The 57,671-nt window shown below is 72.4% G+C and carries 48 protein-coding genes and 1 riboswitch; of the genes, 29 read left to right on the forward strand and 19 right to left on the reverse strand.

The window, feature by feature from the left end; genetic code table 11:
- The first annotated feature begins 46 nt into the window (after window positions 1-46).
- The gene (locus tag Pme01_RS08110; RefSeq protein WP_168114970.1) at window positions 47-976 is read left to right on the forward strand and encodes a type IV toxin-antitoxin system AbiEi family antitoxin domain-containing protein; all 930 of its coding nucleotides are present in this window, start codon (window positions 47-49) and stop codon (window positions 974-976) included.
- 59 nt (window positions 977-1,035) lie between these two features.
- On the opposite strand, the gene Pme01_RS08115 is transcribed toward Pme01_RS08110, so the two are convergent.
- Together Pme01_RS08115 and Pme01_RS08120 are read right to left on the reverse strand one after the other, a co-directional pair.
- Entirely contained in the window at window positions 1,036-2,094 is a 1,059-nt protein-coding gene (locus Pme01_RS08115; protein WP_168115089.1) for a polyprenyl synthetase family protein, read from the reverse strand.
- Window positions 2,095-2,118: 24 nt separating this feature from the next.
- Entirely contained in the window at window positions 2,119-3,342 is a 1,224-nt protein-coding gene (locus Pme01_RS08120) for a helix-turn-helix domain-containing protein (RefSeq protein WP_168114971.1), read from the reverse strand.
- A gap of 183 nt (window positions 3,343-3,525) precedes the next feature.
- On the opposite strand from Pme01_RS08120, the gene metF reads away from it, so the two are divergent.
- Window positions 3,526-4,446 carry a methylenetetrahydrofolate reductase [NAD(P)H] gene (gene metF, locus Pme01_RS08125; protein WP_168114972.1) on the forward strand — a complete coding sequence of 307 codons (921 nt, stop codon included), beginning with the start codon at window positions 3,526-3,528 and terminating at the stop codon, window positions 4,444-4,446.
- Window positions 4,443-5,078, forward strand: coding sequence for a CDP-alcohol phosphatidyltransferase family protein (locus Pme01_RS08130; protein WP_168114973.1), 636 nt, complete (start codon window positions 4,443-4,445; stop codon window positions 5,076-5,078). The genes metF and Pme01_RS08130 overlap by 4 nt, the downstream gene beginning before the upstream one ends.
- A 17-nt stretch (window positions 5,079-5,095) precedes the next feature.
- On the opposite strand, the gene Pme01_RS08135 is transcribed toward Pme01_RS08130, so the two are convergent.
- Genes Pme01_RS08135 through Pme01_RS08165 form a run of 7 tightly spaced genes read right to left on the reverse strand, consistent with a single transcriptional unit; the run spans window position 5,096 to window position 11,284 of the window.
- On the reverse strand, window positions 5,096-6,574 hold the full coding sequence (locus tag Pme01_RS08135) for a phytoene desaturase family protein (protein ID WP_168114974.1): 1,479 nt from the start codon (window positions 6,572-6,574) through the stop codon (window positions 5,096-5,098).
- Window positions 6,571-7,563, reverse strand: coding sequence for a glycosyltransferase family 2 protein (locus Pme01_RS08140; protein ID WP_168115090.1), 993 nt, complete (start codon window positions 7,561-7,563; stop codon window positions 6,571-6,573). The genes Pme01_RS08135 and Pme01_RS08140 overlap by 4 nt, the downstream gene beginning before the upstream one ends.
- A gap of 59 nt (window positions 7,564-7,622) precedes the next feature.
- On the reverse strand, window positions 7,623-8,498 hold the full coding sequence (locus tag Pme01_RS08145) for a carotenoid biosynthesis protein (RefSeq protein ID WP_168114975.1): 876 nt from the start codon (window positions 8,496-8,498) through the stop codon (window positions 7,623-7,625).
- Window positions 8,495-9,049, reverse strand: coding sequence for a GNAT family N-acetyltransferase (locus Pme01_RS08150; RefSeq protein ID WP_168114976.1), 555 nt, complete (start codon window positions 9,047-9,049; stop codon window positions 8,495-8,497). The genes Pme01_RS08145 and Pme01_RS08150 overlap by 4 nt, the downstream gene beginning before the upstream one ends.
- The gene (locus Pme01_RS08155) at window positions 9,046-9,753 is read right to left on the reverse strand and encodes a monooxygenase (RefSeq protein WP_168114977.1); all 708 of its coding nucleotides are present in this window, start codon (window positions 9,751-9,753) and stop codon (window positions 9,046-9,048) included. Before Pme01_RS08155 ends, Pme01_RS08150 begins: the two co-directional genes overlap by 4 nt.
- Complete coding sequence (locus tag Pme01_RS08160; protein WP_168114978.1) at window positions 9,750-10,238, reverse strand: YbaK/EbsC family protein; 489 nt, start codon at window positions 10,236-10,238, stop codon at window positions 9,750-9,752. The genes Pme01_RS08155 and Pme01_RS08160 overlap by 4 nt, the downstream gene beginning before the upstream one ends.
- A gap of 50 nt (window positions 10,239-10,288) precedes the next feature.
- On the reverse strand, window positions 10,289-11,284 hold the full coding sequence (locus tag Pme01_RS08165) for an EamA family transporter (RefSeq protein WP_203935494.1): 996 nt from the start codon (window positions 11,282-11,284) through the stop codon (window positions 10,289-10,291).
- A gap of 436 nt (window positions 11,285-11,720) precedes the next feature.
- Between Pme01_RS08165 and Pme01_RS08170 the strand changes: the two genes are divergently transcribed.
- The 4 genes from Pme01_RS08170 to Pme01_RS08185 all read left to right on the forward strand — a co-directional run bounded on the left by Pme01_RS08170 (window position 11,721) and on the right by Pme01_RS08185 (window position 18,100).
- Window positions 11,721-12,221 (forward strand): SAV_6107 family HEPN domain-containing protein, encoded by a 501-nt coding sequence (locus Pme01_RS08170; RefSeq protein ID WP_168114980.1) that lies wholly within the window; start codon window positions 11,721-11,723, stop codon window positions 12,219-12,221.
- Window positions 12,222-12,419: 198 nt separating this feature from the next.
- Window positions 12,420-13,172 (forward strand): DnaE2-dependent mutagenesis accessory factor ImuA', encoded by a 753-nt coding sequence (gene imuA' / locus Pme01_RS08175; protein WP_308441040.1) that lies wholly within the window; start codon window positions 12,420-12,422, stop codon window positions 13,170-13,172.
- 6 nt (window positions 13,173-13,178) lie between these two features.
- Complete coding sequence (locus tag Pme01_RS08180; protein ID WP_239088079.1) at window positions 13,179-14,711, forward strand: DNA polymerase Y family protein; 1,533 nt, start codon at window positions 13,179-13,181, stop codon at window positions 14,709-14,711.
- Between the two features lie 8 nt (window positions 14,712-14,719).
- The gene (locus Pme01_RS08185) at window positions 14,720-18,100 is read left to right on the forward strand and encodes an error-prone DNA polymerase (RefSeq protein ID WP_168114981.1); all 3,381 of its coding nucleotides are present in this window, start codon (window positions 14,720-14,722) and stop codon (window positions 18,098-18,100) included.
- A gap of 8 nt (window positions 18,101-18,108) precedes the next feature.
- On the opposite strand, the gene Pme01_RS08190 is transcribed toward Pme01_RS08185, so the two are convergent.
- Window positions 18,109-19,089 carry an aldo/keto reductase gene (locus tag Pme01_RS08190; RefSeq protein ID WP_168114982.1) on the reverse strand — a complete coding sequence of 327 codons (981 nt, stop codon included), beginning with the start codon at window positions 19,087-19,089 and terminating at the stop codon, window positions 18,109-18,111.
- Between the two features lie 93 nt (window positions 19,090-19,182).
- Window positions 19,183-19,293, forward strand: a riboswitch (TPP riboswitch).
- Here Pme01_RS08190 and thiE point away from each other — a divergent pair.
- From thiE to Pme01_RS08245, 11 genes are all read left to right on the forward strand, one after another.
- Window positions 19,287-19,913: a thiamine phosphate synthase gene (thiE, locus tag Pme01_RS08195; protein WP_168114983.1), complete on the forward strand. Its 627-nt coding sequence runs from the start codon at window positions 19,287-19,289 to the stop codon at window positions 19,911-19,913. It overlaps the preceding riboswitch by 7 nt.
- Window positions 19,910-20,959, forward strand: a complete 1,050-nt coding sequence (thiO, locus tag Pme01_RS08200) for a glycine oxidase ThiO (protein WP_168114984.1) — start codon at window positions 19,910-19,912, stop codon at window positions 20,957-20,959. The genes thiE and thiO overlap by 4 nt, the downstream gene beginning before the upstream one ends.
- A complete protein-coding gene (gene thiS / locus Pme01_RS08205; protein WP_168114985.1) occupies window positions 20,950-21,150 on the forward strand; it encodes a sulfur carrier protein ThiS in 201 nt (66 codons plus the stop codon). The genes thiO and thiS overlap by 10 nt, the downstream gene beginning before the upstream one ends.
- Window positions 21,143-21,916, forward strand: coding sequence for a thiazole synthase (locus Pme01_RS08210; protein ID WP_168114986.1), 774 nt, complete (start codon window positions 21,143-21,145; stop codon window positions 21,914-21,916). The genes thiS and Pme01_RS08210 overlap by 8 nt, the downstream gene beginning before the upstream one ends.
- Window positions 21,910-22,500, forward strand: coding sequence for a thiamine phosphate synthase (locus Pme01_RS08215; protein ID WP_168114987.1), 591 nt, complete (start codon window positions 21,910-21,912; stop codon window positions 22,498-22,500). The genes Pme01_RS08210 and Pme01_RS08215 overlap by 7 nt, the downstream gene beginning before the upstream one ends.
- The gene (thiD, locus tag Pme01_RS08220; protein WP_168114988.1) at window positions 22,497-23,288 is read left to right on the forward strand and encodes a bifunctional hydroxymethylpyrimidine kinase/phosphomethylpyrimidine kinase; all 792 of its coding nucleotides are present in this window, start codon (window positions 22,497-22,499) and stop codon (window positions 23,286-23,288) included. Before Pme01_RS08215 ends, thiD begins: the two co-directional genes overlap by 4 nt.
- Entirely contained in the window at window positions 23,285-24,919 is a 1,635-nt protein-coding gene (gene thiC / locus Pme01_RS08225; protein WP_168114989.1) for a phosphomethylpyrimidine synthase ThiC, read from the forward strand. Before thiD ends, thiC begins: the two co-directional genes overlap by 4 nt.
- A gap of 19 nt (window positions 24,920-24,938) precedes the next feature.
- A complete protein-coding gene (locus Pme01_RS08230) occupies window positions 24,939-25,670 on the forward strand; it encodes a methyltransferase domain-containing protein (protein ID WP_239088080.1) in 732 nt (243 codons plus the stop codon).
- 1 nt (window position 25,671) lies between these two features.
- Window positions 25,672-26,829 (forward strand): alkaline phosphatase family protein, encoded by a 1,158-nt coding sequence (locus tag Pme01_RS08235; RefSeq protein ID WP_168114990.1) that lies wholly within the window; start codon window positions 25,672-25,674, stop codon window positions 26,827-26,829.
- Between the two features lie 51 nt (window positions 26,830-26,880).
- Window positions 26,881-28,146: a DNA polymerase IV gene (locus Pme01_RS08240; RefSeq protein WP_168114991.1), complete on the forward strand. Its 1,266-nt coding sequence runs from the start codon at window positions 26,881-26,883 to the stop codon at window positions 28,144-28,146.
- A gap of 177 nt (window positions 28,147-28,323) precedes the next feature.
- Window positions 28,324-28,707: an SCO2097 family morphological protein gene (locus Pme01_RS08245; protein WP_168114992.1), complete on the forward strand. Its 384-nt coding sequence runs from the start codon at window positions 28,324-28,326 to the stop codon at window positions 28,705-28,707.
- Window positions 28,708-28,827: 120 nt separating this feature from the next.
- Here the strand turns inward: Pme01_RS08245 and Pme01_RS08250 are convergent, their stop codons facing one another.
- The 4 genes from Pme01_RS08250 to Pme01_RS08265 all read right to left on the reverse strand — a co-directional run bounded on the left by Pme01_RS08250 (window position 28,828) and on the right by Pme01_RS08265 (window position 36,544).
- Window positions 28,828-31,302: a transglutaminase TgpA family protein gene (locus tag Pme01_RS08250; RefSeq protein ID WP_168114993.1), complete on the reverse strand. Its 2,475-nt coding sequence runs from the start codon at window positions 31,300-31,302 to the stop codon at window positions 28,828-28,830.
- On the reverse strand, window positions 31,299-32,621 hold the full coding sequence (locus Pme01_RS08255) for a DUF58 domain-containing protein (protein ID WP_168114994.1): 1,323 nt from the start codon (window positions 32,619-32,621) through the stop codon (window positions 31,299-31,301). The genes Pme01_RS08250 and Pme01_RS08255 overlap by 4 nt, the downstream gene beginning before the upstream one ends.
- The gene (locus Pme01_RS08260; protein WP_168114995.1) at window positions 32,622-33,656 is read right to left on the reverse strand and encodes an AAA family ATPase; all 1,035 of its coding nucleotides are present in this window, start codon (window positions 33,654-33,656) and stop codon (window positions 32,622-32,624) included.
- Between the two features lie 200 nt (window positions 33,657-33,856).
- The gene (locus Pme01_RS08265) at window positions 33,857-36,544 is read right to left on the reverse strand and encodes an MGH1-like glycoside hydrolase domain-containing protein (RefSeq protein WP_239088081.1); all 2,688 of its coding nucleotides are present in this window, start codon (window positions 36,542-36,544) and stop codon (window positions 33,857-33,859) included.
- A gap of 70 nt (window positions 36,545-36,614) precedes the next feature.
- Here Pme01_RS08265 and Pme01_RS08270 point away from each other — a divergent pair, with 70 nt between their 5' ends.
- The 4 genes from Pme01_RS08270 (at window position 36,615) to Pme01_RS08285 (ending at window position 44,850) form a co-directional block, all read left to right on the forward strand.
- Window positions 36,615-38,579 (forward strand): amylo-alpha-1,6-glucosidase, encoded by a 1,965-nt coding sequence (locus Pme01_RS08270; RefSeq protein WP_168114996.1) that lies wholly within the window; start codon window positions 36,615-36,617, stop codon window positions 38,577-38,579.
- Window positions 38,580-38,757: 178 nt separating this feature from the next.
- A complete protein-coding gene (locus tag Pme01_RS08275; RefSeq protein ID WP_239088089.1) occupies window positions 38,758-40,068 on the forward strand; it encodes a glycosyltransferase family 4 protein in 1,311 nt (436 codons plus the stop codon).
- 262 nt (window positions 40,069-40,330) lie between these two features.
- Window positions 40,331-43,198 carry a leucine--tRNA ligase gene (gene leuS, locus Pme01_RS08280; protein ID WP_168114998.1) on the forward strand — a complete coding sequence of 956 codons (2,868 nt, stop codon included), beginning with the start codon at window positions 40,331-40,333 and terminating at the stop codon, window positions 43,196-43,198.
- 101 nt (window positions 43,199-43,299) lie between these two features.
- Window positions 43,300-44,850, forward strand: coding sequence for a PucR family transcriptional regulator (locus tag Pme01_RS08285; RefSeq protein WP_168114999.1), 1,551 nt, complete (start codon window positions 43,300-43,302; stop codon window positions 44,848-44,850).
- Here the strand turns inward: Pme01_RS08285 and cuyB are convergent.
- From cuyB to Pme01_RS08300, 3 genes are all read right to left on the reverse strand, one after another.
- Window positions 44,818-45,615, reverse strand: coding sequence for a cysteate racemase (gene cuyB, locus Pme01_RS08290; RefSeq protein ID WP_168115000.1), 798 nt, complete (start codon window positions 45,613-45,615; stop codon window positions 44,818-44,820). The two genes, Pme01_RS08285 and cuyB, sit on opposite strands and share 33 nt — an antisense overlap.
- On the reverse strand, window positions 45,615-46,676 hold the full coding sequence (locus Pme01_RS08295; RefSeq protein WP_203935495.1) for a P1 family peptidase: 1,062 nt from the start codon (window positions 46,674-46,676) through the stop codon (window positions 45,615-45,617). The genes cuyB and Pme01_RS08295 overlap by 1 nt, the downstream gene beginning before the upstream one ends.
- Before the next feature lie 134 nt (window positions 46,677-46,810).
- A complete protein-coding gene (locus Pme01_RS08300; protein ID WP_168115001.1) occupies window positions 46,811-48,517 on the reverse strand; it encodes an ABC transporter substrate-binding protein in 1,707 nt (568 codons plus the stop codon).
- 217 nt (window positions 48,518-48,734) lie between these two features.
- Here Pme01_RS08300 and Pme01_RS08305 point away from each other — a divergent pair, with 217 nt between their 5' ends.
- The 7 genes from Pme01_RS08305 to Pme01_RS08335 are packed head-to-tail and all read left to right on the forward strand — an operon-like array spanning window position 48,735 to window position 55,457.
- On the forward strand, window positions 48,735-49,565 hold the full coding sequence (locus Pme01_RS08305) for a M55 family metallopeptidase (protein WP_168115002.1): 831 nt from the start codon (window positions 48,735-48,737) through the stop codon (window positions 49,563-49,565).
- 1 nt (window position 49,566) lies between these two features.
- Window positions 49,567-50,577 carry an ABC transporter permease gene (locus tag Pme01_RS08310; RefSeq protein ID WP_203935497.1) on the forward strand — a complete coding sequence of 337 codons (1,011 nt, stop codon included), beginning with the start codon at window positions 49,567-49,569 and terminating at the stop codon, window positions 50,575-50,577.
- Window positions 50,578-50,586: 9 nt separating this feature from the next.
- Window positions 50,587-51,600: an ABC transporter permease gene (locus tag Pme01_RS08315; RefSeq protein ID WP_168115003.1), complete on the forward strand. Its 1,014-nt coding sequence runs from the start codon at window positions 50,587-50,589 to the stop codon at window positions 51,598-51,600.
- Window positions 51,597-52,634, forward strand: a complete 1,038-nt coding sequence (locus tag Pme01_RS08320) for an ABC transporter ATP-binding protein (protein ID WP_168115004.1) — start codon at window positions 51,597-51,599, stop codon at window positions 52,632-52,634. Before Pme01_RS08315 ends, Pme01_RS08320 begins: the two co-directional genes overlap by 4 nt.
- Window positions 52,631-53,617, forward strand: a complete 987-nt coding sequence (locus Pme01_RS08325) for an ABC transporter ATP-binding protein (RefSeq protein ID WP_168115005.1) — start codon at window positions 52,631-52,633, stop codon at window positions 53,615-53,617. The genes Pme01_RS08320 and Pme01_RS08325 overlap by 4 nt, the downstream gene beginning before the upstream one ends.
- 26 nt (window positions 53,618-53,643) lie before the next feature.
- Window positions 53,644-54,630, forward strand: a complete 987-nt coding sequence (locus Pme01_RS08330) for an isoaspartyl peptidase/L-asparaginase (protein WP_168115006.1) — start codon at window positions 53,644-53,646, stop codon at window positions 54,628-54,630.
- Window positions 54,627-55,457 (forward strand): M55 family metallopeptidase, encoded by an 831-nt coding sequence (locus Pme01_RS08335; RefSeq protein WP_168115007.1) that lies wholly within the window; start codon window positions 54,627-54,629, stop codon window positions 55,455-55,457. Before Pme01_RS08330 ends, Pme01_RS08335 begins: the two co-directional genes overlap by 4 nt.
- A gap of 28 nt (window positions 55,458-55,485) precedes the next feature.
- Here the strand turns inward: Pme01_RS08335 and Pme01_RS08340 are convergent, their stop codons facing one another.
- Together Pme01_RS08340 and Pme01_RS08345 are read right to left on the reverse strand one after the other, a co-directional pair.
- Window positions 55,486-56,196, reverse strand: coding sequence for a type 1 glutamine amidotransferase (locus tag Pme01_RS08340; RefSeq protein ID WP_168115008.1), 711 nt, complete (start codon window positions 56,194-56,196; stop codon window positions 55,486-55,488).
- On the reverse strand, window positions 56,186-57,418 hold the full coding sequence (locus Pme01_RS08345) for a MurT ligase domain-containing protein (RefSeq protein WP_203935498.1): 1,233 nt from the start codon (window positions 57,416-57,418) through the stop codon (window positions 56,186-56,188). The genes Pme01_RS08340 and Pme01_RS08345 overlap by 11 nt, the downstream gene beginning before the upstream one ends.
- Window positions 57,419-57,671: the final 253 nt, after the last annotated feature.

The raw sequence follows: 57,671 nt of genomic DNA on the forward strand, positions 1-57,671 counted from the left end.
AAGCTCACCCTGGCGCCGGTGACAGGCGCGCCGTCACGCTTGCGTGATGCTCGATGAGCAGTGTGGTGTGGTGACCCGTGCACAGGCGCTCGCGGCAGGAGTGACCCGCAGTGCCATCCGGCAGCACCTGCGGACCGGCCGGTGGCAACGGATCTTCCGTTCGGTGTACGCGACCTTCAGCGGCCCGGTTCCGCGGAAGTGCCTGCTGTGGGCCGCCGTGTTGCGTGCCGGACCGGGCGCCATGCTCAGTCACGGATCGTCGGCGGAGCTGATCGGCCTGGTCGACGAGCCGGACGAACTGATCCACGTGACCGTGCCGACCCGGCGGGAGCTCTCGCCGATTCCCGGTGTGGTCGTCCACCAGTCCGGTCGTGCGGAGGAGGCTCGGCACCCGCTCCGGTTGCCGCCACAGACGCGGGTCGAGGAGACCGTCGTCGACCTGGTCCAGACCTCGCACTCGCTGGAACAGGCGTTGGGCCTGATCGCGAAGGCGTGCGGTCGCCGGCTGACCCGGCCGGAGCGGCTGATCGCCGCGATCGAGGCGCGTAAGAAGCTGCGGTGGCGGGCGGAGGTGCTGGCCGCCCTGGGCGATGTGGGTGGCGGGGCGCAGTCGTCGCTGGAGCTTCGCTACCTGCGGGACGTGGAACGCGCGCACGGACTGCCGCGCGGCAGCCGTCAGTGCGCGGTCACCCGTCCAGGTGGCCGGTTCTACGACGACGTGCGGTATGTCCCGTTCGGAGTGGTCGTCGAGCTCGACGGTCGGGCGGCGCACCCCGACGAGGCACGGTGGCGGGACATGCGCCGCGACAACGTGTCGGTGCTTCAGGGCCGGCGCGTGCTGCGCTACGGCTGGGCCGATGTCGCCGGTCAGCCGTGCGCGGTGGCCGTCCAGGTCGCCACGGCGCTCCGCGCCGCCGGGTGGCGCGGCGCGCCGCGCCCCTGCCAACCCGGCTGCCCAGCGCCCGGCGAACCGTGATCACCGAGACTTGGTGTCGTTATGGCGTGCAAAAGTCTCGGTGATCACGGGCTACCCGATCAGGTCAGTCGGCGGGTGGCGGCCGCGGCGAGCTGCCTCAGCGCCTCGGCGCCCTCGGGGTCGAGCTCCACGGAGTCGAGCGCGGCAAGGGCCGACGCGGTCAGCTCGGCGATGCGCTCCTCGGTGCGCGCCAGGGCGCCGGTCGCGGTGATGATCTTGCGCGCCTGGCGGATCCCGGCCTCGTCGAGGTCCGGGTCGCCCAGCCCCTCGTGCAACTGCCGCGCCGCCGCCTCGTCGGCCGCGTCGAAGGCCGCCGCCACCAGGTAGGTGCGCTTGCCCTCGCGCAGGTCGTCGCCGGCCGGCTTGCCGGTGACGGCCGGGTCGCCGAACACGCCGAGCACGTCGTCGCGCAGCTGGAACGCCTCGCCCAGGGGCAGGCCGAACGCCGAGTACGCCCGGAAGACCTCCTCGGGAGCGTCGGCGAAGGCGGCGCCGAGCAGCAGCGGCCGTTCGACCGTGTACTTCGCCGACTTGTACCGCGCGACCAGGCCGGCCCGCGACAGTGAGGTGTCACCGGTGACCTGGGTGTGGATGTCGAGGTACTGCCCGACCGTGACCTCGGTGCGCATGTCGTCGAAGACCCGCCGGGCCCGGGCCAGCGTCGCCGGGTCGAGGCCGCTGCCGTGCAGCAGGGCGTCCGACCACACCAGGCAGAGGTCGCCGAGCAGGATCGCGGAGGCGGTACCGAAGTCGGCGGGCTCGCCCATCCACTTCGACTCCCGGTGCAGCGACTCGAACTGCCGGTGCATGGCCGGCTCGCCCCGGCGGGTATCCGAGCCGTCCATCACGTCGTCGTGGATCAGGGCGCTGGCCTGTACGAACTCCAGCGCCGCCGCACCGGCCACGATCTCGTCGCGGTCGACCCCGCCGGCGGCCCGGTAGCCCCAGTAGGCGAACGCCGGGCGCAGCCGCTTGCCGCCGCGCAGCACGAACCGCTCGATGGCGTCGGCGACCGGCAGCAGGGCCGGCTGGTCGATGCCGGCGAGCTGGTCGCGCCTGGAGGCCAGGAATGCCGCGAGGGCGTTGTCGACCCGAGTACGCAGACCTGCCCGGTCCAACACAGACGCCGCCACGAGGTGAACCTAGCCGTACCCGGTGGGCGCGTCGGCGGCGCCCCCCACGCCCCGCGGGAGGTACGGGACGGCGGTCCGGTACAGCTCGACGTAGTCCCGGACGGCCGGCACCGACCCCAGTTCGCGAAGGCGCGGATGCAGGGCGGTGATCCGGCACAGGGCGCGGACCGAGCCGACGCGCACCGTGACGATCAGCGCCGCCCGTACGGTCGCGCAGGCCTCTTCCACCTCACCGGTGTCGAGCTGCGAGCCGGCGAGCCAGGCCGCGTACAGCGCCCACGCGCGCAACCGGATCCGCCCGTCGGCCAGCGCGGCGCGCAGCAGCGGCTCGGCCAACCGGGGCCGGCCCACCGCGGCGTAGCAGCGGCCGGTCATCGCGGTCAGCTCGGCCTCGTTGAGCCAGTACAGCCAGGACGGGTCGCGCTCCGGGGCGCGCCGCTCGAAGGCCCGTTCGGCGCCGGCGAGGGCCTGCTCGCACGCCCGGTACTGGCCGCACCGCGCCGCCGCGAACGCCACCCGGTGCAGCAGCAGGGCGCGGGCGGTGGCCGGGGCCGTGGGGTGGGCGATCCGGTACCCCCGCTGCACGAGCGCCAGCCCTCGCGCCGGATCGGTGTCGAGGTGGCCGCGGGTGGCGAGCAGGTGACCCAGCAGGACGTACTGATCGGCCGCGGTCGCCGCCGCGACGCCGATCCGGTGTGCGCGCCGGGCCGGGCCGGGCGCACCCGCGTCGGCGGCCACCCAGCACGCGAGCTGGGCCAGCTCGGCGACGGTCGGCAGCAGACGGCGCCGCTGCCGGTCGGTCGACCCGCCCGGGCGGAGCAGGCGGAGTGCGGCCGCCAGCTCCCGGCCGGTCAACCTGGTCAGGTCGGCGCCGCCGACGAGATCGTCCATCCGCCGCAGTGTCGCCACCCGCGAGGCCAGGTCGAGCGCTCCGGGATCGGGCCCGGTGAGCGGGGGCGGAGAGCCGAGCAGGTCTCCGCGCCGTAGCCGGGCGACGGTGGTGGCCCGCTCCAGGTCGTCGAGCGGTACGCCGAGCACGAGCGAGAGCCAGCGCAGCCACCGCTGACTCGGGATGCGCTCCTCGCGCTCCCAGCGGGAGATCTCATGTCGGGTCAGGGTCGGCACGCCGGACGCCGCGCACAGCAGCTCGGCCAGCCGAGGCTGCGACCAGCCGTACGCCGCCCGCACCCGAGTGAGCAACGACCCGATCGACTCCTGTCGCGACGGTGCCATCGACCAACCTCCGTATCTGTGACACCTGCCTGGTCGCGACCCCCTGCCTGCACAGACCCCCGTGGTGACAGTGGTACCGCAGGGGTCTGACGAATCGGGACGGGAGAACAGCGGTACAGATCACCACGCCAACTGTCGGGACAACCGGGGCGAATCTCCCGTCAGCTGGGTACAGTCCCAGCCGTGGCACTCGGACTTCCATCGGTGATGCCCGACGACAGGCCGTCGATCGGGGACCTGGTGCGTTCGTCCGGTCCCACGTTCTCCTTCGAGTTCTTCCCGCCGAAGACCGCCGACGGCGAGCGGCTGCTCTGGCAGGCGATCCGCGAGCTGGAGTCGCTGCGGCCGTCGTTCGTGTCGATCACGTACGGAGCCGGCGGCTCGACCCGCGACACCACGATCTCGGTGACCGAACGGATCGCAACCGAGACCACCCTGCTGCCGATGGCGCACCTCACCGCGGTGAACCACTCGGTGGCGGAGCTGCGCCGCGTCATCGGCAACTACGCCGAGGTCGGCATCCACAACGTGCTGGTGCTGCGCGGCGACCCGCCCGGCGACCCGCAGGCGGAGTGGGTGGCACACCCCGACGGCCTGCACTACGCCAGCGAGCTGGTCGAACTGGTACGCCGCAGCGGCGACTTCTGCGTCGGGGTGGCCGCGTTCCCCGAGAAGCACCCGCGCTCGCCCGACCTCGACACCGACGTGGACTACTTCGTCCGCAAGTGCCGCGCCGGCGCCGACTTCGCCATCACGCAGTTCTTCTTCCGCTGGGAGGACTGGGCCCGGCTGCGCGACGGGGTGGCCGCGCGTGGCTGCGACGTGCCGATCATCGCCGGCGTCATGCCCGTGACGAACGTCAAGCAGATCGAGAAGATGGCGCAGCTCTCCGGCGCCGCCTTCCCGGCCGATCTCGCGGCGCGGCTGCGGGCCGTCGCCGACGACCCCGCCGCGGTACGGGAGATCGGCGTCGAGGTGGCGACCGAGCTGTCCGATCGGCTGCTCGCCGAGGGCGCGCCGGGCATCCACTTCATCACCCTCAACCGGTCGACGGCCACCCGCGAGGTGTGGCAGAACCTCGGGGTGCACACCGCCGCTCGATGAAGACCTGGGACGAGTACGCGCTCGCCTGGCGCGAGCTGCACGGCGGGTACGACCCCCGGACCGGGTCGGTGTTCGTGCGGGGATGGCTGCGGTTCGCGTACACGGTGGCTCGCATCGCCGTGCGCGGCGGGGCCACCCCGGCCGTGGTCACCGGGGTCGGGGTGGCGTTGTCGCTGGGCGTACCGGTCGCCGCGCGGCTGCCGCTGCTGGCGGCGGCGCTGGTCGCGCTGTCGGCCGTCGCCGACTCGGTCGACGGCGCCGTCGCGGTGCTCACCGGCCGGGCGTCGCGCGCCGGCTACGTCTACGACTCGCTGGCCGACCGGGTCAGCGAGGCGTGCTGGCTGGTGGCGCTGTGGCTGCTCGGCGCGCCCGGCTGGTTGCTGCTCTGCTGCGGTGGCCTGTCCTGGCTGCACGAGTACGTGCGGGCGCGGGCCGCGGTCGCGGGCATGAGCGAGGTCGGGGTGGTGACCGTCGCCGAGCGGCCGACGCGCGTCATCTTCGCCGTGGCGGGCCTGGTCGTGGCGGCGTTCGCGCCGCCGGGGGCGGTGACTGTCGTCGTCGGGGTGTGGACGGTGCTGGCAGCCGTCGGCCTCGGCCAGCTTCTGGTCGCGGTCCGCGCGAGGCTGCGCTGAGCCGGTCGGCGCGACAACTACGCTGAGCCGATCTGGTCGGCCACGATCTTCGCCGACAGCATCACCATCGGCAGCCCGCCACCGGGGTGTACCGACCCGCCGACCAGGAACAGCCCCCGGACCGGCCCCCGGTTGCCGGGCCGGCGCAGCCCGCTGAGGCCGTGCGCGGGCGTACCGTAGATCGCCCCGCCCGGGGACGCGGTCGTCAGTTGCAGGTCGGCCGGGGTGAGCACGTCCCGGAACAGCACCCGGTCGCGCACCTCCACGCCGCGGGCGGCCAGCACGTCGAGGATCCGGTCGGCATACCCGTGCGCGGTCGACGAGCTGGCCCAGTCGACGCCGGCCGCGTTGTCGCCGTGCGGCGGCGCGTTGACCAGGACGAACCACGCCTCGTGGCCGTCCGGGCGGACCAGCGGGTCGTCGGCGACCGTGACGTAGACGGCCGGGTCGCGGGCCGGCCGGGCCACCATGCCGTCGCGCGGCCGGCCGAAGACGTCGTCGAACTCGGCGTCGTAGTCGGTGGGGAACAGCACCGTGTGGTGGGCCAGCCCGGGGGTACGGCCACGCACGCCGAGCAGCAGAACGAAGCCGGCGAGGCTGCGCTCCCGCAGGCGGGCCGCCCGGCGCCGGTCGGGCAGCAGGTCGCGGTACACCTCGAGGGCGTCGGCGTTGGCCACCACGACGTCGGCGCGGACCAGCGCGCCGTCGGCCAGCCGTACCCCGTGCACCCGCCCGCCGGCGGCCTCGATCTCCACCACGCGGGTGCCGGTACGGACCCGTACCCCGAGGGCGTCGCACCGGGCCAGCAACGCGTCGGCGAGGGTTCCCAGCCCGCCCCGCAGGTACCAGCCGCCGTAGCGCAGCTCGGCGTACGGGACGGCCAGCAGCGCGGCCGGCGCCCGCCGGGGGTCGGCGCCGGCGTAGGTGGCGTACCGGTCGAGGAGGGTACGCATCCGGGGGTCGGACAGGTACCGGCGGCCCACGCTCCGGATGTTCTGCCCCGGCCCGATCGCGGCCAGGTCACCGGCCCGCCAGGCCAGTGTGGACAGACCGAGGGTCGAGCGGGCCGGCGCGCTGAGCACGTGCCGCCAGGACGTCTGCCACACCCGCTCGGCGCGCCGCCACAGCCGCCGCCACTCGTCGGCCGACCGTTCCCCGAAGGCCTCGGCGATCCGGGACGTGAACGTCGCCTGGTCGGCGCACGAGTCGAGCACGGTGCCGTCGGGGAACCGGTGCCGCACGATCGGGTCGAGCTCCACCAGGTGCCCGGACAGGTCGTCGCCCAGCAGGTCGGAGACGACGTGGGGGAGGGTGAGCAGGCTCGGGCCGGTGTCGAAGCGGAAGCTGCCGGCGGGCGTGGAGCGGACGTGCCGGCCGAGCTTGCCGCCGACGGTACCGGCGCGTTCGTACACGGTGACCCGGTGCCCGGCCGTGGCGAGCCGGACCGCGGCCGACAGGCCGCCGACCCCGGCGCCGATCACCACCACCTCGCTCACTCGACCGGCCGGCCCTTCCAGCTCAGCTCGCCTCGGTGACGGCGCCGGAACGAGACCGCGACCAGCAGCGCGAACACCGCGATCGAGACGGGGTGGGCCAGCGCGTCCGGGAACCACCGGCTCCCGGTGGCGCGGGCGGTCACCGCCCGGCCGGCCACCCCGGCGAGGTAGCAGGCCAGCCCGGCCGGCCCCGCCGCGAGCGGCAGCAGGTACAGGGCGACCAGCAGCGTCACGACCGCGACCGCGCCGGCCGGCGAGCCGAACGAGGCCCACAGCGACTTGCCGTACCCGTCGACCAGCTCCCGCCACGAGGCGTACATCCGGCAGGTCGCGAGCGCCGACCCGTCGGCCAGCGCGATCCGCCCGCCGGCCCGCTTGACCGCGCGGGCCAGTTCGATGTCCTCGAGGACCCGGTCCCGCACGGCCGCGTGGCCACCGGCTTTCGCGTACGCGTCGGCCTTGACGGCGAGGAACTGCCCGCCGGCGGCCGCCAGCGACGGCCGCCGTGACCGCTCCATCGCGCGCAGCGGCAGGAAGGTCAGCCAGGACCACTGGAGCAACGGCTGCACCAGTCGCTGGCCAATGATCTTCGGGTACGGGGAGATCAGGTCCACCTCGTCCAGCAGCGCGACGGCGGCGGCCACGGCGTGCGGGGCGAGCACCACGTCGGCGTCGACGAATACGAGGATGTCGGCGTCGGCTTCGGCGGCGAGCTGGCTGCACGCGTACGGTTTGCCCAGCCAACCGGCCGGGAGCGGCGCGCCGGTGAGCAGTCTCGCGCCGTCCCCGGCGATGGACCGCACGAGGTCGGCGGTGCCGTCGGTCGAGCCGTCGTCGAGGACGAGGATCTGCAGGTTCGGCACGCCCCGCTGGGCCAGCAGCGCGCGCAGGCACGGCTCCACGCGGTGCGCCTCGTCGCGCAGCGGCAGCAGGACCGCGACGCGCCGGTCGGTGGCGGGCGGCCGGGCCGGCGGGCGGCGCAGCAGCATGGCATTGACGCCCGCGTGGACGGTCAGCGCGGCGACGGCGCCGGCGGCGATCCAGCCGATCACGGCGCCACCCGCTGCTCGTTGCTCTGGTCGGCACGACGTCCGGGAAGTCGTGGCCTCAAGGGGCTCCCATCACCACGACCTCCGATGCGGACGTTGTGGCGATCTTTGCGGTCGCGAGCGCCACAGCGCCACAGCACCACCGCGAGCGGTACCGCGACGGGCGCCATGCCCAGGCCGCCCCACACCGCCGACGCCGGCAGGTGCAGGAACACCGCGTGCGCCAGTACTCCGGAGGCGTAGGTCCACAGGTACAGCGCGTACATCGGGCCGTCGGGTCCCGGCCGGCGGGCGTCGGGTACAGCCGCGAGCAACGCCATCAGGGCGATCGCGACGAGCAGCCAGCCCAGGTAGTTGGAGATCGGGATGTCGGGTACCCCCGGCAGCGCCGGCCGGGGAGCGCGCCAGGTCCAGTACCCCTCGGCCACCATCTGCGGGTCGAGGAACAGGTCCCACGCGGCCAGGGCGAGACCGGCCACCGGTACCTGGGCGGCCCCGGGTGCCAGCCGCCCCGCCACCAGCCAGGCCGGCCACGCCATCCAGGTCCAGGCGAGCGGGATCACCAGCGGCACGCCGAGCGCGCTCGGGCCGAGCGCCGCCGAATACCCGTACGAGCCGAACGGCACCCCCGTCGCCACCCCGAGCGCCTCGACGGCCAGCCCGCCGCCCCCGGCGACTCCGACCAGCACGGCCGCGGCCCGCCAGCCCCGGCTGGTCGCGGCGTGGGCGACCGAGACGGCGCAGCCGAGCAGCACGGTGAGGACGGTCAGGCGGGTCCGGGTCGCGCCGTCGGCCAGCGGGTACCCGATCTCGGCCAGCACCACGGCCGCGAGCCCGGCCCAGCTCGCCGCGCCCGGCCGGGGCCGCGCGCTCACGCCGGAACGCGCGCGGGCAGCGGCAGGGTGCGGCCCAGGATGCCGAAGGCGCGGTCGTCGCCGGGAAAGTAGAAGTTGCGCAGCACGTCGACGAAGCCGAAGCGGCGGTACAGCCGCCAGGCGCGGGACGTGTCCTCGTCGGCCTCGGGGGTCGAGAGCAGGACGGTGCGGTGGGGTACGGACGACAGCAGTGCGCGCAGTTGCCGCTGGCCGATGCCGTGGCCCTGGGCGCCGGGGCGTACGTGCAGCTCCACCAGTTCGAAGCAGTCCGACATCCAGGACTTGCCGTCGTCGCGGCGCAGCGACGCCCTGATCTGGTCGTGCCACCACTGGCCGGGCGTGGACGTGTACCCGTACCCGAAGCCGAGTAGCGAGCCGTCGTCGCCGGTGGTGGCGACCGCCCGGAAACCGGGCCGGCCGGCGTGCGCCGCCACGTACCCGCGGCGGGTCTGTAGCAGGGCGGCGTGGTATCCCATGGCGGCGCCGTACACCTCGATCACGTCGTCGAGGCGGCGCACCAGGTCATCGGGCTGCCAGGCCACGAGCCTCATCGCCGGTCGTCCCTTCCGTTCCAGCCGAGCACGCCTCGGTCCCCGTCGACGTCGAGCACCGAGAAGCGGGCGAACAGCTCCTCGGCGTACCAGCGCCGCAGGGGTGTCGCGGCGACCACGGCCCGGTGCGCCGACGGACCGTACGCGAAGCCTACGAGGTCCGCACTGCCCCGCCACACGCTGACCGTGCCCTGCCAGCCCAGCGGGGCCTCGCCGATGCCGAACGCGGCGAGCAGGCCCGGCGCGGCGGGCAGGGTCGCCGCGACGTCCGGGATCGCGCGCCAGAAGGCCGCCGCCCGTACCGGCTGCAGCCGGGCGCGGGTGAGCGCGAGGACCGGTCCGTCGGTGCGTGGCGAATCGGTGACCTCGAACGGGGAGCGGCCGGCCCACGCGCCGCGGCTGGTGACCGGACGCAGCGCCAGCCGGCAGCGCGCCGTCGCGAACTCGGCCCACGCCCGGCCGACCGGCGAGTCGTCGAAGCGCTCGGCCGCGCTCGCGTCGTCCCACGCGATGACGGCCGCCCACCGGCCGGGGTCCGCGCCGGTCGGCCCGAAGTGGAGGTCACGGCCCGTACCCAGCAGCTTCGCGAACGACACTCCGGGAGTACGCCGCAGCCGTCCCCGGTCGAGGGCCATCCGCCACAGCGCGCGGGGCAGCGCGCCGCGTGGCACCCGCCAGGCGTGGAGGGTCACCAGGCTGTTCACGCCACGTCGGCCGGGGACCCCGCCGTGATGCGGACCAGGTCGGGGTACGTGATGGGGAAGACGGCGTGCGGGATGCCGCCAGCCGCCCACACCTGGTCGTAGCCGTTCAGCGCGGTGTCGACGAGGGTGCGTACCTGTTTGGGGTGGCCCAGCGGCGCCACGCCGCCGATCGGCTGGCCGGTGTGGCGCCGGACGAACTCCGGGGTGGCCCGGCGTAGCCGCTGCACGCCTATCAGGGCGGCGACCTTCGCGGTGTCCACCCGGTGGGCGCCGGAGGTCAGGACGAGCAGCGCCTCGCCGTCGGCGTCGAAGATGAGGGAGTTGGCGATCTGGCCGACCGCTACGCCCAGCGCCGCGGCGGCCGCCACCGCCGTGTGCACCGCGTCGGGCAGGATCCGGACCGCGCTCGGCTGGTTCTCGGCGTCGCGCGCGCCCGCCGAGTCGAGCGCGTCCTGCACGGCCTGCGCGTTGGGGTGAAGCTGCATGGGGTCCATCTTGGCCGATCGGGCCGGTAAACGTCTGTCCGCGTACGACTTCAGGTGGGCGGTAGCTCGGGGACGGTGTTGGGTACGGCCGGCCGGGGGGCTCCGGTCGCGGTCGTCCGCGCGGTCCCGGCGGTGGTCGGGGCGGTCGCCGGCGCCGTCGTCCGGGCGGTCTCGGCGAGCACGACGCCGGCGAGGATCAGCGCGGCGCCCGCCAGCTGGGTCGGGGTCAGAGCCTCGCCCAGGGCGAGCCAGGCGACCCCGCCGGCGAACACCGGCTCGACCATCCCGACGATGCCGGCGCTGGTCGGCGGCAGGTGCCGCAGCGCCGCCGTGACGAGCAGGTACGGCGCGATCGAGCCGAGGATCACCACGTAGCAGCAGAGCAGCCAGACCGGCAGCCCGGCGCTGGTGGCGGAGAGCAGGTGGCCGGGGAAGCGCCACCACGGCCGGATGACGGAGCCGGCGACCGCCGCCGCGCCGAACGCCAGACAGGTCAGCGACACCGGGTCGCGGCGGGCCGCGCCGTTCGCGCCGATCAGGTAGTAGACGGCGAGGAGGGTCGCGGCCCCGAGGCCTGCGGCGATGCCGACCGGGTCCAGTCGCAGATCGCCCCAGAGCTCCGCGACCCCGGCCAGGCCCGCGAGGCTCAGGCTCAGACCGATCCACAACCGCCGGCGTACCGGCTGCCGCCGGCCGAATCTGGCCCACAGCGCGACCAGCAGCGGCGCGGTGTACTCGAACAGCAGCGCGATGCCGACCGGCAGCCGGCTGATCGCGATGAAGTACAGCAGGGGTACGAACGCGAACCCGGCCAGGCCGTACCCGATCAGCAGCGGCAGTTCGCGGCGGGTGAAGCGTAGCCGGCGGGGGTGGAGCGCGAGGGTCAGCACGAGGAGCCCGGCGAACGCGCCGGTGGCCCGCAGCGTGGTCAGTTGCATCGGGTCCAGTCCGGCGCGCAGGACCAGCTTGGAGACGGTGCCGTTGACCGCGAACAGGGCGCCGGAGGCGACGACCATGGCGGCCCCCAGCGCGGGGCGGGCCGTCACGAGCGCCCTGTTCTCTCGATGGGGTGGGGCACCCGGCATCCTCCGTACTCGCGCCTACCGACCGGCGTACAGGAGATCACATGGCCGGCTCGCCAGGCCATCAGGCTGTCTCGAACGAATGTTCGAAAATCTTGCGGGAGCATTGAGTTTTTGTCGGCGCCCCGGTGTACTGTACTTGTAGTTCGAACATTCGTTCGACTGTTCGGGAGGGGCGATTCGCGGCGCACCTTCCGGAAGCGGTTCGCGAACCGCTTCGAGGCCCGGTCCTCGCGGGCAGGCCTCACGGCGGGACCACCAACCGCCGCCCCCGACCCCCGGGCGGCGGTTGGTGGTCCGCTGGCCGGGCGTGGTGTGGGGAAGCTCCACGCCCGGCCCACACGCTGCTGCGTCTTCCTCCGCAGCGGCCTCGACGACCATGCGCACCGAGGGAGACCTGATGCCGACGAACCGATCCAAGAACCTTCCCGGCCCCAGGTCCGTCACGTCCCAGGACGGGCGCCAGGAGTTGCCCGTCGCCGCGCATGCGCTTCCCCATCGAACCCCACGGGAGCTGATCTCGTTGGCCCGGCAGGGCCTGGAGGAGGCGGCCGAGACCCGCAAGGAGGGGCTGCGGTACGCCACCGCGCACCTGGCCGCGCTGCGCGCCGCCGCCGCCGTGCTCGCCGCACGGGCCCGCCCCGCACCCGGCCGGCGCAGTCGCCTCACCAGCGTCTGGGAGCTGGTGGTCATGGTCGCGCCGGAGCTCAGCGAGTGGGCCGCCTTCTTCGCCGCCGGAGCCTCGAAGCGGGCCGCCGCCGAGGCCGGCATCCCCCGGGTGGTGACCGCGCGGGAGGCGGACGACCTGATCCGTTCGGCCGAGCAGTTCATCGCGGTCGTGGAAGTGTCGCTCGGCCTGTCCTACCAACCCCTGTTGAACGGCGACCGCCTGGCCAGTTGAGGCCGCGCGGAAACTTCTGTCACCCGGACCGGGGGCCCGGGTAGGAACAGCAACGGGGGGAGAAGCCGCGTGGTCGGCTTGTCGACAGGAACTTCGCCGGCGGTTTTACCGCCGAAGGGTCCGAGGCCGGAGACGCCGGCGCCGGTCCCGGGGGCGTCGGACGACCGGCGGGCGGCGGGCGACCGTTCCGCCAAGGGGCTGGCGATCGTACGGGCGGCCGCGCTGACCGGCACGATCCGGCGGGCCAGCGACCACGCGCTCGGCGCGCTCGGCAGTGAACGCCTGCTGCCGGTGCTGCCCGAGTTGCGGGCGCTGCTGCCGGGCCGGGGGCTGCGCCGGGGCGCCACGGTCGCGGTCGCCACCACCAGCGGCACCGCCGCGGACAGCCCGAGCGCCGGTCCGGTCCGATCCGTCGGCGCCACCTCCCTGGTCCTGGCGCTGCTGGCGGCTGCCTCGGGCGCCGGCTCGTGGTGCGCCGTCGTCGGGGTTCCCACCCTCGGCGCGGTCGCCGCCGCCGAGGCGGGCATCGCTCTCGACCGGCTGGCTCTCGTACCCCATCCCGGCCCCGACTGGACCACCGTCGTCGCCGCGCTGCTCGACGGCGTCGACATCGTGGTCGCCGCCCCGCCCGGTCCGATCGCCCCGTCCGTGGCCAGCCGGCTGGCGGCGCGGGCACGGCAGCGGGGCAGCGTGCTCGTCTCGTACGGGCGGTGGGACGGCGCCGACATCACCTTCGACGCGGTACGCGGGGTGTGGCACGGGCTCGAGCGGGGCCGCGGCCGCCTGCGCTGCCGGCAGCTCACCATCATGGCGCGCGGGCGCGGGGCCGCCTCCGCGCCCAGACGCACCGAGGTCTGGTGGCCAGCCCTCCAGCGATCCCGGACAAGCGGGGTGCCCACCGCGCCGGCGGCCGTGCATGAGGGCGAAGCAGCCCTTGAAGCGACGGGGTGACCGGCCGTGCGGACGCTGGTGCTGTGGTGTCCGGACTGGCCGGTGATCGCCGTCGAGATCGTCGAGGGCGTGCCCGCGCACCGGCCGGTGGCCGTGATGCACGCCAACCGGGTGCTCGCCTGCTCGCCGGCCGCCCGGACCGAGGGGGTACGCCGCGGGCTGCGCCGGCGTGAGGCGCAGGGTCGCTGCCCCGAACTGGTCGTCGTCGACCACGACGCCGCCCGCGACACCCGGGCGTTCGAGCCGGTGGTGGCCGCCGTCGAGGAGTTGGCCGCCGGGGTCGAGGTCGTCCGGCCCGGCGTCTGCGCGCTCGCCGTACGCGGTCCGGCCCGGTACTTCGGGGGCGAGGAGGAGGTCGCGGAGCTACTTGTCGAACACGTCGCGCAGGTGTGCGACGTTGAGGCGCAGGCCGGGATCGCCGACGGCGTGTTCGCCGCCACGCTGGCCGCGCGGGCCGGCCGGCTGGTCCCGCCCGCCGGTACCACAGCCTTCCTCGCCGGTCTCGACATCACCGCCCTCGGCCGGCCCACCCTGGTCGACCTGCTGCGCCGGCTGGGCCTCCACACCCTCGGCGACTTCGCCGCGCTGCCCGCGGGCGACGTGCTCGCGCGGTTCGGGTTCGACGCGGCGCTGGCCCACCAGTTCGCCGCCGGCCGGGACGAGCAGCCGCTCGCTCCCCGGCAGCCGCCCCCCGACCTCGACGTGACGGAGGCGTTCGACGAGCCGGTCGACCGGGTCGACGCCGCCGCGTTCGCCGCCCGGGCCCTCGCCGAGCGGCTGTACCAGCGCCTCGCCGGGCACGGGCTGGCCTGTACCCGGCTGGGGATCGAGGCCCACACCGTGGCCGGGGAGGAGCTGTACCGCACCTGGCGGCACGACGGGCTGCTGAGCGCGGCGGGCATCGCCGACCGGGTGCGCTGGCAGCTCGACGGCTGGCTGACCACGGCGGGAAGGCGCTCGGTACCGACCGCGGGCCTGACCCGGCTGCGGCTGCTGCCCGAAGGGGTGGTGGAGCACGCCGGCCTGCAGCTCGGGCTGTGGGGCGAGGCGGGGGAGGAGCGCGATCGGGCGCACCGCGCCCTGACCCGGGTCCAGGGCCTGCTCGGGCCGGAGGCGGTCGTGCTCGCCGAGCTGAGGGGCGGTCGTTCGGCCGCCGACCGGGTCCGGCTGCTGCCCTGGGGCGACGAGCGTACGGCTATCGGGCCCGAGGTGCCGCCGTGGCCGGGCAGGTTGCCGGCGCCGGCCCCGGCGACGGTCCTGCCCGAGCCGCTGTCCGTGAGCGTCACCACCGCTGAGGGCGTACCCGTCGGGGTCACCGGCCGGCTGGCCGTGACCGGCGACCCGGCACTGGTCGGCATCGGGAACGCCCGGCCCGTACAGGTGTGGGGCTGGGCCGGCCCGTGGCCGGTCGACGAGCGCTGGTGGGCGCCGGAGGAGTCCGACCGCCGGGTGCGGTTCCAGATGCTGCTCGCCGACGGCCAGGCCCTGCTGCTGTCGCTGTCGGCTGGTCGATGGGTCCTGGAGGCCGTCTATGACTAGGGGCGACCATGGGGTTCAGTAATCCGGACGTGCCGTGGTCGCGGATGGAGCGGGTCCTGTCCGGGCGCAGCGTGAGCGCGAGGAGCGAGCGAAGCGAGCCCCGCAGTCGCGAACAGGAAGACTCTGTCCCACCGGTCGTGGACCCGCTGGCCGTCGAGGCCGACGGTGGGGACTCGCCGGCCTGGACGCGTAAGCGAAAGGAGTACCGTGCGCCGACGCTGGAGCGCCGCGAGGGCGGCGTCCCCTACGCCGAGCTGCACTGCCACTCCAACTTCAGCTTCCTCGACGGCGCCAGCCACCCCGAGGAGCTGGCCGAGCAGGCGGCCCACCTCGGGCTCGAAGCGGTGGCGATCACCGACCACGACGGGTTCTACGGCGTGGTGCGGTTCGCCGAGGCGGCCCGCGCCCTGGGCGTCAAGACCGTCTTCGGCGCGGAGCTGTCACTCGGCCTGCCCGGACCGCAGAATGGGGAGCCCGACCCGGCCGGCCGGCACCTACTCGCCCTCGCCCGAGGGCCGGAAGGGTACGCCCGGCTGTCCCGGGTGATCTCCGAGGCGCAGTTGCGGGGCGGGGAGAAGGGGCGCCCCGTCTACGACCTCGAGGAGGCGGCCGAAAAACTGCGGGACCACGTCCTCGTGCTCACCGGCTGCCGCAAGGGGCACGTACCCGCGGCGCTGCTCACCGAGGGGGTCGAGGCGGCGGCCCGGGAGCTGGACCGGCTGACCGCCCTGTTCGGCGCCGAGCATGTCGCCGTCGAGCTGACCGATCACGCCCACCCCGACGACGACGAACGCAACGACGCGCTCGCCGCGCTCGCCGCCGACGCCGGGCTGGCGTGCGTCGCCACCAACAACGTCCACTACGCGGCGTCGGGGCGCCGACGGCTGGCCGCGGCCCTCGCCGCGGTCCGCGCCCGGCGCAGCCTCGACGAGATGGACGGCTGGCTGCCCGCCGCCGGTACCGCCTATCTGCGTAGCGGCGCGGAGATGGCCGAGCGCTTCGCCGCCTTTCCCGGTGTGGTCTCCCGGGCCGCGGCGTACGGTCGCGAACTGGCCTTCGACCTCAAGCTCGTCGCCCCCAGGCTGCCCGACTACCCCGTCGGCGAGGGCCACACCGAGATGAGCTGGCTGCGGCACCTGACCATGCGGGGCGCGGCCCGCCGCTACGGCAGCCGGGACGAGCATCCGAAGGAGTACCAGCAGCTCGAGTACGAACTGAACATGATCTCCAAGCTGGACTTCCCCGGGTACTTCCTGATCGTCTACGACATCGTCGAGATCTGCCGCCGGCTCGACATCTTCTGCCAGGGGCGGGGATCGGCGGCCAACTCGGCGGTCTGCTACGCGCTCGGCATCACCAACGTGGACGCCGTCGCGCACGGGCTGCTGTTCGAGCGGTTCCTGTCCGAGGAGCGCGACGGGCCGCCCGACATCGACGTCGACATCGAGTCCGACCGGCGCGAGGAGGTCATCCAGGCGGTGTACGAGAAGTACGGCCGCCGCCACACCGCCCAGGTCGCCAACGTCATCTCGTACCGGCCTCGCTCCGCCGTGCGCGACATGGCCAAGGCGTTCGGGTACTCGCCCGGCCAGCAGGACGCCTGGAGCAAGCAGATCGACCGGTGGGGCTCGGTCGCCGTGGCGGAGTTGGAGGAGATTCCGGCGCAGGTCGTCGAGTACGCGAACGAACTCCTGACGTTCCCCCGGCACCTGGGCGTCCACTCCGGCGGCATGGTCATCTGCGACCGGCCGGTGATCGAGGTGTGCCCGGTCGAGCACGCCCGCATGCCGGGCCGCACCGTCCTGCAGTGGGACAAGGACGACTGCGCGTCGGTCGGGCTGGTCAAGTTCGACCTGCTGGGGCTGGGCATGCTGTCGGCGCTGCACTTCGCGTACGACATGATCGGCCTGCGCTGGGATCTGGCCACGATGGACCTGACCGATCCCGGGGTGTACGAGATGCTCTGCCGCGCCGACTCGGTGGGCGTGTTCCAGGTGGAGAGCCGGGCCCAGATGGCCACCCTGCCGCGGCTGAAGCCGAGAAAGTTCTACGACCTGGTCGTCGAGGTGGCGCTGATCCGCCCCGGCCCGATCCAGGGCGGCTCGGTACATCCGTACATCCGGCGCGCCAACGGGCTGGAGGAGCCCACGGTGCCGCACCCGCTCCTGGAGAACGCGCTGCGCAAGACGCTGGGCGTGCCGTTGTTCCAGGAGCAGCTCATGCAGATGGCCATCGACGTGGCCGGGTTCACCCCGCAGGAGTCCGACGAGCTGCGGCGGGCGATGGGCGCCAAGCGGTCCACGGAGCGGATGCAGGCCATCCGGGAGCGGCTGTACAAGGGCATGGCGGCCAACGGCATCACCGGCGAGCTCGCCGACGACCTGTTCAACAAGCTCGCCGCGTTCGCCAACTACGGCTTCCCGGAGAGCCACGCGATGAGCTTCGCGTACCTGGTGTACGCCAGCGCCTGGCTCAAGCGGTACCACCCGGCGGCGTTCTGCGCCGCGCTGCTCAACGCGCAGCCGATGGGGTTCTACTCGCCCCAGTCCCTTGTGGACGACGCGCGCCGGCACGGGGTGACGGTACGGCGGCCGGACGTCAACGCCAGCGGCGCTCTCGCCGTGCTCGAACCGCCGGTCGACGGGGAGGCTCCGGGAACCGAACCGCACGAGTGGGGCCGTGGTGGACCTGTGGTCCGGCTGGGGTTGAAGTCGGTGCGCACCCTCGGGGCGGACGTGGCCGAGCGCATCGAGGCGCGACGGGCGGCCGGCGGCCCGTACCGCGACATGGCCGACCTCGCCCGGCGGGCCGAGTTGAGCACCGCGCACCTGGAGGCGCTCGCCACCGCGGACGCGTTCGCCTGCTTCGGGCTGTCGCGGCGGGAGGCGCTGTGGGCGGCCGGCGCCGCCGCGCAGGAGCGCCCGGACCGGCTGCCCGGCACGACGACCGGCATCGAGGCGCCGACGCTACCCGGCATGGACGCGATCGAGCGGATGGTCGCGGACGTGTGGGCGACGGGGCTGGCCCCGGACGCGCACCCCGCCCAGTTCGCGCGCCCGGTCCTGGACCGCCTGGGTGCGCTGCCGATCGAGCGGCTGCAGACCGCCGAGCCCGGGCGGCGGGTGTTCGTCGGCGGCATCGTCACCCACCGGCAGCGCCCGGCGACCGCCGCCGGGGTCACCTTCATCAACCTCGAGGACGAGACCGGCATGCTCAACGTCACCTGTTCGTCGGGGCTCTGGCATCGGTACCGGCGGGTGGCGCGCACGTCGTCCGCGCTGGTCGTGCGCGGGATCCTGGAACGCGCCGAGGGGGTGGTCAACCTGCGCGCCGACCACCTGGCGCCGCTGACCCTGCCGGTACGCCCGGGCTCCCGCGACTTCCGCTGACTTCGGGATCAGGAGTGGCCGCGGATCGGGTGCGGCCGGTACGGCGCCTCCAACCGCTTGATCTCGGACTCGGTGAGGTGCACCTCGAGGGCGCCGAGGGCGTCCTCGAGGTGCTGGAGCTTGGTCGCCCCGATGATCGGCGCCGTCACGCCGGGTCGGGACAGCAGCCAGGCCAGCGCCACCTGAGCCGGCTTCACCCCGCGCTCGTGGGCGACCTCGATCACCGCGTCCACCACCGCGAAGTCGTCGTCGGTGTAGAGCGTGTCGCCGAACTCGTCGCTGTTGGCGCGGACCGTACGCTTCTCGCCGCCCCGGCCGCGGGTACCGGCGAGCAGCCCCCGCGCCAGTGGGCTCCACGGGATCAGGCCGACGCCCTGGTCCAGGCAGAACGGGATCATCTCCCGCTCCTCCTCGCGGTACACCAGGTTGTAGTGGTTCTGCATCGACACGAACCGGGTCCAGCCCTTGAGGTCCGCGGTGTACTGCATCTTCGCGAACTGCCAGGCGTACATGCTGGACGCGCCGATGTAGCGGGCCTTGCCGGCGCGCACGACGTCGTGCAGCGCCTCCATCGTCTCCTCGACCGGCGTCTCCGGGTCGAAGCGATGGATCTGGTACAGGTCGACGTGGTCGGTACCGAGCCGCCGCAGCGAGTCGTCGATGCTCGCCATGATGTGTTTGCGGGACAGGCCCCGCTGGTTGGGGCCGGGCCCCATCGGGTTGAAGACCTTGGTGGCCAGGACGTAGTCGTCGCGGTCGGGGAAGAGCGCCGACAGCAGCCGCCCGGTCACCTCCTCGCTGGCGCCCAGCGAGTACATGTCGGCGGTGTCGAAGAAGTTGATGCCCGCCTCGACGGCGCGGCGCACGATCGGTTCAGCGGCCTCCACGCCGAGAACCCACTCGCGCCACGTACTGCTGCCGTAGCTCATCATGCCGAGACAGATCCGGGAGACCTTGAGGCCGGTCGAGCCAAGTCGCGAGTACTCCATGGTTCGATCCTTACTCGCCCGCGGCTCCCACGCCCCAGTGATCATGACCGCAGTTGTGCCGCCCCCGGCGGGTCGCTAGGGTCGAGCATTGAGCAACAAACCCACGGGAGTCCGGTGTCACCGGGCTGAGAGGGGGGCTGTGAGCCCCCGACCGTCGAACCTGATCCGGGTCATGCCGGCGCAGGGAGGGAGGATTGATGCCCCCCATCGGGCGTCTGCACCTGATCACCGATGCCCGTCCGGGCCGTGACGCGCTCGCCGTCGTCGCCGCCGCGCTGGCGGCCGGTGCCGACACCGTCCAGGTACGGGTACCCGACGACGCCACCGACCGGGAAGCGTACGAGCTGACCGTCCGCATCCTCGCGATGTGCCGCGACAGCGGTGTCACCTGCCTGGTCAACGACCGGCTGCACGTCGCGCTCGCGGCCGGGGCCGACGGCGCTCACGTGGGCGCGGACGACCTGCCGGTGGCGGCGGCCCGCCGGATCCTCGGCGCGGAGGCCGTCCTCGGAGCGACCGCCCGCGATCCGCAGACCGCGCTGCGTGCGGTGCGCGACGGGGCCAGCTACCTCGGCGTCGGTCCCGCCTTCGCCACGAGAACCAAGGACGGACTGCCCGACCCGATCGGCCCGGCGGGCATCGCCGCCGTCGCGCGGGCGGTGGCCGTACCCGTGATCGCGATCGGCGGCATCACCGCGACCAGGGTGCCCGACCTGACCGCCGTCGGCGCCCACGGTGTCGCGGTCGTCGGCGCGGTCTGCGACGCCGACGACCCCGCCGAGGCGACCGTCGAGCTGCTGCAGGCGCTGGGAGAACCACGATGACCACGCGGGTCGCGGTCGTCGGTGCCGGGATCATCGGGCTCGGTATCGCGTGGCGCTGCGTGCAGCGGGGCCTCGACGTCACCGTCTACGACGCCGGCGAGGACGGGGCGTCCACCGTGGCCGCCGGCATGCTCGCGCCGACCAGCGAGATCCAGGCCGGCGAGGAGGCGTTGCAGGGCCTGCTCGTCGACTCCAACCGGCGCTGGCCCGGCTTCGCCGCCGAGCTGGAGAAGGCCACCGGCGTCGAGCTCGGCTACCGCGACGAGGGCACGCTGATCGTCGCGCTCACCGACGACGACCTGCGCGAGGTACGCCGCCTCGCCGGGTGGTACGAGCGGGCCGGCCAGCCGGTATCCCCGCTGACCGCCCGGCAGCTGCGCGAACGCGAGCCCCTGCTGTCGCCGCGGGTACGCGGCGGCGCCCACGCGCCGCAGGACCGCCAGGTCGACCCGCGCCGGCTGCTCACCGCGCTGCGGCACGCCGTCGGCGACCGGATCGTGCCCCGGAAGGTCACCGACCTGGCCGACGTGGACGCGGACCGGACCGTGGTGGCCGCGGGCATCGGTACGACCACGCTGACCGGCCTGCCGGTCCGCCCGGTCAAGGGGCAGACGGTTCGGCTGAAGGCGCCCGCGCCGCCGGTCCGGCACGTCATCCGCGGGTACGCCCGCAGCCGCCCGGTCTACCTGGTGCCGCGCCACGACGGGGAGCTGGTGGTCGGGGCGACCGAGGAGGAGCGCGGCGCCGATACGACCGTCACCGCCGGGGGCGTGCTCGACCTGCTGCGCCCCGCCGCCGAGCTGCTGCCGGGGATCGTCGAGTACCCGGTCACCGAGATCCTGGCCGGCCTGCGGCCCGGTACCCCCGACAACGCCCCGATCCTCGGTGCGCTGAAAGACAACCTGATCATCGCGGCCGGCCACTACCGCAACGGTGTCCTGCTCACGCCCGTCACCGCCGACCTGGTCGCCGAGCTGGTGGCCACCGGGGTGCCGCCGCAGGAGATCGAACCCTTCACCCCGGACAGGGAGGCGCTGTGGACCTGACCGTCAACGGCGAGCACCGGACCCTGAGCGGTCCGACCAGCGTCGCGGAGCTCGTCAGCGAGCTGACCCACCGCCAGACCGGCGTCGCCGTGGCCGTCAACGGCGAGGTGGTGCCGCGCTCCACGTGGGCCGCGAGAGCACTGGACCCAGGCGACTCGGTCGAGATCCTCACGGCGGTGCAAGGTGGGTAGCGACACCTTCGTCATCGCCGGTGAGGAGCTGGAGTCCCGGCTGATCCTGGGCACCGGCGGCGTGACCAACCACGCGGTGCTGGAGGAGGCGATCCGGGAGAGCGGCACGGCGCTCGTGACCGTGGCGCTGCGCCGCATCGACCCGGCCGCCCCCGGCACCCTGCTGGACGTCCTGGAGAAGGCGGGGGTACGGATCCTGCCGAACACCGCCGGCTGCTACACCGCCGCCGAGGCGGTCAAGCTGGCCCACCTGGCGCGGGAGGCGTTCGCGACGAGCTGGATCAAGCTCGAGGTGATCGGTGACGAGGACACCCTGCTGCCGGACGCGGTCGAGCTGGTGAGCGCGGCGCAGACCCTGGTCGACGACGGGTTCACCGTGCTGCCGTACACCACCGACGACCCGGTACTGGCCCGGCGGCTGGCCGACGTCGGCTGCGCGGCCGTGATGCCGCTCGGCGCGCCGATCGGCTCCGGCATGGGCATCCGCAACCCGTACAACATCGCGTTGATCCGGGAGGCGGTGAGCGTACCCGTGATCCTGGACGCCGGGATCGGTACGGCCTCGGACGCGGCGCTCGCGATGGAGCTGGGCTGCGACGGCGTGCTGCTCGCGTCGGCGGTGACCCGGGCGGAGCGCCCGGGCGAGATGGCCGCGGCGATGCGGCACGCGGTGATCGCGGGGCGGTTGGCGTACCGCGCCGGGCGGATCGCGCGCCGGCTGCACGCCACCGCGTCCAGCCCGGTCGAGGGGATGCCCACATGGTGATCGTCTTCACCGACCGCCGCCAGGCCCGCCGCCCGCTGCCCGAGGTGATCGCGGCGGCCGTCGACGGCGGCGCGCGGCTGGTGGTGCTGCGCGAGAAGGACCTGCCCGGCGACGAGCGGGCGGCCCTCGCGGCGCAACTGCACCCGCTGCTGGCGCGGGTCGGCGGCCGGCTGCTGCTCGCCGGCCGCGAAGCCGGCTGGGCCGGCCCGGCGGGCTACGCCCGCGCAGACGGGCAGCATCTCGCCGCCGCCGACGCGTGGCCGGCGACGCCACCCGGGTTGATCGGTCGCAGCTGCCACGACGCCGGAGAGCTGGCCGGCGCCGCGGCCGAGGGCTGCTCCTACGCCACTGTCTCGCCCGTTTTCCCGTCGACGTCGAAGCCCGGCTATGGACCGCCCCTGGGGCTGGGAAAGCTGCGCGAGCTGTGCGCCGGGGCCGGCCTGCCGGTGTACGCCCTGGGTGGGGTCGAGTCCGGCGAGCGGGCGGAGGCGTGCCGGCACGCCGGCGCCGCCGGGGTGGCCGTGATGGGCGCGGTGATGCGGGCGGACGACCCGGCCGCGGTGGTCAAGGAGCTGATGCCATGAACCCGCCGGTCGCGCTCACCATCGCCGGCTCGGACTCCGGCGGCGGCGCCGGCATCCAGGCCGATCTGAAGACGTTCACGATGCACGGCGTCTTCGGCACCAGCGTGATCACCGCGCTCACCGCCCAGAACACGGCGAAGGTACGCGGGGTGCGGGCGGTCGAGCCGGACTTCGTGGCCGAGCAGCTCGCCGCGGTCCTCGACGACCTGCCCGTCGCGGCGGTCAAGACCGGCATGCTGGCCACGGTCGAGATCGTCCACCTGGTGGCCCGCTGGGCCAGGAGGCTGCCGCGGCTCGTCGTCGACCCGGTGCTCGTCTCGTCCTCCGGCGACCAGCTGTTCGACGGGTCGGCGCGGCGCGCGTACCTCGACGAGCTGTTCCCGGTGGCGACCGTGGTGACGCCGAACTCGCGGGAGGCGGGCGTCCTGGTCGGCCGGTCGGTGGAGTCCGTCGACGATGCCGTCGCCGCCGCCCGAGAGCTGGGCGGGGCCGGCCCGGAGTGGGTGGTCGTCAAGGGCGGCCACCTGGACGGCGGCGGGGAGGCCGTGGATGTCGTCTGGCACGCCGGCGAGGTCGAGATCCTGCGCGCGCCATGGGTCGACACCGCCAACAACCACGGCACCGGCTGTACCTTCGCCGCCGCCACCGCCGCCCGGCTGAGCCGCGGCGACGATGTGCGGACGGCGCTGCACGGTGCCAAGTCCTACGTCCATCGTGCCCTGCGCGGCTCCGCCGGCTGGCGGCTCGGCGAGGGGCACGGCCCACTGTCCTGGGAGGCACTCTCATGAGGCACAAGGTCTACGTCTCCGGTTCGCGACCCGATCTGCGGGTGCCGTTCGCCGAGGTGAAGCTGACCGGTGACAACCCGCCGGTACGGCTCTACGACACGTCCGGTCCCGGCAGCGACCCGTCGGTCGGCCTGCCCGAGCTACGGGCGCACTGGATCGCCGAGCGCGGCGACGTGATCAGTGAGCCGGCCCGCGGGACCGCCACCGCCGGGCAGACCGTGCGCCGCGCCGCCCCCGGCCGGACCGTCACCCAGCTGCACTACGCCCGCCAGGGCATCGTGACCCCGGAGATGGAGTTCGTGGCGCTGCGCGAAGGGCTACCGGCTGAGGTGGTCCGCGAAGAGATCGCCGCCGGTCGGGCGATCCTGCCCAACAACGTCAACCACGCCGAGACCGAGCCGATGATCATCGGTAACCGGTTCCTGGTGAAGGTCAACGCCAACATCGGTACCTCGGCCGTGACGTCCGGTGTGGACGAAGAGGTCGCGAAGCTGACCTGGGCCACCAGGTGGGGCGCCGACACGGTCATGGACCTGTCGACCGGCAAGCACATCCACGCCACCCGCGAGGGGATCGTGCGCAACTCCCCGGTACCGATCGGCACCGTGCCGATCTACCAGGCCCTGGAGAAGGTCGGCGGTGACCCGCTGAAGCTGACCTGGGAGGTCTACCGGGACACCGTCATCGAGCAGGCCGAGCAGGGCGTGGACTACATGACCGTGCACGCCGGTGTGCTGCTGTCGTACGTGCCGCTGACCGTGAAGCGGGTGACCGGCATCGTGTCGCGGGGCGGGTCGATCCTGGCCGCCTGGTGCCTGGCCCGGCACGAGGAGAACTTCCTGTACACCCACTTCCGGGAGTTGTGCGAGATCTTCGCGCAGTACGACATCGCGTTCTCGCTGGGCGACGGGCTGCGGCCGGGCTGCATCGCGGACGCCAACGACTCCGCGCAGCTGGCGGAGCTTCGCACGCTCGGCGAGCTGACGAAGATCGCGTGGGAGTACGACGTCCAGGTCATGATCGAGGGGCCGGGCCACGTGCCCATGCACAAGATCAAGGAGAATGTGGACCTCCAGCAGGAGTGGTGCCACGAGGCACCGTTCTACACGCTCGGGCCGCTGACCACGGACATCGCGCCGGCATACGACCACATCACGTCGGCCATCGGTGCGGCGATGATCGCCATGTACGGCACCGCGATGCTCTGCTACGTCACCCCCAAGGAGCACCTGGGCCTGCCCGATCGCGACGACGTCAAGGCCGGCGTGATCGCGTACAAGATCGCCGCGCACGCCGCTGACCTGGCCAAGGGGCACCCGGCCGCGCAGGCCTGGGACGACGCGCTGAGCAAGGCGCGGTTCGAGTTCCGCTGGTCCGACCAGTTCAACCTGGCCCTCGATCCGGACACCGCGCGGGCGTACCACGACGAGACGCTGCCGGCGGAGCCCGCCAAGACGGCGCACTTCTGCTCCATGTGCGGGCCGAAGTTCTGCTCGATGAAGATCAGCCAGGATCTGCGAGCGTACGCCGACGAGCACGGCGTGGACGAGCTGGCAGCCCGTGACCTGGGTCTGAAGGAGAAGGCGGCCGAGTTCGTGGCGACCGGCGCGGAGATCTATCACGCTCCCTGATGCGGGTAGGCTCCGGTGCGTGGAGCCCAAGGGACCCGCCTCCCCGCGTACCGCGGTGGTCTGGGCGGTGCTGCGTGCGGAGTTGGACCGGACCAACCGGCCGCTGACCGTGCTCGACGTCGGCGGCGGCACGGGCGGTTTCGCCGTGCCGTTGGCGAGCGCCGGGCACCGGGTCACGGTCATCGACGCGAGCCCGGACGCGCTCGCCGCGCTGACGCGACGCGCGGCCGAGGCCGGCGTCGCGGATCGGGTACGCGCGGTGCAGGGCGACGGCGACGCCTTGGCCGACCTGGTCCCCTCGGACAGTGCCGACCTCGTGCTGTGCCACAGCCTGCTCGAGGTGGTCGACGACCCGGTCACGGTGGTCAAGGCGCTCGCCGCGACCCTGCGCCCCGGCGGCGTCGCCAGCGTGCTGGTCGCGAACCGGGTGGCGGCCGTACTGGCGCGCGCGGTGAACGGCCACCTCGACGTCGCGACCGCGTTGCTGGCCGACCCGGAGGGCCGGGCCGGCGGACGGGACACCCTGCGGCGCCGGTTCGACCTCGAGTCGGCGGGCGACCTGCTCGCCGCCGGCGGCCTGGTGGTGGAGCAGACCCACGGCGTACGGGTGGTCGCCGACCTGCTGCCCGGCGCCGTCCTGGAGGGCCAGACCGAGGCGCTGCTCGCCTTCGAACTGGCCGCCTCGGAGCTGTCCCCGTACCGCGAGGTCGCCACCCAGCTGCACCTGTTCGCCCGCCGTCCGGCCGCCTGAGATGGAGCTCGTCCATCCCAGGTACGGCACGGACACTCTCGCCGACGTCCTCCCGGGCGTGCTCAGCGCGCTCGGCCTGCCCGGGGTGGCCGACCCGCTGGGCCTGTCCGGCGGGCCGCTCGCCGGGGTGCGCCGGGTGGCCGTGCTGCTCGTCGACGGCCTGGGCCAGTACCAGCTCCCGATGGCCGAGCCGTACGCGCCGAACCTGACCGACGTCGCGACCGGCCGGCTCGGCGAGGCCCGCACGATCACCAGCGGGTTCCCCTCCACCACGCCGACGAGTCTGGTCACCGTCGGCACCGGTGCCCCGCCCGGCGCGCACGGCGTGGTCGGTTTCAACGTACGGGTGCCCGAGACCGGGCGGATCCTCAACCACATCCAGTGGTGGGACGACCCGGACCCGGATTCCTGGCAGCCGGTACCGACCCTGTTCGACCGGGCGGCCGCCGGGGGCATCCCCGCCACCGTCGTCAGCCGGGCCGAGTTCAAGGGCAGCGGGCTGACCGTGGCCGCGTACGGCCGGGCGGCCGAGTACCGGGGCGCCGCCGGGCCGGACGCGCTCGCCACCGAGATGCTGGCGGCGCTGCGGGCCGAGGGAGGTCTGGTCTACGGGTACCACCCCGACCTGGACCGTGCCGGCCACATACACGGGCTGACCTCGAAGGAGTGGGCGGTGGCGGCCGGCGACGTCGATCGCCTCGTCACCCGGCTGGTCGACGGCCTGCCGGTGGACGCCGCGCTGCTGGTGACGGCCGACCACGGCCAGCTCGACATCCCGGAGGGCGACCGGTTCGACCTCGACACCGACGCCCGGCTGCGCTCAGGGGTACGGGCCGCCGCCGGCGAGGCGCGGGTCCGGTACCTGTACACCGAGCCGGGGGCGCGCGACGACGTGATCGCCGCGTGGCGCGCGGTCCTCGGTGACGGGGCCTGGGTGGTACCGCGTGAGGAGGCGGTCGCGGCCGGCTGGTTCGGTCCGGTACCCGAGGCGCACCTCGCCCGGGTGGGTGACGTCGTGGTCGCCTGCCACGACCGCAACGCGGTGGTGGCGAGCCGGTCGGAGCCGGAGTTCCTGACCCGGATGGTCGCCTTTCACGGCTCGTACACCGCCGCCGAGATGCGGATCCCCCTGATCACGGTGACCGGAAATACGCCCTGATCAGCGCGGCGCCGAGGCGATCTGTCGGAGGCCACCGGTAACCTGCCGATCGTGGGGCGCAGCCAGGCATTGCCGAGAGACGGCGGGGCGGGGGAGTTCGGTCCCGATGCCGACGACACCGGCTGCCCCATCCTGCACGTCGACATGGACGCGTTCTTCGCCTCGGTCGAGGTGCGCCGCCGGCCGGAGTTGCGCGGCAAGCCGGTGATCGTGGGCGGCGCCGGCCCGCGCGGGGTCGTGTCGTCGGCCAGCTACGAGGCCCGTGAGTACGGGGTCCGCAGTGCGATGCCGGGTGCCCGGGCCAAGCGGCTGTGCCCGCACGCGGTGTTCCTGCCGGTCGACGGCCCCGCCATCGCCGCCGCCTCGCGCGCCGTCATGGCGATCTTCCGCGACGTGACGCCGCTGGTCGAGCCGCTGTCGGTGGACGAGGCGTTCCTCGACGTGGCCGGGGCGGCGCGGCTGCTCGGCCGGCCGGCCGCCATCGCCGCGACCATCCGCCGGCGGGTCCTCGCCGAGCAGGGGCTGACCTGTTCGGTCGGGGTGGCGTCCACGAAGTTCGTGGCCAAGCTCGCGTCGACCACCGCCAAACCGGACGGCCTGGCGGTGGTGCCCGCCGACCGGGTCCTCGACTTCCTGCACCCGTTGCCGGTGGAGGCGCTGTGGGGCGTGGGTGAGCGCAGCGCCGAGGTGCTGCGGCGGCTCGGGCTGGTCCGGGTCGGTGACCTGGCGCGGGCCCCGGTGGGGATGCTGCGGTCCGCGCTGGGTGAGGCGGCAGCGCACCATCTGCACGAGCTGTCGTGGGGGCGCGACCCGCGGTCGGTGGTCCCGGAGCGGGCCGAGAAGTCGATCGGGGCGGAGACGACGTTCGACGTGGATGTGGTCGATCCGGGGGAGATCCGGCGGTCGCTGCTGGCCCTGTCCGGCAAGACCGCCGGCCGGCTGCGCCGTGCCGGGCAGACCGGCCGGACGGTGGCGATCAAGGTGCGGCTGGCCGACTTCCGTACCCTCAGCCGGTCCCGAACCCTGCCGACGGCGACCGATGTCACCCGGGAGATCTTCGAGACGGCCTGGGGGTTGTTCACGGCGTTGAGCCCCGGCGAGGCCATCCGGCTGGTGGGCGTTCGGGTGGAGGGGCTGGCGGCCGGCGCCGGGGCGCCGCGTCAACTGGCCCTCGGCGAGCGGGACAGTGGCTGGCGGGAGGCCGAGCGGGCCGCTGACGCGGCGGCCGCCCGGTTCGGCCATGGAGCGGTCCGACCGGCGAGTCTGCTCCGCGCTCCGGACCCCCCACCGGCCGGTGGACGTCCATCGCCGGGGTGATCTGGCCCTCCGAGTCGGGGCAGCCGACACTACTGAGCGGGAAAAACAGTACGCTTGGACAGTCGTCCGGCTTTCCGACCCGCTTAGCCGATCGTAAACTTGCGACTAAGCAGCCGGATGGCTGTCACGGTCTGTCGATCCGTCCGGGTCGGCCCTCGAGGACCGGGGAGGAGTACCGTGCCGCTCTCGGAGCACGAGCAGCGGCTGTTCGAGCAGATCGAACGGTCGCTAGCCGAGGACCCGAAGTTCGCCTCGGCGGTGCGCGCCACCGACCCGCGCTTTCACGCGCGTCGTCGGGTAGTCATCGCTGCCGTGCTGTTCCTGGCCGGCATCGCGCTGCTGATCTACGGCGCGTTCAGCAAGGTCGCCCTGGTCGGCGTGGCCGGTTTCGTGGTCATGCTCGGCTCGGCGGCCCTGGCCATGCAGTCCTACCGCCACGGGCAGAACAGAGACCTGCGAGCGGTCGGCGGGACGGCGAGTCGCCGTACCCGCCAGCGCCGTTCCTCGCTGGTCGACCGGCTGGAAGAGCGTTGGCGTCGCCGTCCCGAGGACAACCGCTGACCCGAGACCACCCTCCAGACCCGATGCCGAAGGGATCCGAGCCGTACCGCTCGGGTCCCTTCGAGATCTTGGACAGCTAGCGGGGCTTCCGGCCCGCCAGCTGTCCAAGCTCTATATCGGTCAGCGGCGGGCGCCCGGCAGCAGCCGGCGGATGCTGAACACCCGCACCGTCGACTCCCGCCACTGGTCGACCGTCTCGGCGACCCGCGTCGATGCCTCGGTCACGGCGAGCCGCCAGCGGCCGAGAACCGAGGCCGGCAGGAAGATCGCCCGCAGCCGGGTGCGCACCGAGACCCGATGCGCGATCGCCTCCCGTACCGTCCGCAGCGACCCGGTCAGGTCGTCGCTGCGCAGCGGCTGCCGCGCGTACCTGGCCCGCTCCTCGGCCTGCCCGAGCAGTCTGGCCCCGGTGGCGGCCCACTCGTCCAACGCCGACCCGGTGATCAGACGTTCGGCGGTGGTCCGCGGTGAGGCGGCGGGGTCGACCGGGAGCCGGTGGTCGATCATCGTGTCGATCAGCTCGTCCCACGCCGCGTGGGCGCGCACCCGTGCGACGTCGATCGCGCTCTCGTCGGTCACCACCACGTCCGGCGAGCCCGCGACCGTGGTCACCGCCAACGGGCGGGGACCGGCGATCCGGTGCGGTGATCGTCGGCGCCGCAGCAGGGTACGCCAGAGTGCCGGCACCACCAGCAGCAGCGCGGCGGCGGCCGCGCCGAGCGCGGCCCAGACCGGCCATGGTGTCGGCTCGGGAGCCGGGGCGCCCGAGCTACCGGAGGAGCCGTCGAGGCGGTCGGCGCGGGCGGGGTCCGGTCCCGCCGAGGGGTCGCGGCCCGGACCGCCGGGGATCGGCAGGCCGTCGGCCGGCGTGCTGCCGCTCGACGCGTTCTGCTGGCGGGTGGGGTCGGGCGCCCAGGCGGACTCGACGCCGCCGACCGAGCTGGCCGGGGTCGCGTCGAAGGGCACCCAGCCGAAGCGCTCGAAGTACACCTCGGTCCAGGCGTGCAGGTTGCGGTTGGTGAGCGTCCACGTCTCGCCGTTGCGGTTGCTGCCCCGGCTGAAGCCGAAGGCCACCCGCGCCGGGACGCCCGCCGCCCGTACCAGCCACGCCATCGCAGCCGAGTACTGCTCGCAGAAGCCCTGCTTGTTGGTGAGGAAGTCGAGGATCGCGCTGCCGCTGGTGCCGCTCTTGGTCTGCAGGCTGTAGTGGAAGCCGTTGCTGGACGAGAAGTAGTTGTAGATCGCGCGCACCTTGTCGTACGGCGTCTGCTTGTTGGCGGTGATCTCGCTGACGATCCGCTCGACCTCGGAGTTCCTCGGCACCGTCGTGAACTGCCGCTGGATCAGGTTGCTGGAGTCGAGCGGCCGAGCGGTGCGCAGCGCCTCCGGGGTGAACTCCGGGTCTATGTACTCGAAGCTGTACCGCTTGCCCTGCGAGTCGCTGCGGCGCGAGTAGACGACCTGGTTGGCGGTGTCGTAGAGCCACGAGTTGTCGAGCCGGTCGGCCTTGGTCGGCTGGAGGTAGATCGGCAGCGTGTTCATCTTCAGCGCCGTGACCTGCACCTGGGCGCGGTACCGCCGCCACGCCACCCCGACGGCCGGCTCGATCGGCGGCACCGGCAGCCCGGAGCTCACCGGCTGGCCGCCGCCCGGGCTGCGGGCCCGGAAACCGGCCGGCGTCACCTCGTCGGCCACCCCGAACCGCAGGTAGTACGGGTCCGGGTCGTTGGTGGTCACCTTGACCATGTCGAAGGTGCGGCTGTTGTTCAGCTCGCCGCTCAGCACGGCGTACATGTCGACCGTCCGACCCGGCGCGCCGCCCGGGCCCACGCCCTCGCCCAGGCCACCGCCGGCGCCGGGCCCGAACCGCTCCAGCAGGCCGGTGTTGCTGCCGGGTACCACCAGCGGCACCGCGACCGCGATGAGCACGCCGACCGTCGCCAACCGCCGACCGGCCGCGGCGAGCGGTGAGGGCTCCCACGCGTCGACGCCGCGACCCTCACCGGTGAACCGGCGTCCGAACCGCCGGACCCGGTCGACGTTGTCGGTAGCCAGTAGCCAGAGGAACCCGGCGGCGCCGGCCGCGAACGGGAGGACGTTCACGCTGTCCTGCCGCACCGCGACCGGAACCGAGTAGATCGCCAGCATCGGGAGACCGGCCAGCGCCGGCCGGCGCACCACGATGGTCAACAGGTCGATCACGATGGCGACGATCCCGACGCCGAGCGTCGACAGGAACAGCAGCCCCTCGCGGTCCGCGACCGGTACGGCCATGTCCTGCATGTCCCGGCCGGCGTTCAGCAGCAGCGTGTTGAAGTGCGCGAAGGTCCGCGGGGTGGGGATCAGCCCGAGGAGCTCCTGCCCACTCTGGAACATCCAGGTGAGGACGAACAGGAACGCGAGCGCCATGGCGGCGGTCGGGATCCAGGCGGCCACCCGCAGGCTCCGTACCAGCAGGGCGACGCCGGCGACGGTGATGACCACGATCACCGCGTCGACCAGCCAGGTCCAGGCCGAGAAGACGCCCGACAGCGGCAGGGCCGCCAGTATGGACGCCGCGGCGGCCACGAGGGTCAGGTGGCGGTGCTGGTTCACGGCCCCGTCCTTTCCTCGGCGGACGCCGGCCTGGCGGAGACCGTCTCCGCCATGGCGGCGCGGTAGGTGAAGCCCTGGGTACCCCGCGCGGCCTGCGGCCACAGCGCGGGCAGCCGGGCGCCGTGCCCGACCGGTACCACCCGCCAGCCACCGCGCAGCAGCGCGCGCGCCGCCGCCTCGTGCCGGCGGGCGGCCTCGTCGCGGCCGGTGGCGGGCAGGTTGAGCCAGGTGGTGCTGTCGACGAACAGCGCCACGCAGGTCGTGCCGTTGCCGCGCAGCCCCGCCAGCAGTTGCGCCTCGGCCATCGACAGCAGTCCGAACAGGCCGATGACCAGACCCCCTTCGTTGCGGCGGCGGACCTGGTCGACCAGGGTCGTGATCGCGCCGTGCGGGGCCGGCTTCACCTCGGCCAGGTGGTCCAGCAGTGCGCCCTCGCCGTCGCCCTCGCTCGCCTTGACGTCCACACCGGACCCGGTGACCAGCCGCACCTTGTACCCGTTGTGCCGCAGGTGCAGGGCGATGCTCGCGGCCGCCGACACCGCCCACTCGAAACTGGCCGTCGGGCCCTCGCCGCGGTGGCCGGTCGCCCGGGTGTCGAGCACCACGGTCGCCCGGCTCTCCCAGGGCTGTTCCTCCCGGCGCACCATCAGCTCACCGACCCGGGCGGTCGAGCGCCAGTGCACCCGCCGCAGGTCGTCGCCGTCGTGGTACTCGCGGGTCGCGGCGTCGTCCTCGCCGTGTACCGCGACCGAGCGGGTGCGGCTGTCACCCGCGCCCGCGTACTCGCCGGCGAGCCGGACCGTCGGTAGCGCGACGACCTGGGGGATGACGGTGAGGTGGTCGATCGCGGAGAACGAGCGGGACAGTTCGCACAGTCCGAACGGGTCGGTCAGGCGGACCATCAGCGGGCCCACCTCGTACCGGCCCCGCACGTCGGCGCGCACGCTGTAGGCCACCGAGCTGACCCGCCGGGCGCCGAGGCGCTCCAGGACCAGGCGCGGCCGGCTGCCCAGCGCGTACGGCAGGCGGTCCTCCAGCAGCAGCGTGCCGGTCGGCAGCCGGGACAGGTTCTGCAGGCGAAGCACGATGCGCGCGCCCGAGCCGACCGGGACCCGCAACGGATCCAGCGTGCGGGTGCAGGAGAGCTTGTACCGGGACCGTCCGACGTAGCTGGCGGCGAGCACCGGCAGGACCGCCAGCAGGACCGCCACCCGCAGCAGGTCCTTCTCGCCGAGGATCAGCGCCGCGATCGCCGCGGCGAGCGCCGCGGCAAGGAAACAGCGGCCGCGCGTGGTGAGCCCGCGCAGCGCCTCGCGCACCTATCGCCTCCCGGGGTCGTACTGGCCGCGGGTGTCGTACGGCGAACGCTGCCGCTCGCTGGGGATCGGCAGGTGGCGCACGATGTCCGCGACGATCGCGTCGGTGGTGCGCCGAGACAGTTGCGCCTCGGCGGTAGGGATGATGCGGTGCGCGAGCACCGGCACCGCGAGGGACTGCAGGTCGTCGGGGAGCACGTAGTCGCGCCCTTCGAGGGCGGCCACCGCGCGGGCGGTCCGCAGCAGCTGGAGGGTGGCCCGCGGCGAGGCGCCGAGCCGCAGGTCGGGTGACTCGCGGGTGGTGGTGACGAGGCTGACCGCGTACTGCCGGACGGCGTCGGAGGCGTGCACCCCACGGACGGTGGCGATGAGCCGGCGTACGGTCGCCGCGTCGGAGACCGGCAGCAGGTCGAGCACGCGGTCGTCGCCGCCGTGTCCGTCCAGCATGGCCAGCTCGGACTTGACGTCCGGGTACCCCATCGCGATGCGGACGGTGAACCGGTCGCGCTGCGCCTCGGGCAGCGGGTAGGTCCCCTCCATCTCGATCGGGTTCTGGGTGGCGATCACCATGAACGGCGTCTGCAGCGGGTACGTCACGCCGTCGACGGTGACCTGCCGCTCCTCCATGCACTCCAGCAGCGCGGACTGCGTCTTGGGGGAGGCCCGGTTGATCTCGTCCCCGACGACGATGTTGGCGAACACCGCGCCCGGCTTGAACTCGAAGTCGCGCGACTCCTGGTTGTAGACGCTCACCCCGGTGACGTCGCTGGGCAGCAGGTCCGGAGTGAACTGGATGCGCCGCACCGTGCAGTCGATGGAACGGGCGAGGGCCTTGGCCAGTTTCGTCTTTCCCACGCCGGGTACGTCCTCGATGAGGAGGTGTCCCTCCGCGAGCATCGCGGCGAGCGCGAGCCGGACCGCCGCCGACTTGCCCTCGATGACCCGTTCGACATTCGCGACGATGGCCTCGGTCACCGCGCGGAACTCCAGCGGCGGTAAGGGGCGACCGAGCTCATCCTGCGTGCGCTGGGTCGTCACGGGCCCTCCTCCTATATGTACGCCGTGCGGCCACCGTTGGTGGCGACCGGACTGCCGGTTACGGAGGCCGGTCCGTTGTCCCCCGTAGGAGTGCCCGCTCTTCTCAGGCTATCCGTGATCGCCGGAGGGTGCTGAGACACCCGCACAGCGCGGGATGCTAACAGTATCGCGCCGGTGCCGGGCGCCGATCGCCGTCGGGCTTAGAAATCGTGCCGAACCGACTCGGCCCCACCGCGCGGCCGGCGTAGCTGGAAGACGAGGTCGACAACGAGCGCCGTCCATCCCGTCTGGTGCGAAGCGCCCAGGCCGGCGCCGCTGTCGCCGTGGAAGTACTCGTAGAACGGCAGCAGGTCGTGCCAGGCCGGGTCGCGCTGGAACAGGTCCTGGTCGCCGAAGACCGGCCGGCGCCCGTCGGCGTCGTCGCGGAACAGCCCGATGAGCCGGCTGGCCAGGTCGTCGGCGACCTCGTCGAGGCTTCGGCGCTCGCCGCTGCCGACCGGGTACTCCACCAGCAGGTCGTCGCCGAAGAAGCTGCCGTACCGGCGAAGCGCCTCGATCAGCAGGAAGTTCACCGGGAACCAGATCGGACCGCGCCAGTTGGAGTTGCCGCCGAACAGGCCGCTGCTCGACTCGCCCGGCTCGTACCCGACGGTGAAATCGGTACCGGCGAGGTTCACGGTGAACGGCTCGGCGGCGTGGCTGCGCGACAGGGTACGGAGTCCGAAATCCGACAGAAACTCCTCCGGGGCGAGCATTCGTCGCAGGATCCGGACGAGCTGGTCCGGACCGACCATCGACAGCAGTCGTAGCTCCTCGCCGCGGCGGGCCCGCTTCGAGCCCACCACGTCGCCGTACTCCGGGCGCTTGGTCAGGAACCAGTGGATGCGTGTGGCCAGCTCCGGCAGCCGCTCGAGCTCCGAGGAGCTCACGATCGTGGTGGCCGCGAGGGGCAGCAGCCCGACGACGGAGCGCACCTTCAGCGGTACCGTCTCGCCGCCGTCGAGGCGGAGCACGTCGTAGAAGAACGCGTCCTCGTCGTGCCACAGGTCGTGGTAGTACGCGGCACCGGCGATGTAGGCGAAGTGTTCGAAGAACTTCACCGCGATGTCCTGGTACACGTGGTCGTGGCTGGCCAGCAGCAGCGCCATGTCGAGCAGGTTGAGCGCGTACATGGCCATCCACGCCGTGCCGTCGGACTGCTCCAGGATCCCGGGTACCGGCAGCGTCGCCGAGCGGTCGAACGGCCCGACGTTGTCCAGCCCCAGGAAGCCGCCCTCGAACAGGTTGTTGCCGCGCAGGTCCTTGCGGTTGACCCACCAGGTGAAGTTGAGCAGCAGCTTGTGCATGACGCGCTCGAGGAAGTCGTAGTCGGTGCCGCCGTCCAACTCGAACACCCGCAGCGCGGCCCAGGCGTGTACCGGCGGGTTGACGTCGCCGAACGCCCACTCGTACGCCGGGAGCTGGCCGTTGGGGTGCATGTACCACTCCCGCAGCAGCAGCAGGAGCTGCTCCTTGGCGAACTCCGGGTCGAAGCGGGCGATCGTCACGCAGTGGAACGCCAGGTCCCAGGCCGCGTACCAGGGGTACTCCCACGGGTCGGGCATGGAGATGATGTCCTGGCTGTTCATGTGCCACCAGGCACTGTTGCGCCCGTGCCGGCGGCCGGGCGGCGGGGGCTCGGAGGCCGGGTCGCCGTCCAGCCAGCGCCTGACGTTGAAGTGGAAGAACTGCTTGCCCCACATCAGCCCGGCCGCGGCCTGCCGGACGATCTCGGCCTCCTCCTTCGGCGTACCGGCCGGGACGACGTCGGCGAAGTACGCGTCGGCCTCGGCGCGGCGGGCCGCCATCACCCGGTCGAAGCCGTCCGTGAGGTCCGGGGTCCCGCTCCCGGCGGGCGCCTCCTCGAACTCGGTCGCGGTCAGGGTCAGGGTCAGGCGCAGCCGGATCTCGACCCGCTCGCCGGGCGCGGCGGCCAGCAGGTAGTGGAGCGCGCCCTTCGTGCCCTCCTGGGCCGGGTTGACCGTGTCGGCGCCGTCGACGACATGATCGTTGATGCCGTCCTTCGGGTACCGCGACCGGCCGGGCTTGCCCCACAGCCGCTCGGCGTTGGTCTCGTTGTCGCAGCACAGCGGCTGGGGGGAGCCGTCACCGGCGAGCACGAGCCGGCCGAGGGCGCGGTGCTCGGCCACCAGCGAGGTGTCCTTGCCCCGGATCGTCGGCACGTAGTCGTACCCGGGCAGCCCCCACGACCAGGTGTTGCGGAACCACAGGGTGGGCAGCACGTGCAGGGTCGCCGGCTGCGGCCCGCGGTTCTCAGCGATGATCTTGATGCACATCTCGGTCGGGGACGCCTTCGCGTAGTCGACCTCGACCATCCAGTACCGGTCGTCGTCGAACACGCCGGTGTCGACCAACTCGTACTCCGGGTCCTTGCGGCCCCGGCGGCTGTTCTCGACGTCCAGTTCGGTGTACGGGAACTCCGCCTGCGGGTAGTGGTAGCGCCAGCGCATCCAGGAGTGGGTCGGCGTGGAGTCCAGGTACCACCAGTACTCCTTGACGTCCTCGCCGTGGTTGCCGCGGTCGCCGCCCATCCCGAACATGCGTTCCTTGATGATCGAGTCCCGGCCGTTCCACAGCCCCAGGGCGAAGCAGAACGTCTGCGACTCGTCGGAGATCCCGGCCATGCCGTCCTCGTTCCACCGGTACGTGCGGGAACGGGCGTGGTCATGCGGGAAGTAGTCCCACGCGGTGCCCCACTCGCTGTAGTCCTCGCGGACGGTGCCCCAGGCGCGCTCCGACAGGTAGGGCCCCCAGGCACGCCAAGGCCGCTCGCCGGAGTTCGCCTCCGCGAGTCGGGCGCGCTCGGCGCCGGGGTCAACCTCGATCACTGTCGGCTCCTCGATCACACTGGCATTGTCCCCAAGGCCGGTTTTATCCGCCCACCTCGGAGGTTTGTCAATGGTTGCCGCCGCCCCGATCTTCTACGGCCCACAGGTCTGTGGTGACCTGTCCGCGGGCGGTACCCGCGAGTGGCTGGTCGCCGACGGGCGCGGCGGCTACGCCATGGGTACCGTCTCGGGGCTGCGCACCCGCCGCTACCACGGACTGCTCGTGGTCTCCGGGGAGAGCGCCGCGGCGCGCCACGTCGGCCTGGTGGCGCTCGACCCGGTGATCACGCTCAGGTCGGGAGCGGTGATCCGCCTCGGCACCCACGAGTGGGCCTCCGGGTCCCTGGCGCCGCAAGGATACCGGTTGTTGGAGGCGTTCACGGTCGCCGACGGGTTGCCGAGGTGGCGCTGGCGGGTCGGTGACGTGCTGCTCGAGCGGGAGCTGGCCATGGTCCACGGCAGCTCCTCGGTCGCGGTCGTGCACAGGCTGCTCTCCGGCGAGGCGACGGTGACCCTGGAGGCGCTGTGCACCTGGCGCGACGCGCACGGCGAGCGGCGCGCGGACTCCGGCGACCTTCCGACGGTACCCGCGGCGGACGGTGTGGTGATCGCTGACGCGTACCGGCTGGCCGGGCCGGGCTGGCGGCCCGCGGGGGAGTGGTACACCGGGGCCTACGCCCGCGAGGAGGCCGAGCGCGGCCTGAACGCCGTGGAGGATCTCTGGTACGCGGGGAGCTTCGCCGCGGACCTGAACGCCGGGCAGGCGCTGGAGGTGTCGGCGTGGGCCGGTGACCTCTCCACCCGACCGCCCCGACCGGTGGAGGTGATCGCGGGCGCCCGGCGCCGGGCCCGCGAGGTGGTCGCGGCCGCGAAGCCCGCGGGTGGTACGCAGGCCGCGCTGGCCCTGGCCGCCGACGCGTTCGTGATCCGCGCCGGGGTGCCCGACGTCGTCGCCGGGTACCCGTGGTTCGGCGCCTGGTCGCGGGACACGATGATCTCGTACGAGGGGCTGTTCCTGGAGACCGGCCGCGCCGATGAGGGGCGGGACCTGCTGCGCGGGTACGCGGCGACGCTGTCAGGCGGGATGCTCGCCAACACCGCCGACACGGGTGCGACCGAGTACAACACCGTCGACGGCACGCTGTGGTTCCTGCACGCCGTGGATCGGCACGTCGCCCGTACCGGCGACACCGACCTCGCCGCTGAGCTGGTCGAGCCGCTGACCGGCGTGATCGACGCGCACGTCGCCGGGGTCCGGTACGGCATCCGGGTCGACCCGGCCGACGGGCTGCTCACCCAGGGTGCACCGGGGGAGGCGCTGACCTGGATGGACGCGCGGGTGGACGGGGTGCCGGTGACGCCGCGGTACGGCAAGCCGGTCGAGGTCAACGCGCTGTGGATCAACGGGCTGGGCGCGGTGGCGGCGCTGCGTACGCGGCTCGGCCGCGACACCGGGGCGTTGACCGCGCTGCGCGACCGGGCGACGGCCAGCTTCGCGCGCCGCTTCCCGGCGCCGAACGGGTGGCTGTACGACGTGGTCGACGGAGTCGACGGCCCCGGGGGGGACGACGACGCGCTGCGCCCGAACCAGGTGCTGGCGTGGTCGCTGCCGTACGCGCCCCGGCCGGGCGGCGGCGTCGAGGCCCTGCGCGCGGTCAGCGAGCAGCTGCTCACCCCGCTCGGGCTGCGCACGCTCGCGCCCGGCCACCCGGCCTACCGGGGCGTCCACCGGGGCGGGCCGGCCGACCGCGACCGGGCCTACCACCAGGGCACGGTCTGGCCCTGGCTGCTCGGCCCGTACGCGGACGCGGTGGCGGCGTTGGGCGAACCGGCGCCGGCGTCCGGCCACGCCGCCGTGGCATTGCGCACAGTGCTCCCCACGTTACTGGGCGGTATCGACGCTCATCTGTCAGAGTGGGGTATCGGATCGGTCAGCGAGACCGCCGACGCGGATCCACCGCACCGGACCACCGGTTGTCCATTCCAGGCCTGGTCTGTCGCGGAGACACTGCGGATTTCCACAATGATCGGGTGAGCGTTACCTCGGAGAAACGAATTTTGCTTCCGCGGTAACCCCGAGCAGGCAAGATGAGAGTCGATCACAGGTGCGTCCTCGATCCGACACGACGGGAATGGGGCTTCCCGTCGTGTCGGTGGTGCGTACCTGGCCGGCGATCACAGGTCACAAAAGGGGCGGCGGCGTGCGAAACAATATGGCGAGCATCGGTGATCTCACGAAATCCCGTCCGCTACGCGTACTGATGCTGTCCTGGGAGTTCCCGCCGGTCGTGGTCGGCGGGCTGGGGCGGCACGTGCACCAGTTGTCCACCGCGCTCGTCGCGGCCGGCCACCAGGTCACCGTCGTCACCCGGCACAGGCCCGGCGTGCCGCTGGAGGAGTACGTCGACGGGGTACGGGTGGTGCGGGCGCCCGAGGACCCGCCGCTGTTCCCGCTGTCGACGCCGTCGATGCTGGCCTGGACCATGGCGTTCAACCACGCGTTGACCCGGGCCGCGCTGCGGGCCGCCGAGAACGGCGGGTACGACGTCATCCACGCCCACGACTGGCTGGTCACGCACGCCGCGGTGACCCTTAAGGAGCACCTCGACCTGCCGCTGGTCGCCACCGTCCACGCCACCGAGGCGGGCCGCCACCAGGGTTGGCTGCCCGGCGAGACGAACAGGTGCATCCACTCGGTGGAGTACTGGCTGGGGCAGGAGGCGAGCCGGGTGCTGGTCTGCTCCGGGTACATGCGCTGGGAGGTCAGCCGCCTGCTCGAACTGCCGTCCGCCACGGTCGAGGTGGTACCCAACGGCGTCAACTCCGCGCTCTGGCGGGCGGAGCCGCGGGCGGTCGCGGCGGCCCGGGCGCGGTACGTGGGCGAGGGGCCGGTGATCGGGTACGCCGGGCGCCTGGTGTACGAGAAGGGCGTGCAGGACCTGATCGCCGCCATCCCCAAGCTCCGCGCGGCGCACCCCGGCCTGCGGGTGGTGATCGCCGGCGACGGCCCGTACCGGCGGGAGCTGGCCGAGGAGGTCCGCGACCGCCGGCTGCAGCGGGCCGTCAGCTTCACCGGCTTCCTGGACGAGCCCGACCTGGCGGCGGTGCTGGCGGCGATGGACGCCGTCGTGGTGCCGAGCATCTACGAGCCGTTCGGCATGGTGGCCCTCGAGGCCGCCGCCGCGGGGGCGCCGCTCGCGGTGGCCTCGACCGGTGGCCTCGCCGAGATCGTCTCGCCCGGCGTGACGGGCGTGGTCTTCCCGCCCAAGGACCCCGACGGCCTCGCCGACGCGGTCGGCGGGCTGCTGGCCGACCCCTCGTTCGCCGCCAGGGTCGCCCAGGACGCACGGGTGATGGTGGCGGAGCGGTACGGCTGGGCCGCGATCGCCCGGCGCACCGTCGAGGCGTACGGCAGCGCGCTGCGCCACGCCCCCGCGCTGGACGTCAAGCAGGTCGCGTCGATGCTGGCCGGCAGCCAGCGGCCCCCGATCGAGGTCCCCGGGGGCAACCTGCTGTCGCTCTAGCGGGCGCTTCCCGCAACGCCGGTGGCCTTCTGAGGCGGCCACCGGCGTGCCGACCTCACGGAAGTGATGTGCCTGCTCCCCGGCCGGCGCGCTACACTCGCGACCATGACCCGGCAGTTCCGGCTTCTTAGCGGGCCGTGCTGACGCACCGCAATGGTGTACGGCACGGCGACCCCTCCTGCGTGAGGGGTTTTTTCATGCCTTTCAGCCGAAATGACATGCTGACCGCGAAGAACCGGCAGACGAAGGTGGCGAAGACGAGATGAGCCAGGCAGCCGACACGACGGTGGTACAGGCGGACAACGCAGGGGACGTTCCGCCGTACCGGTACACCGCCGCGATGGCGAACGAGATCGAGGCCCGCTGGCAGGACTTCTGGGCGGAGAACGGCACGTTCCACGCGCCGAACCCGACCGGCCCGCTCGCCGACCCCGGCCACCCTCGCTTCGGCGCCGAGAAGCTGTACGTGATGGACATGTTCCCGTACCCGTCCGGGTCCGGGCTGCACGTCGGCCACCCGCTGGGCTACATCGGCACCGACTCCTACACCCGCTACAAGCGGATGACCGGGTACAACGTGCTGCACCCGATGGGCTTCGACGCCTTCGGCCTGCCCGCCGAGCAGTACGCGGTGCAGACCGGCACGCACCCGCGTACCACCACCGAGGCCAACGTCGAGCGGTACCGGGCGCAGCTGCGCCGGCTGGGCCTGGCCTACGACGACCGGCGCAGCTTCTCCACCACCGACCCCGCGTTCTACCGCTGGACGCAGTGGATCTTCCTGCAGATCTTCAACTCCTGGTACGACCCTCAGGCGCGCACGGCACGCCCGATCGCGGACCTGATCGCGCAGTTCGAGGCGGGAACCCGGCAGGCACCGGGCGGCCGGCCGTGGGCCGAGCTGACCGAGGTCGAGCGGCGCACGCTGATCGACGACCACCGGCTGGCGTACGTCGCCGAGGCGCCGGTCAACTGGTGCCCCGGGCTGGGTACCGCGCTGGCCGACGCCGAGGTCACCGCCGAGGGGCGCAGCGAGCGGGGCAACTTCCCGGTCTTCCGGCGCAACCTGCGGCAGTGGATGATGCGGATCACCGCGTACGGCGACCGGCTGCTGGAAGACCTGGACAAGCTGGACTGGCCGGACAAGGTCAAGACGATGCAGCGCAACTGGATCGGCCGGTCGGTCGGCGCGCACGTCGACTTCCCGTTCTCCGGTGGAGACATCCGGGTGTTCACCACCCGCCCGGACACCCTGTTCGGCGCGACGTACATGGTGCTGGCGCCCGAGCACACGGCCGTGGACGGCATCGTTCCCGACGCCTGGCCCGAGGGCACCCGGCCGGCCTGGACCGGCGGGCACGCCACGCCGGCCGAGGCGGTCGCCGACTACCGCCGCTTCGCCGCGGCGAAGTCGGACGTGGAGCGCCAGGCCGACGCCAAGGAGAAGACCGGCGTCTTCACCGGCGCGTACGCGACCAACCCGGTCAACGGCGCGCAGATCCCGATCTTCATCGCCGACTACGTGCTGGCCGGCTACGGCACCGGTGCGATCATGGCGGTGCCCGCGCAGGACGAGCGGGACTTCGAGTTCGCCGAGGTCTTCGACCTGCCGATCGTGCGGACCGTGCAGCCACCGGCCGACTTCGACGGCAAGGCGTACACCGGTGAGGGCCCGGCGATCAACTCGGCTGACCCTGAAAGCGGACTCAGCCTGGACGGGCTGGGCGTAGCCGACGCCAAGGCGAAGATCATCGAGTGGCTGGAGGAGAACGGCCACGGTACCGGCGCGGTCACGTACCGGCTGCGCGACTGGCTGTTTTCCCGCCAGCGGTACTGGGGCGAGCCGTTCCCGATCGTGTACGACGAGACCGGCCTGCCGGTCGCGCTGCCCGAGTCGATGCTGCCGGTCGAGCTGCCCGAGGTCGACGACTTCTCGCCGCGTACCTTCGACCCCGACGACGCCGACACCGACCCGGAGACGCCGCTGTCGCGGGTGCAGGAGTGGGTCGAGGTGACCCTGGACCTGGGCGACGGGCCGAAGAAGTACTGGCGCGAGACGAACACCATGCCGCAGTGGGCCGGCTCGTCCTGGTACGAGCTGCGCTACCTGGACCCGAAGAACGACAAGGCCCTGGTCGACCCCGACAACGAGCGGTACTGGATGGGTCCGCGCGACGCGAACGACGTGGGCGGCGTGGACCTGTACGTCGGCGGCGTCGAGCACGCGGTGCTGCACCTGCTGTACGCCCGGTTCTGGCACAAGGTGCTGTTCGACCTGGGGTACATCAGCAGCGCCGAGCCGTTCCGGCAGCTGTTCAACCAGGGCTACATCCAGGCGTACGCCTACACCGACGCACGCGGTGTGTACGTGCCGGCCGAGGAGGTCGTCGAGACCGACGGCCGCTACTTCTGGAACGACCAGGAGGTGAGGCGGGAGTACGGCAAGATGGGCAAGTCCCTGAAGAACGTGGTCACGCCGGATGAGATGTGCGAGGTCTACGGCGCCGACACGTTCCGGGTGTACGAGATGTCGATGGGTCCGCTGGACGTCTCCCGGCCGTGGGAGACCCGGGCCGTGGTCGGCGCGCAGCGGTTCCTGCAGCGGGCGTGGCGTCTGGTCGTGGACGAGCAGACCGGGGCGACCCGGGTGGTCGACGACCCGACCGACGCCGAGACCCGCCGGCTGCTGCACCGGGTGATCGCCGGGGTCCGCGAGGACATGGACGCGATGCGGTTCAACACGGCCATCGCCAAGCTGATCGAGCTGACCAACCGGGCCACCACCGTCTCGGCGGTCGGCGCGTCGCGGGAGGTCGTCGAGCCGCTGGTGTTGATGATGTCGCCGTTCGCCCCGCACGTGGCCGAGGAGCTGTGGCACCGGCTGGGTCACGACGAGACCGTGGCGTACGTTCCGTTCCCGCAGGCCGATCCGGCGCTGCTGGTGGCGGCCTCGGTGACGTACCCGGTGCAGGTCAACGGCAAGGTTCGGGGCCGGATCGAGGTGCCGGCGGACGCGCCCGAGGAGATCGTGCGGGAGGCGGCGCTGGCCGAGGTGGCCGGTCAGCTGGCAGACAAGGAGCCCCGGAAGGTCATCGTCGTACCCGGCCGGATGGTCAGCATCGTCGTCTGAAGTGTCACCTGATCCGCGCGGTGTGGATGACACATTGTGCGGATCATGACGGGGTTCTTGCGGCTAGTCTGTCCCCACGCCAAGGGGGGAGGAGCCGCGCCGTGTTACTGGAAGACCTGGTCGCACAGCTGGGTCACAACGTGCGCCGCCACCACGCCGGAGGCGGACACGCCGACGTGACCAGCGTCCGGTTCTTCGACTGGGCGGACGTGTCGGCCATCGGCCAGGGCTGTCTCGTGCTGGCGATCGGGGTGGGGGACCGGGATTCGGCCAGGGCGGTTCTCGCGGAGGTCGAGCAGCGGCGCGCCGCGGCGGTGGTGTTCCGCGCCGGAGTGTGCGACGGCGGCCTTCCCGCGGGCGACGTGTCGATCCTGGAGAGCGTGCCCGACGCCGACTGGAGCCACGTGCACGCCCTGGCGCGGGCCGCGATCCAGGCGTCGGGGGTACGCGTCCCCGGCGTCGACGTCGAGTCGGACCTGTTCGATCTGGCCAACGTGGTCGCGACGGCGGTGCGCGGCGCGGTGCTGGTGGAGGATGCGGACAAGAACATCCTCGCCTACTCGACCGTCGAGGGGCAGGAGATCGACTGGGTGCGCCAGCGGGGGATCCTCCAGCGCCGGGTCCCCCATACCGAGCAGACCGACGAGGGCTATCGGGAAGTGGCCGTGAGCCCCGTACCGGTTCGTTTCCCGCCCCTCAACGATCGGCACGGCAGGATCGCGGTCGCGCTTCGTGCCGGTGGCGAGCTACTGGGCTCCATCTGGGTCGACGACGTCGACGGCCGGTCCACACCCGACGCGCTGCAACTGCTCTCGGACTCGGCGGAACTGGCCTCGCTCTACATCCTGAAGGAGCGGACGCGGCGGGCCCTGGCGGCCTCGGCGTCGGGCACCACGGCGGGTCAACTCCTGCGCGGCTCGGGCGATGTCGCCTCGAACGCCGAGTGGGCTCGGCGGACGGCCACCAGCGTCGTGGTGGTGTTGGTACCCGCTGACGCGGATGGCCCGAACTCCGTGCACTGGGCCACCCGGGCGCGGTCGTCGTTGAACGTCTACCTCAGCGCCTTCCGCCAGCAGCACGCCGTCACGGTGGAGGACGACCGCCTGTACCTCGTTCTCGGCACCGGCCGCGAACGCCCCGTCGACTCCGACCGCGTCGTGCAGGGGGTGGCGGAGCACCTGCGGCAGAGCCTGCGGGTGGACCTGATCGCCGCGGTCGGCACGGCCGTGCACGGTGTCGAGGAGATCCCCCGGTCCCGGCAGTCCGCCGACGAGCTACTCGGCCTGCTCCGGCACCGGCAGGATCTCCCGCGGATCGCGTCGTACACCGTCCTGGCCAGCCAGGTGCTGCTGCATCGACTGGGCGAGAGCAGGGAGGCGCTCCGACTGCTCGACGACCCACGCCTCCAGCGCCTGCTCGACACCGAACGGCCGTCCGGGCAGGCGTACGTGAGTACGCTCCGGGCGTACCTGGACGCGCTCGGCGACGCCGCGAAGGCGGCCAGCGCCTGCGGTGTGCACGCGAACACCGTCCGGTACCGCGTACAGAAGGTCCAGGAACTGCTCGGGGTCGATCTGGCCGACCCCGACGACCGCCTGGTGTTGTGGCTCCAGCTACGGCTACTCGCCGGTGAGAAGGCCTGGCGCGGTTGAGAACGGTGGCCGCCCGTCGGAGGCGGCCCACGCGTCGGCGACCAGCAGGAGGCGCTCCACGACCAGGTCCATGGCGTCCAGCCATCCCGGGCCGGAGCCCTGAGCGATGTCGGACAGCTCGGTGCAGGCGAGGAGGACCTCCTGCGCGCCGGCCGAACGCAGGTCGACGGCGGCGTCGTGGAGATCGGTGAGCAGTTGGCGGCCGGGGACACCGCCCTTGCGCGCCCGGATCAGCGCCATCACCCGCTCCTGCGCGGCGGCGTCCGGAACCACCAGTTCGACGCCGACGCGTGCCAGGACCTGCTGGTAGACGCCGGAGGCGAGCGTTCCGGAGGTGGCCAGCAGACCCAGCCGGGCGATACCGGGCCTGCGCCGGGTGAGGCCCGCCGCGACCGCGGCGTCCCAGCGCAGCAACGGCACCGAGATCTCGTCGGCCAACCGGGTCGCGAAGGCGGACGCGGTGTTGCAGGGCATCACCAGCAGCTGTGCTCCGGCCGCGGCCAACCGCCTGGCCATGGTCAGCAGGTACGGCGTGGGGTCCGGCCCCTCGCCCAGGAGCGCGGCGGTGCGGTCGGGAACCGACGGGTCGTTGTCGACGAGTACGTGGAGATGGTCCTGGTCCCGACCGGCCGGGGTGGCCTCGATCAGGCGGCGGAGGAACTCCGCCGTCGCGGCGGGTCCCATCCCTCCCATGACTCCCAGTACGGGTGAGCGCCGGGCGGCTGACGGCTCCGGCCGCGAGGCCGCGACCTGTGCGGTGGACATCAACGCGCACCCAGCAGCTCGGGCAGCCGCTCGACGGGGAACGGCTCCCGGAAGCGATCGGCGCGCCCGTGTACCCGCACGCTGTGGCACAGCGAGTTGAGCACCGCCTCCTCGACGCACTCGGCGACCGCCGCGAACGCCAGGTCGAGGGGCTCCCGCGCGAGGTCGGGCCCGCGGGCGGTCGAGAAGGCGAGCACGACCTCCCCGCTCGAACCGGACGTGGTGCAGCCGGTACGCGCGAGCCCGTTCTGCGCCCGGCGCGCCAGCCGCTTCAACTGTGCCGAGGTGGTCGGAAGGTCCGTGGCCAGTACGACGATCACCGAACCGCCGAGGCTGGCGGCGGTCGCGGTGGCGGGCAGCAGCTGCTGACCCACCGGCCGGCCCGCGATGACGAGGTCTTCGCGCCGTCCGAAGTTCGTGAGGACGAGGGCGCCGATGTGGTGGGCCGACCCGTCGAGCGGCAGGACCCGGGAGGAGGTTCCGATACCGCCGGCGAAGCCGAAGGTGCTCATGCCGACGCCGGCGCCCACCGGTCCCTGCGGCACCGGGCCCGTGCTGGCCCCGCGGATCGCCTCGGCGACCTCCGCGGCGCCCGGACGCGTGATCCGGGGGTCGTGCATCCGGCTGTCGTTGCACTCCATCACCACGGCGTTGACCGACCGGCCGGACTTCTCGCTGCCGAGGTCGGGGTCCTCCACCAGCAGGTGGTCCACGAGGGCCCGCAGTACGTCGGGGATGCCGAAGACGCCGGTGAGGGCGATCGGCGACTCGAGCTCGCCCAGCTCCTCGATCTGCATGAGTCCGACCGACTTGCCGTACCCGTTGATGACGTGCACCGCCGCGGCGACCGGGCGGTGGACCACGCCCGGGCACGGCTGCACGACGGTGACGCCGGTGCAGGTGCCCTGCTCGGGGTCCAGGAGCGTGGAGTGTCCCACGGTCACTCCCGCCACGTCCGTGATCCCGTTTGCGGCTCCGGGCGCGAACCTCCAGGCCGGCCCCATCAGCCGACGCAGCTCGGCTGTCGGGTGCTGGCGGCCGCCGGACTCGACGAGACTCATGCGAAGTGGACCCTCCTCGCCGGCGCGGCGCCGGCATCGGTACGAACGGACCTTCGTCGGATCTGATCCGCCGGACGGTCCCGTGCCGGCCGCCGTGGCGACCGCCGGCCGGGACCGTCTGGCCTGACCCGTGACTACCGGACCGAGACCTCGGCGATGTCGGGGAAGCCACCGAAGAAGTGCTTCATCCCCTTCACGCCGGACCCCTGCATGTAGAAGTACTTCTGGTACACCAGCGGGATCACGGCGCCGGTCTTGACCACCTGCTCGTCCAGGTCACCCCACGCCTTGTCCTGCTCGGCCTTGTCGGCGATGGCCCACGCCTTGTCGATGTTGGCGTTCAGCTCGGGGTCAGCCAACTCGCTGAAGTCGTTACCCAGGTTGTTCTTCGAGATGTTGACCCGGGAGTCGAACAGCGCCGGGATGTCGGTGGAGCCCGACGGCCAGTCCGCGACCCAGCTGACCCACGCGACGTCCGGGTTCTGGGTCGGGTTGGCGAGGACGTCGTAGTAGTTGTCACCCATCGGCTTGAGCGTGACCTTGAATCCGGCCTTCTCCCACGACGCCTGGAGCGCCGCGGCGACCTTGTCCTGCACCGGCGACTGCTGGTACCCGTACGTGATCGGGTAGGGCTGGGGCGCCCCGGCCTCCTGGAGCAGGGCCTTTGCCCGGGCGAGATCGCCCTCCGGCGGAGCTTTCAGAACGTTGAAGTTCTTCCAGCCCGCGATGGTCTTGCTCATGATCGTGGTGGCGTACTCGCCGTAGGTGTCGCCGCCCATCGCCACCCGGTACGTGGTCTTGTCGGTGGCCAGTGCCAGCGCCTGCCGAACCTTGAGATCGGGAATGTGCTTGACGTTGACCGAGAGGTAGTCGACGAAGCCACCGACGTCGTTGACCGAGCGCTTCTTGAGCGCCGGGTTGCTCAGCACCTGGGGAATGACCGAGGGGTCGAGCCGGGTGTTGGTGTACGCGTACTTGTCGTTGCCGCCGTCGGAGACCATCCGCTGCGACACGGTCTGGGCGTTCACCCCCTGCTCGACGACGATCTTGTCGGGCAGCGCCTTGCGGACCGAGTCCGTGGACGGGTCCCAGTTGGGGTTGCGGACCAGCGTGCCCCCGGTCTGGGGGTTCCACGTGCCCTCGAGCATGTAGGGCCCGTCCGAGAACAGGGTGAAGTCGAACTTCGCCCCGGTGTCCTTGTCCTGGCGGACGGCTCCGTAGCCGGGAAGGGCCAGGACGTTGTTGAGGTCAGCGACCGGGTGCTTGGTGTGGAAGACGATGGTCTTGGCGTCGGTGCACTGCACGGCCTTGTCGTACAGCTCCTGGCCGGTCTTCTTGTACGGGCCCTCGTACTGCGACGACCCGTCCGGCTTGCTCGGGATGTCGAGGTACGCGATCGCGAACAGCGGGCCGGCCGTGATCGTGTCCGTGGCGAAGGTCCGCGAGATCCCGTACTTGAAGTCCTCACAGGTGACGGCCTTGCCGTCCTGCCACTTCACGCCGTCGCGCAGAGTGAAGGTCCAGGTCTTGGCGCCGTCGCTGGCCTTGCCGGTGTCGGTGGCCGCATCAGCCACGAGATCGGCGGTGCCCGGCGCGAACGTCGTCAACGTCCGGATGAAGGTCCGCGACGAGAACGCCATGGTGCGGTTGGGGTAGATCCGCTGCGGATCGAGGTGCGTCATGGCGGAGGAGTTCACCAGGTAGAGGGTGCCTCCCTTGGCGCCGGCGCCTGCGCTGTCGGCGTTCTTCTGCGAGCCGCCGCCGCAGCCAGCCAGTGCGGTCAGCGCGCTGACGGCAATCGCACCCGCCGCGGCCAACCGTCGATGTTTTGCGTTTCCCACGTGCACGCTCCTGTTCATGACCGGGTGTCCTTGGAGGTCGGGCCGCATGGCTCGGCGTGTCCAGGGATGGCGGGAATGCTAGGTCCGCAGGCCGCGCCCGGGATTGTGGGTTCATCCAATCTGGAGCCGTCCGATTCGGTGTCGGACACAAGGAACGGTGGCCGGCCGGCCGCTAGCGTGCGCAGATCAAGTGGCGTGAGCGCGAGGCGAGGGGCCGATGCGAGTCTTCATCTCAGTAGATATGGAAGGCACTGCCGGTGTCGTGGACTGGGCGCAGTGCGTTGGTGACGGTCCGGAGGCGATGGCCGGCCGGCGCCTGCTCCTCGGCGAGGTCAACGCCGCGATCGACGGCGCCATCGCCGCGGGCGCGACCGAGTTCCTCGTCAACGACGGGCACGCGGCGATGCGCAACCTCGCACCGGACGACCTGCACGGCGAGGCCACGCTGATCACCGGTTGGCACCGGCCCACCGACATGATGGAGGGCCTCGACGACAGCTTCGACGCGGCCTTCCTCGTCTCCTACCACGGCTCGATGGGTTCCGAGCTGGGCAATATGTCGCACTCCTTCAACCCCCGCGCGGTCGCCGAGGCCCGGCTCAACGGGCAGGTGGTGGGCGAGTCCGTCATCAACGCCCTCGTCGCCGCGCACTACGGCGTACCGGTCGTGCTGGTGACCGGAGACCAGACCGGCTGCGCCGAGACGGTCGATGTGCTGCCCGACATCACGACCGCCGTGGTCAAGGACTCCATCACCCGGGCGGCCGCCGCGAGCCTGCATCCCCGCCGCGCCTGTGCGGTGATCCGGGACGCCGCCGAGCGGTCCCTGACGACGCTGGACCGCGTCGCGGGGCGGCCCTTCCCGACGCCGTCCACGTTGGAGATCCACTGGCGTACCCCCGACATGGCGGACATGGCGACGTGGGTACGCGGGATCGAACGCACGGGACCCCGAACGACCGAGATCAGCGACAGTGACCTGCTCGCCCTCTACCGCCGCTTCATCGCCGCCATCACCCTCACCAGGGTCGTAGCCGAGGACGTCTAGGGTGACACTTTCCGCCGGGGAGTTCGCGGCAGAGCCGCTCCCCACAACAGCCGAAGAGGCTCCGACCTCGGTCGCCGGCCGGTCCCCGTGGCAGATCGCCCGCGCCCGCCTGCGGGCCAACCGGGTGGCGATGGTCGCGTTCGTCGCGATCGTCGTCTTCGCGGTCATCGCCGTCGTCGCGCCGATCCTGCAGGCGGTCGGCGTCATCGACGCGACGACCCTGCATCCCGACCTCGTACAGGGGCCGGGCGCGATGCCCACGGGTGCGTTCGGAGGCATCAGCCTCCAGCACCCGCTGGGGGTCGAGCCGCAGACCGGTCGTGACCTGCTCTCGCGAATCCTGCTCGGGATCACGCTCGACACGGCCATCGCGGTCGCGGCGACGATCGTCAGCGTCGGCCTCGGTGTCGTCCTCGGCCTGGTCGCGGGGTTCTACCGGGGCGCCGCCGACTGGTCCATCGGCCGTTTGATCGACCTCATCCTCGCCTTCCCGCAGCTGCTGATGCTCATCGCGCTCTCGCCCGTACTCGTGCAGCGCCTCACCGACGCCGGCATCCCCTCCGGCAACCCGTCGAAGGTCACGTACATCATCGCGGTCCTCGGCTTCTTCGGCTGGCCCTACTTCGCCCGGATCATCCGCGGTCAGGTGCTCTCCCTGCGGGAGCGGGAGTTCGTCGAGGCCGCCGAGATGCTCGGCGCCCGGCGCAGCCGGATCAACTTCAAGGAGCTGCTGCCCAACCTGTGGGCACCGATCCTCGTGTACTCGACCCTGGTGCTGCCCACGTACATCTCGGCCGAGGCCGCGATGTCCTTCCTCGGGGTCGGGATCGTGCCGCCCACGCCGACCCTCGGCAACCTGCTCCAGGACTCCGTCAACTACGCCACGGCCGATCCGACGTACTTCCTCGCTCCCGGACTGACCCTGTTCATCGTCGTCCTCGCCTTCAACCAGTTCGGCGACGGGCTCCGGGACGCACTGGATCCACGTTCCGACCGCGCCGGAGGGAGGTGAGAGCCGACCATGTTCCAGTACATCCTCAAGCGGCTGCTTTCGATCGTCGGGATGCTCGTCCTGATCAGCATCTCCGTCTTCGCGCTGTTCTTCGCGGTACCGGCCGACCCGGCCCGCCTCACCTGCGGGAAGAACTGCACACCCGCGATCATCGAGGCGAACCGGCACGCGCTCGGGTACGACAAGCCGATCGTCACCCAGTACCTGGACTTCATGAAGGGGCTGGTGAGCGAGCGTGACTTCCCCGACGACCCGGTGATCGCGAAGAACAGCCCGCAGTCCATCACGCACTGCCCTGCGCCCTGCCTCGGCTACTCCGTGACCCAGGGGCAGCTGGTGTCCAAGATGATCAAGGATGCGTTTCCGATCACGGCGTCCATCGCGGTCGGCGCCTTCGTCCTGTGGATCGTCGGCGGCGTCGGGATCGGCGTGCTGTCGGCGCTCAAGCGGGGAACCCTCCTCGAACGAGGGCTCGTCAGCGCGTCGCTGGTGGCGTACTCCCTGCCCACGTTCTTCATCGGGCTCCTGCTGCTGAACATCGTCTCGATCAAGTACGGTCTCGCCCCCGCGGCGGGGTACACGCCGTTCCTCGACGACCCGGTTGCCTGGGCCCAGGGAATGATCCTTCCCTGGATCACCCTGGCCATGGTCTTCGCCGCCCTCTACGTCCGGCTCACCCGCGCGAACATGCTCGAGACGCTGTCGGAGGACTACATCCGCACCGCCCGGGCGAAGGGTGTACCGGAGTGGGCGGTCATCGCCCGGCACGCCATGCGCGCCGCTCTCACGCCGATCGTCACGATTGCGGGGCTGGACCTCGGCGGGGTGCTCGCCGGCGCGGCCATCACCGAGACGGTGTTCAACCTCAACGGCATCGGCAAGACCGGCGTGTACGCGATCCAGCAGCTCGACCTGCCGGTGATCGTGGCGGTCGTCCTGCTGTCGGCGTTCGTCATCGTGCTCTTCAACTTCGTGGTTGACCTGCTGTACGCGTTCCTCGACCCGAGAGTGACCCTGCGATGACCGAGCAGCAAGCACGCACCCTCCTGGACGTCCGCGACCTGCGGGTGCACTTCCCCACGGCGGACGGGCTCGTCAGGTCCGTCGACGGACTGTCGTTCTCCCTCGCACCCGGGCGCACCCTGGGCATCGTCGGGGAGTCCGGCTCCGGCAAGTCGGTCACCAGCCAGGCGATTCTCGGGCTGCACCGCGGTACCCGGGCGCAGGTGTCCGGCAGCATCTCCTTCGACGGCGTCGACCTGCTCGGCCTGCCGACCCGGGAGCTACGGCGGCTGCGGGGCAACGAGATCGCCATGATCTTCCAGGACCCGCTGTCGGCCCTGCACCCCTACTACACGGTCGGGAGGCAGATCGCCGAGGCGTACCGGGTGCACCACTCGGTCGGCAAGCGCCAGGCGCTGGCGCGCGCGGAGGAGATGCTCGACCTGGTCGGCATCCCCAACGCCGGGCGCCGGCTCCACGAGTACCCGCACCAGTTCTCCGGCGGCATGCGCCAACGGGCGATGATCGCGATGGCGCTGGTCAACGATCCCCGGCTGCTCATCGCGGACGAGCCGACCACCGCCCTGGACGTGACCGTCCAGGCGCAGATCCTCGAGCTGATGAAGAAACTGCAGCAGGAGTTCGGCTCGGCCATCATCGTGATCACGCACGACCTGGGCGTGGTCGCCGACATCGCCGACGACGTGCTCGTCATGTACGCGGGCCATGCGGTCGAACAGGGCGCGGTCGCTGACGTCTTCTACCGCCCGCAGATGCCGTACACCTGGGGCCTGCTCGCCTCGATGCCCCGCGTCGAGAACCCGCGTGGGCAGCGCCTGGCGACCATCGCCGGCTCACCGCCGTCGCTGATCGCGCCTCCGGCCGGCTGCCGGTTCCACCCCCGCTGCGCCTACCGCGGACTGGTCGAGGGCGACGCGTGCGTCACGTCGGCGCCTCAGTTGGCCACGACCGAGCCGGGCCATCTGGTGCGGTGCCACCTCGAGGCCGCCGAGCGGGCCCGGGTCCTGGGGAACATGAAGGACGGTGTGCGATGACTTCTCCTTCGGAACCGCTGCTGCGCGTCACCGAGCTGCGCAAGCACTTCCCCGCCAGGGCGGGCCTGGGCAGGCGCCGCGCGTCCGTGGTGAAGGCGGTCGACGGCGTGAGCCTGGAGGTGGCCCGCGGCGAGACGCTGGGGCTGGTGGGTGAGTCCGGCTGCGGCAAGTCGACGACGGGGCGCACCATGCTCCGGGCGCTGGAACCCACGAGCGGTCGGATCGAGTTCGACGGGCGCGACATCACCGGCGTCGGGCGCGAGGAACTGCGGCGGCTGCGGCGGGAGATGCAGATGATCTTCCAGGACCCGTTCTCGTCGCTCAACCCTCGGCACACGGTCGGCACCATCCTCGCCGCGCCGTTCGAGATCCAGCAGATCAAGACGCCGAACGGCATCCGGACCGCCGTACGTGATCTGCTGAGCCGCGTCGGGCTCAGCCCGGAGCACTACAACCGGTACCCGCACGAGTTCTCCGGCGGGCAGCGCCAGCGCATCGGGATCGCCCGGGCGCTCGCGGTACAGCCCAAGCTGATCGTCTGCGACGAGCCCGTCTCAGCTCTCGACGTGTCCATCCAGGCCGAGATCATCAATCTGCTGGAGGACATCCAGGACGAGCAGGGCATCGCGTACGTCTTCGTCGCGCACGATCTCTCCGTGGTCCGGCACATCTCGGACCGGGTCGCCGTCATGTACCTGGGCAAGGTCATGGAGAGCGCCCCGAGCGACGCGCTGTACGAGCACCCGCTCCACCCGTACACGCATGCCCTGCTCTCCGCGGCCCCGCTGCCGGACCCGGTACGGCAACGCTCGCGCGAGAAGATCGTGCTCCAGGGCGACCTGCCGAGCCCGTCGGACCCGCCGTCCGGGTGCGTGTTCCGCACCCGCTGCCCGAAGGCCCAGCAGGTCTGCGCCGACGTGACACCCGAGTACTCCGAGCACGCGCCCGGCCACTGGGCCGCGTGTCACTTCCCGGCTGTGTAACCCGAAGGAGAGGAACGCACGTGCGGATGGGTTCACCCGTCATCATCGCCAGCGAGCGGGGCGAGGTCGGGCTGGTCGAGGCGATGCGTGCCCTGCGCGCAGGGGGCAGCGCCATGGACGCGGTCGAGATCGCCCTGCGGGCCGCGGAAGCGAACGAGGCCGACCATTACGTGGGGGTCGGGGGGATCCCCAACCTGTTGGGCGAGGTGGAGCTCGACGCGTCCATCATGGACGGATCCACCCTGGCGGCGGGTGCGGTAGGAGCCGTGACCGGGTTCCCGCACCCCATCACCATCGCCCGGGCGGTCTGCGAGCAGCTTCCGCAGCACGCCATGCTGGTCGGCCGCGGTGCGGAGCGCTTCGCCGACGAGTGCGCGATCCCACGAGGTACGACCCTGACGGAGGAAGCGGTCCGGCTCTGGAAGGAGGGGCTCACGCCGGAAGCCCTGGACGAGGCCGAGCGTACGCAGGGAGCGGGCGAGACGGCGTACCGGCGCTCCGTGCTCGCGCGCATTCAGGCGATGGAGCCACCACACCGGCATCCGTGGGGCACGATCAACGTCATCGCGCTGGACGGCGCCGGGCGGCTCTGTACGGGGGTGAGCACGAGCGGGTACCCGTGGAAGTACCCCGGGCGGGTCGGCGACTCCGCGGTGATCGGGGCCGGCAACTACTGCGACGGTCGGTACGGGGGAGCCGCCTGCACCGGCCGCGGTGAACTGGCCATCCGTGCGGGTACCGCGCGAACCGTCGTCGACGGCCTGGCCGACGGACTGTCACCCGAGGAGGCGTGCGTGACCGCGCTGGAGCGGACGATGTCCCTCGCCGACCCGTTCCGCGCCCAGGTGCGGACGCTCTGCCTCACCGCTGACGGTCAGCACGCCGGCGCGGCCACGGTGACCGGCGCGACCTACGGCCTGATGACCGGCGACCACACCGAACCCGAGTTCCTGCCCAGGGCCGTCATCAGCAATCACTTTTTCATCGGAGTCGAAACGGGGAGTCAGCCGTGAAGGTTTACCTGTCCACGGACATGGAGGGAACAGCGGGCATCGTCGACTGGGCGCAGTGCGTCGGCGACGGCCCGGAAGCCATGGCCGGGCGCGCGCTCCTCCTCGCGGAGGTCAACGCGGCCATCGACGGTGCACTGGCCGCCGGAGCCACCGAGATCGTCGTCAACGACTCGCACTCCGTCATGCGCAACCTGCCGCCGGATCAGCTTCACGGCAACGCCACCTACATCGCCGGCCGGCACAAGCCGCTGTACATGATGGAGGGGCTCGACGCGTCCTTCGACGCGGTCTTCCTCGTCTCGTACCACGGCTCCATGGGCGGGGACCCGGCGGTGCTGTCGCACACCTACAACCCGCGGGCGGTCACCGAGGTGCGCCTCAACGGGGAGGTGGTCGGTGAGTCGGGCATCAACGCCCTCGTGGCGGCCCACTTCGGTGTTCCCGTCGTCCTCGTCACCGGTGACCAGACCGCCTGCCAGGAGACCAGAGCGGTGCTGCCCGACGTGCACACCGCTGTTGTCAAGGAGTCGATCTCCCGCTTCGCCGCGAGCAGCATGCACCCGTACGCCGCGCGGGAACTCATCCGGGCCGCCGCGACCGAGGCGCTGAAGGGCCTCGCGGAAGCCAAGGCCCTTGAGCTTCCGAGTCCGTCGACCCTCGAGGTGAGCTGGCGAACCGCGGACATGGCGGAGATGGCCACCTGGATCCGGGGTACCGAGCGCGTCTCCGCCCGTACCACCCGCGCCAGCGATACGGATCTGCTGCGGCTCTTCCGGACCTTCATCACCAGCGTCCTGCTGACCCGAGGGATCGCCACGGAGGTGTGAGGGCAGGCCTGCGCGCCTCGCTACGCGGTCATGAAGCGACCGCGCTCAGGCGCTCCTTACGCAGCGCGTCCGGCCATGCGTCGTCGACGGGCGGAAGCATGCTGCCGGTGGCCCACCTCAGCAGCAGGTCGGCGAGGGCCGGGTTGCGGGCGAGCGCCGGGCCGTGCGAGTACGTGCCCAGGATCTTGCCGCGCCACGCGCCTTCGGTCTGGCCGTCGTTGCCGATGCCCGTGGTGACCCGGGCGAGGGGGTAGACCTCGGGGCCGAGGTGGGTACGCCCGCCGTGGTTCTCGAACCCGGTCAGCCGGGGGAGCCCGAGCCGGGAGTCGATGTCGCCGGCCAGCTCGCCGACGGCCCGGCTGGGGCCGCGGTCGGACGTGAGGTCCAGCAGCTCCAGGCCGCGGCACTCGGTGCCCTTGGCGTAGAAGGAGTTGCCCAGGAGCTGGTACCCGGCGCAGACGGCGAAGACGACGGCGCCCCGGTCGACGGCACGGTGCAGGCCGCCGTCGGCGAGCAGCCGCTGGGACGCCAGCGACTGCGGCCCGTCCTCCCCGCCGCCGAGCAGGTAGATGTCACCGTCGACCGGCAGGGCCTGGTCGGAGCGGACCTCGACGCTGGCCACGGGCAGCCCGCGCAGGCCGGCCCGGTGGGCCAGGATCAGCAGGTTGCCCCGGTCGCCGTAGGTCGACAGCAGGTCGGGGTAGACCCAGACCAGGCGCAGCTGGGAATCAGTTGACACGGTCGAGCTCCGCTCGGATGTCCTGGAACGCGGTGTAGTTGGCGATCACTTCCAGCCGCCCCGGCGGTACCGAGGCCAGGGCCCGGCCGAACGACGGTACGTGCTGGAACGCGATGCCGTTGACGGTCAGGCGTACCGCGAGGTCCATCGCGCGGTCCCCGGTGATCAGCACGTGGCGACCGCGCAGCGGCGAGAAGTCCACGTCGTACAGCCAGGAGGTGTCCAGGCCGTCGGGGTCGCGGGCGTTGATGGCCAGCAGTGTCGGCACGTTGTCGGCCATGTCGAACGCCTCGAGCCAGCCGGCCGGGTTCTTGGAGAGCAGCAGCCGGATCATGCGGCCGTCGCGCTCGACCATGGCGTAGCGACCGGCGATCGACTTCACCTCGGTCATCCGTGCCAGGGCGTCGGCTATCCGTACCCGGAAATGGGCCGCGACGGCGAGTGCGGTGGCCGCGTTGGCCCGGTTGACCCGGCCCGGCAGCTGGAGCTTCACCTCGTGGTACGTGCCGGTGGGGTCGACCACCCCGTCGTGCTGGACCGTCCACTGTGGCACGGGCCGGTGCAGCGTGCAGCCGCTGCACCACCAGGCGTCACCCATCCGCTCGATGGTGGCACCGCACTCGGGGCACACCCACGAGTCGTCGTGCCAGCGCTGGCCGGCGGCGACCCAGGTGACGTGCTCGGCGACCTGCGCGGCCCAGGTGACCATCGGGTCGTCGGCGTTGGCGACCACCTGGATGTCGCGCTTGGCGAGGGACTCCCGCCACAGCGCCGCCATCATGGCGACCTCTTTGGCCCGGTCAAGCTGGTCGCGGCTGAGGTTGAGCAGCGCCACGACGCGCGGATGGGTGGCGTCGAGGACCTGGTCGAGGTAGTGCTCGTCCACCTCGAGCACGGCGTACGGCGTCGGACCGGCCTTGGCCAGCGCCGAGGTGTGCCCGGTCGGCATGTTCGCGCCCAGGCCGTTGGTCGCGACGTTGCCGAGCACGCTCATCGCGGCGGTGGTGAGCCGGGTCGTGGTGGTCTTTCCGTTCGTGCCCGAGATGAGCACGATCTGGCGGCCGGAGGCCAGTTCGGCGAGCAGGTTCGGGTCGATCATGAGCCCGATCCGGCCGCCGATGACCGAACCGTCACCGCGGCCGGTGGCTCGGGACAGCGCGGCGGCACTGCGCGTCGCCGACGTGGCGAGCTTGGCCCGCATCGGCAGCTTCTTCGTCGTCATCTCGCTCTCACGGGGGTCGGCGATATGGGCGACCCTACCGCCCGGCGGCGACCCGCGCTGTGCCGGGAGTCGCCCCACTTCGCTCCACGAGAATCTGCGACACGCCGACGCGAAAACCCCAAAACAGATTTTTGGTACGGGTCGGCGTGCATCATCGTGTCGGCATCACGACCGCTGGGGCGGTGCCCGGTGGTGCCCTCCACCCAGACCCACCCTCCCTGACCTGCCTGTTTTGGCGCCACCGCGCGACCAC

The organism is Planosporangium mesophilum (assembly GCF_016863255.1).
Lineage (GTDB): Bacteria > Actinomycetota > Actinomycetes > Mycobacteriales > Micromonosporaceae > Planosporangium > Planosporangium mesophilum.

Excerpts from the sequence above, each read along its gene's own strand:
- Pme01_RS08110 (WP_168114970.1), top strand. The coding sequence starts at position 47 with ATGCTCGATGAGCAGTGTGGTGTGGTGACCCGTGCACAGGCGCTCGCG.
- Pme01_RS08120 (WP_168114971.1), bottom strand. The coding sequence starts at position 3,342 with ATGGCACCGTCGCGACAGGAGTCGATCGGGTCGTTGCTCACTCGGGTG.
- Pme01_RS08130 (WP_168114973.1), top strand. The coding sequence starts at position 4,443 with ATGAAGACCTGGGACGAGTACGCGCTCGCCTGGCGCGAGCTGCACGGC.
- Pme01_RS08140 (WP_168115090.1), bottom strand. The coding sequence starts at position 7,563 with ATGCTGCTGCGCCGCCCGCCGGCCCGGCCGCCCGCCACCGACCGGCGC.
- Pme01_RS08150 (WP_168114976.1), bottom strand. The coding sequence starts at position 9,049 with ATGAGGCTCGTGGCCTGGCAGCCCGATGACCTGGTGCGCCGCCTCGAC.
- Pme01_RS08160 (WP_168114978.1), bottom strand. The coding sequence starts at position 10,238 with ATGCAGCTTCACCCCAACGCGCAGGCCGTGCAGGACGCGCTCGACTCG.
- Pme01_RS08170 (WP_168114980.1), top strand. The coding sequence starts at position 11,721 with ATGCCGACGAACCGATCCAAGAACCTTCCCGGCCCCAGGTCCGTCACG.
- Pme01_RS08185 (WP_168114981.1), top strand. The coding sequence starts at position 14,720 with ATGGGGTTCAGTAATCCGGACGTGCCGTGGTCGCGGATGGAGCGGGTC.
- Pme01_RS08190 (WP_168114982.1), bottom strand. The coding sequence starts at position 19,089 with ATGGAGTACTCGCGACTTGGCTCGACCGGCCTCAAGGTCTCCCGGATC.
- thiE (WP_168114983.1), top strand. The coding sequence starts at position 19,287 with ATGCCCCCCATCGGGCGTCTGCACCTGATCACCGATGCCCGTCCGGGC.
- thiO (WP_168114984.1), top strand. The coding sequence starts at position 19,910 with ATGACCACGCGGGTCGCGGTCGTCGGTGCCGGGATCATCGGGCTCGGT.
- Pme01_RS08215 (WP_168114987.1), top strand. The coding sequence starts at position 21,910 with ATGGTGATCGTCTTCACCGACCGCCGCCAGGCCCGCCGCCCGCTGCCC.
- thiD (WP_168114988.1), top strand. The coding sequence starts at position 22,497 with ATGAACCCGCCGGTCGCGCTCACCATCGCCGGCTCGGACTCCGGCGGC.
- thiC (WP_168114989.1), top strand. The coding sequence starts at position 23,285 with ATGAGGCACAAGGTCTACGTCTCCGGTTCGCGACCCGATCTGCGGGTG.
- Pme01_RS08235 (WP_168114990.1), top strand. The coding sequence starts at position 25,672 with ATGGAGCTCGTCCATCCCAGGTACGGCACGGACACTCTCGCCGACGTC.
- Pme01_RS08270 (WP_168114996.1), top strand. The coding sequence starts at position 36,615 with ATGGTTGCCGCCGCCCCGATCTTCTACGGCCCACAGGTCTGTGGTGAC.
- Pme01_RS08275 (WP_239088089.1), top strand. The coding sequence starts at position 38,758 with ATGGCGAGCATCGGTGATCTCACGAAATCCCGTCCGCTACGCGTACTG.
- leuS (WP_168114998.1), top strand. The coding sequence starts at position 40,331 with ATGAGCCAGGCAGCCGACACGACGGTGGTACAGGCGGACAACGCAGGG.
- cuyB (WP_168115000.1), bottom strand. The coding sequence starts at position 45,615 with ATGTCCACCGCACAGGTCGCGGCCTCGCGGCCGGAGCCGTCAGCCGCC.
- Pme01_RS08295 (WP_203935495.1), bottom strand. The coding sequence starts at position 46,676 with ATGAGTCTCGTCGAGTCCGGCGGCCGCCAGCACCCGACAGCCGAGCTG.
- Pme01_RS08305 (WP_168115002.1), top strand. The coding sequence starts at position 48,735 with ATGCGAGTCTTCATCTCAGTAGATATGGAAGGCACTGCCGGTGTCGTG.
- Pme01_RS08315 (WP_168115003.1), top strand. The coding sequence starts at position 50,587 with ATGTTCCAGTACATCCTCAAGCGGCTGCTTTCGATCGTCGGGATGCTC.
- Pme01_RS08320 (WP_168115004.1), top strand. The coding sequence starts at position 51,597 with ATGACCGAGCAGCAAGCACGCACCCTCCTGGACGTCCGCGACCTGCGG.
- Pme01_RS08325 (WP_168115005.1), top strand. The coding sequence starts at position 52,631 with ATGACTTCTCCTTCGGAACCGCTGCTGCGCGTCACCGAGCTGCGCAAG.
- Pme01_RS08330 (WP_168115006.1), top strand. The coding sequence starts at position 53,644 with ATGGGTTCACCCGTCATCATCGCCAGCGAGCGGGGCGAGGTCGGGCTG.
- Pme01_RS08345 (WP_203935498.1), bottom strand. The coding sequence starts at position 57,418 with ATGACGACGAAGAAGCTGCCGATGCGGGCCAAGCTCGCCACGTCGGCG.